The sequence below is a fragment of the Streptomyces fulvoviolaceus genome, assembly GCF_000718165.1.
Taxonomy (GTDB): domain Bacteria; phylum Actinomycetota; class Actinomycetes; order Streptomycetales; family Streptomycetaceae; genus Streptomyces; species Streptomyces fulvoviolaceus.
Genome location: NZ_JOEY01000036.1, coordinates 1 through 56,328 on the forward strand (window position 1 = coordinate 1; position 56,328 = coordinate 56,328).

Below are 56,328 nucleotides of genomic sequence, written 5' to 3' on the forward strand. Positions count from 1 at the left end.
CGCCGAGACCTCCGGTGTCTGCCACTTCGCCTACGACGACGAGGAGACCTGCCTCGCCGAGGTCCGCTACCTCCTGTCGATGCTCCCGCAGAACAACCGGGAGAACCCTCCGCGGGTGGAGCCCACCGACGAGACGGACCGCCGCAGCGACGTCCTGCTCGACCTGGTGCCGGCCGACGGCAACCGGCCGTACGACATGACCAAGGTCATCGAGGAGATCGTCGACGACGGCGACTACCTCGAGGTCCACGAGCGCTGGGCCCGCAACATCATCTGTGCGCTGGCCCGCCTCGACGGCCAGGTCGTCGGCATCGTCGCCAACCAGCCGCAGAGCCTGGCGGGCGTACTGGACATCGAGGCCAGCGAAAAAGCTGCACGTTTCGTCCAGATGTGTGACGCTTTTAACATCCCGATCGTCACTTTCCTGGATGTCCCCGGCTTCCTGCCGGGCGTCGACCAGGAGCACGGCGGGATCATCCGTCACGGCGCGAAGCTGCTGTACGCCTACTGCAACGCGACCGTGCCGCGGATCTCCCTGATCCTGCGCAAGGCGTACGGAGGCGCGTACATCGTCATGGACAGCCAGTCCATCGGCGCGGACCTCACGTATGCCTGGCCGACGAACGAGATCGCCGTGATGGGCGCGGAAGGTGCCGCCAACGTCATCTTCCGGCGTCAGATCGCCGAGGCCGAGGACCCCGAGGCCATGCGGGCCCGCATGGTCAAGGAGTACAAGTCCGAGCTCATGCACCCCTATTACGCGGCCGAGCGCGGCCTGGTGGACGACGTCATCGACCCGGCGGAAACCCGCGAGGTCCTGATCAAGTCCCTGGCGATGCTGCACACCAAGCACGCCGACCTGCCCAGCCGCAAGCACGGCAACCCCCCGCAGTAACCCCGCGGAAACCTCTCTCACGGAGACTGACACCCATGAACACCGCTGACATTCGCGTCGAGAAGGGCCACGCCGAGCCCGAGGAAGTCGCCGCCATCACGGCCATCCTCCTGGCCCGCGCGGCGGCCGCCCCGTCGGACGTCCAGACCCACCGAGGCCACCCGAAGGCCGGCTGGCGCCGCCTGGAGCGCGAGGGCGGCTTCCGCGCCCCGCACAGCTGGCACTGAGCACTGCACAACAAGAAGGGCCCCTCTCCAAGAGAGGGGCCCTTCTTGCTTTTAGGGGCGCGGGGCTGTATCGATTTGCGGCTCCGCCGCGTGGGCGCGAACGGCCACGGGCTGCCCGCAGACGGCTCACGACCGTCAGAGGCAGCCCAGTGGCCGTACGAACAACTACCGCAAACGAGCCATCAAAGCGTGCTCAACGAGCGTGATGAGCGCCGACTTGGCGTCCGCGCGGTGGCGGGCGTCCGTCGTGATGATCGGAGTGTCCGGCCCGATCTGCAGCGCTTCCCGAACCTCGTCCGGGTTGTACGGCTGGTTGCCGTCAAAGCCGTTCAGGGCGATCACAAACGGAAGGCCCGAGTTCTCGAAATAGTCGACCGCGGGGAAGCAGTCGGCAAGGCGCCTTGTGTCAACGAGGACGATCGCGCCGATGGCGCCGCGCACCAGGTCGTCCCACATGAACCAGAAGCGGTCCTGGCCCGGCGTACCGAAGAGGTACAGGATCAGGTCCTGGTCCAGGGTGATGCGCCCGAAGTCCATGGCGACCGTCGTGGTCGTCTTGTCCCCGGTGTGGGTGAGGTCGTCGATGCCGGCCGAAGCTGACGTCATGACGGCCTCGGTACGCAGCGGGTTGATCTCCGAGACGGCCCCGACGAACGTGGTCTTGCCCACGCCGAAGCCACCCGCCACCACGATCTTCGCTGAGGTGGTGGAGCGGGAAGGACCGCCGCTAGAGCTTGCGAAGTCCACTGAGCACCCTTTCGAGCAGTGTCACGTCTGGCTGGCCGCCGGCGTTCTCGTCGCCGCCGGGCTGATGGATGGCGACCAGGCCCGCCTCCGCCAAGTCGGCGACGAGGATCCTGGCCACGCCGAGAGGGATGGTCAGCAGAGCCGAGATTTCGGCGACCGACTTGATCTCCCGGCAGAGGTTGCAGATCCGCTGATGCTCGGGCAACTGGCCCTGCATCTGGTGCGGCTGCGCGGTGGTGTGCACCAGTGCCTCGATGGCGAGCTGGTACCGCGGCCTGGTGCGGCCGCCCGTCATGGCGTACGGGCGCACCAGGGGGTTGTTCGCCGCCCCTGCGGGCGACGGCTCGGGGGAGCGGCGCTGCGGCTGCACGGGCTGGATGCGCGGGGCCGGCGGCTGGTCGTACGGCGACGGCCCGGGACCCTGGGGGCCCTGGGGCGCGTACGGCTGCTGACGCCGCTGGCTCGGTGCGGAGGGGAAGTTGTAACGGTTCGGGTTCTGGGAACCGTCGTTCTGACCCTGGCCAGGGCCGTACGACCAATTACCCGACGATGAACCGCCTGGGGGTGTTGCCACTTTCTCTCCTCCTCCGACCGTGCCGGGCACCCATCACTGTGGAGCCGCGTCCCGAAACCTTATGGCCTCGGGACGCCAAAACGCACCGACTGTCTGCTAGTTGAGAAGGCTCCCCTGGAGCTCCGCTCGCAGATCGGGCGTCAGGACCGTGCCGGCACGGTCCACCAGAAGGGCCATCTCGTACCCAATGAGGCCGATGTCCGCCTCCGGGTGGGCGAGAACAGCGAGCGAGGAACCGTCGGACACGGACATGATGAAGAGGAATCCCCGCTCCATCTCCACAACCGTCTGGTTCACGCTGCCGCCCTCGAAGATGCGCGAGGCACCCGCGGTGAGGGACGTCAGACCGGAGGCGACGGCCGCAAGCTGGTCGGCACGGTCGCGCGGAAAGCCTTCGGACATCGCCAGAAGGAGTCCATCGGCGGAGACCACCACCGTGTGCGACACCCCGGGGGTGTTGTCCACGAAGTTGGTGATCAACCAGTTCAGGTTCTGTGCCGCCTGGCTCATCGGGCTCACACTAACGCTCCTGGTTGTAGGTGCTGTCAGAGCCGAAGCCCTGACCGTTCGTTTCACTGCCTGCGTTGCGTCCTCGCTCGACGCCACGACGCAGGTTGCTCAGCCTGCCCCGGATGTCCTCGGGAGCGCGGGAGACCTGTGGGCCGCCCTGGGGGGTCGTCTCGGCGGCTCCCTCGACCAGGTTGGCCTTGGGCACCCGCCGCGGCAGGCCGGAGGAGGTCACCCCGCCCGCCTTGGGCTTCTTGAGCTGCGCGGCCTGCTGCCAGCGGTCGTCGTTGGCCGAGCGCCAGTCGACGGTGCCGGTGCTGCCGTTGGTGTTGCCACCGTTGGCGTTTCCGTTGCCGCCGAAGATGTCGCCGGTGCTGCCGTTGCTCTCCGGTGCGGGGGCCGGCGGCTCCTGGTTCACGTGCCGTGCGCCGCCGGAGCCGTTCGTGCCGCTCGGGGTGGATCCGCGGCGCGGAAGTCCGGCGTCGGTGAGGTCGTGGACGGCGGAGCGGGCCGGTCCCGGACGCTCGAAGCCTACGCGGTCCCGCTCGCCCACGTCAGCGGCCTGCGCGGATTCCGCTTGCGGAGCGTACTGGTCCTGGTACCCGCCCTGGTAGCTGTCCTGCTGCGGCCAGTCGTCCTGGTAGCGCTGCTCCTCGAAGGGCGAGAAGGTCTCCGGGGCGGCGGCGTGGGCGGGCGCGGGCTCCTCCTGGACCGGCTCCGCATACGCGGGCTCCGGGTAACCACTGTTGGAGGAGAAGGTGTCGTTCCGCGGCAGTCCGCCGTTCGGCGCGTAGTACTGCTCCTCGTACGACGGCTGCTGGGGCTCCTCGTACGGAGCCTGCTGCGGCTCGTCGTAGGAGGGCCGGCGCTGCTGCTCGTACGCGGCGGGCTGCTGCTCCTGGAAGCCACCCTGCGCGTTGTCGTAGCCGGGCCGGGCGTCGAACCCGTCGGCGTACGACTGCGACTCCGGGCCCTGCAGAGCGGGCGGCCCGTCCGGCGACTGGGCCTCCAGGGCCGCCCGGCGCTCCTCGCGCATCAGGGAGCGGCCTACGGGGTCCAGCTCGCGGATGTCGTCCGGGACCTCCGAGTAGCGGCTGTCGTCGAAGCCGAGCTCCGCCGCCGTACGCATCGGCTGGCCGCCGTTGAAGTTCTCGCCACCCTGGAAGTGCTGCTGCTCCGGGATGATCTGCGAGACGGTGAACTCGTCCTGGGACGGCTGCTGCTCGCCGCCACCACCGTGGGTGATCGCGTCGGGCAGCATGACCAGCGAGGTGGTGCCGGCCTGCTCGCCCGAGGGGCGCAGCTGGACGCGGATGCCGTGCCGGTCGGACAGCCGGCCGACCACGAACAGGCCCATGCGCTGCGAGATCGCGGCGTCCACGGTCGGCGGGTTGGCCAGCTTGTGGTTGATGTCCGCGAAGTCCTCGGCGGTGAGGCCGATGCCCTTGTCGTGGATCTCGATCATGATGCGGCCGTCGGGGAGACGGGTCGCGGTGACGCGGACCTTGGTCTGCGGCGAGGAGAACGTCGTGGCGTTCTCCAGGAGCTCGGCGAGCAGGTGCACGAGGTCGGTGACCGCGCGGCCGTGGATCTCGGCCTCCGGGACGCCCGAGAGCTCGATGCGCTCGTACTGCTCCACCTCGGAGGAGGCGGCGCGCAGCACGTCGACCATCGGGACCGGCTGGTCCCAGCGGCGGCCGGGCTCCTCGCCGGCGAGGACGAGGAGGTTCTCGCCGTTGCGGCGCATACGGGTCGCGAGGTGATCCAGGCGGAAGAGGTTCTCCAGCTGGTCCGGGTCGGCCTCGTTGTTCTCCAGGTCGGTGATGAGGGTCAGCTGGCCCTCGATCAGGGACTGGTTGCGGCGCGAGAGGTTGGTGAAGATCGCGTTGATGTTGCCACGGAGCAGGGCCTGCTCGGAGGCGAGCCGGACCGCCTCGCGGTGGACCTGGTCGAAGGCGCGGGCGACTTCGCCGATCTCGTCCTTGGTGGTGATCGGGATGGGCTGGACACGGGTGTCCACGCGGCCCGGGTCGGTGCGCGAGAGCTGGTCGACCAGCATCGGCAGACGCTGCTCGGCGATGCCGAAGGCGGCGTTGCGCAGCTGGCGCATCGCGCGGGACATCTGGCGGGCCACGGCACCGGCCAGGATGAACGCGAGGAGCAGGGCGACCACGACGGCGGCACCGGTGATGAAGGCGTCGCGCTTGGCGCTGTCGGCGATGCTCGCGGCCTCGTTCACCGCGGTGTCGGCCAGGTCCGTCTCGATCTGGCGGTAGGCGTTGTACTTGAGGGTGTTGACCGCCCAGAAGTTCTCGGCCGTGATGCCGTCCTTGGCGAGCGCCTCACGGGCGCTGTCGTCCATGGACTGCATCTGCACGATGCCCGACACCATGTCGGTGGGGTTGGACGGCGGCGGGACGTACGTCTGGCCGGCGGCGGCGGCCTTCGTGGCCGCCTCCTTGGCCATCGCCGCGCCCTCGGCGGTGATCTGCTTCTTGGCGTCCTCGAGCTTCTGCGCGTCCGCCTCGGTGCCACCGCCGACGTACTCCTCGACGGCGATGCCCTCGAGGTACGCGTACGAGGAGAGGGCGACCTTCTGGGTGGCGAAGCTGCTCAGCCCCGGGCCGGGCTTGACCAGCAGGTGCATACCGATGGAGCGCTGCAGCGACAGGGCCGCCTTGGTGAGCTCGATCGCGTAGACGGTACGGCCATAGCTGGTGATGTTTCCGGTGCCCAGACCGAGCTCGTTGGCGAACTCCGTCAGCGGGTGAGCGACCAGGGTGTAACCCTCTTCGGTCTTCACACCGGTCATCTTGGGCGAGGTGTAGGCACCCGCCCGCAGCGTCTGGAGCTTGGGCTCCTGGGCGCGGAACAGCTTGAGGCGGCGCTGCAGGCCCGCCGTCTGCGGCATGTTCTGCGCGGCCTCGTCGAAGGTGTCGGCGGCCTCGTCCGTCTTCTTGCGGGCGGCGACGACGGTCTTGTCGTCCTGGCCGTTGCCGCTCAGCAGCGGGGCCGCGGTGATGTCGCGCTCGTTGTAGAGGGCGTCCGCGTAGGTCAGGGAGGCCCGCACCAGACGCGCGGTGTTCTCCGCGTCCTCGGCCTCCTGCCAGGTGTCGATCGAGCTCTTCACCTGGAAGCCGCCCATGACGAGGCCGACGATCACGGGTATGAGCAGGATCGCGTTCAGCCGGGTCGGCACCCGCCAGTTGCGCGGGGAGAAACGGCCGCCGCTCGAGGCGGGTGCGGCCGTCGGCTCCGGCCCGGACACAGGGGCGGGCGCCGCTCCGCGCGGCGGCGGGGTGAAGTTGCCCCGGGCCGACGGCTCGGGACCGTTCTTGCTTCGCCTCACTCGACCAACAACCTTCCGGCGGGGTCGGCACCTCTACGTTGTGCCGCAAGTCTCTCAGAGCCCGGTTCGCCATCGACCAATGAGTACGTCTTTGACTATTGGGCAGTTCAGGCATTCCAGCACGTCGGCCTGCACACCTCCAAACAGTGGAAGGCGTGGATTCGAAGTGATGTAAGCCCTAGATAAAACGGTCATAAAGAGCGAGCCCCGTCAAAAGACGGGGCCTTCGTGCGCGCAGCGACACCGGCTGACCGCGACGCGTGGCCGTACCACCCGATTCCTCTGCCGAAACGTTATGAACACCGGGGCCGACCGTGTCAAAGGACACAGTCGGCTCCGGCGCATCTACGACAACTGCCGTATGGCGCTGTTGACTTGGGTTCTGCATGTCACGGACCTGGGGCGTTACCTCAGACGGGCCATGAGCGCGTGCTCGACCAGCGTGATCAGCGCACCCTTGGCATCGGACCGATGACGGGCGTCCGTCGTGATGATCGGCGCGTCCGGCCCGATCTGCAGGGCCTCGCGCACCTCCTCGGGAGCGTACGGCTGGTGCCCCTCGAAGCCGTTGAGCGCGACGACGAACGGCAGGCCGCTGTTCTCGAAGTAGTCGACCGCGGGGAAGCAGTCGGCGAGGCGGCGGGTGTCCACCAGCACGATCGCGCCGATGGCGCCGCGCACCAGGTCGTCCCACATGAACCAGAAACGGTCCTGGCCCGGCGTACCGAAGAGGTACAGGATCAGGTCCTGGTCCAGCGTGATGCGTCCGAAGTCCATGGCGACCGTGGTGGTCGTCTTGCCTCCGGTGTGGGTGAGGTCGTCGATGCCCGCGCTCGCGGACGTCATGACGGCCTCGGTGCGCAGCGGGTTGATCTCGGAGACGGCGCCCACGAACGTGGTCTTGCCCACGCCGAAACCACCCGCCACCACGATCTTCGCGGAGGTGGTCGCCCGGCCTCCGTCAGAGCTTGCGAAGTCCACTGAGCACCCTTTCGAGCAGTGTCACGTCCGGAGCGCCGGTGCTCTCGTCGCCGCCCGGCTGGTGAATGGCGACAAGGCCGGCCTCCGCGAGGTCCGCGACGAGGATCCGGGCCACACCCAGGGGCATGGCCAGCAGCGCCGAGACCTCGGCGACCGACTTCACCTCACGGCACAGGTGGCAGATGCGCTGGTGCTCCGGGAGCAGCCCCATGAGCGCCGCCGGGTCGGCCGTGGTGCTGATCAGGGCCTCGATGGCGAGCTGGTAGCGCGGCCGGGTCCGGCCGCCGGTCATCGCGTAAGGACGTACCAGCGGCTGGTCGCCCTCATCCTCGTACGGCTCCGCGTACGGATCATGAGAGGCGGTGGGCGGGGTCATGAATCCTCCGGGCGGGACAGCATGTCTTCGGTCAGTCGTGCCGTCTGGCATGGCCGGTGGGGGGATTGTGTCGGCCGGACGGTGATTTGGTGAGGCGGGTGGTGCCGGGGACCGTCAGTGGAGAAGACTTCCCTGTAGTTCGGCGCGCAGGTCGGGCGTGAGCACTGCGCCCGCGCGGTCGACCAGCAGCGCCATCTCGTAGCCGACGAGGCCGATGTCGCAGTCGGGGTGTGCGAGGACGGCGAGGGACGAGCCGTCCGAGACGGACATGAGGAAGAGGAACCCTCGCTCCATCTCCACGACCGTCTGCGCCACGGAGCCGCCCTCGAAGATCCGGGATGCACCGGCCGTCAGCGACGTGAGTCCGGACGCGACGGCCGCCAGCTGGTCGGCACGGTCGCGGGGGAAACCCTCCGACATCGCCAGCAGAAGACCGTCGGCGGACACGACGACGGTGTGGGACACCCCTGGGGTGTTGTCCACGAAGTTGGTGATCAACCAGTTGAGGTTCTGTGCCGCCTGGCTCATCGGGCTCAACTAACGCTCCTGCTGGTGAGTGGGGCTCGGGTGGCTGCCGGTCTGGCCATCACTGGCCTGCCGACCCTGCGCGATACCCCTACGAAGATTGGTCAGTCGGCCGCGCACGTCATCAGGCGCACGCGAGACCGCCGGACCACTTTGGTGCTGTTGCTGCTGAGCCGTACCCGGGACGAGGTTCGCCCTGGGCACCCGGCGCGGCAGGCCGGAGGTGGTGACACCGCCCGCGGCCGGCTGCCGGACGCGCTCTGCCTGCCGAACGAGGTCGTCGTTCGGCGAGCTGCGCCATCCTGCATTGGCTGCGGGACGTTGGGGGGCCGCCGGAGCCTGCTGGGGCTGCGACGGGGAGGCCGGAGCGGGAGCGGAGCCGTTGCCCGGCTGCCCCTGCTGGCCGTGGAACCAGTTCGTCTCCAACGTGTCGTACAGCGGCGTACGTCCGTCACCGGGACCCGCGGGCGGCAGCGCCTCCGGGTCCTGGCGGGCGGGCGGCCGCTGCTGCGGACGCGGCGGTACGGGCGGACGCGGGACGCCGAAGTCGGCGGGGCCGTGTCCGCCGCCGTTGACCGGGGGACGCTCGAACTGGCCGGTCGAGGACGGGTTGCCCGCGGGGTTCTGACGGCCCGGCAGCGAGTGCTGGCCGGTGGAGCTGCCGTCGAAGCCCGGCGTGGCGAACTGACCGGTGGAGCTGCTGTCGTACGCCTGCGGGGCGGCGAACTGGCCCGTGTTCTGGGGGGTGTTGTTCTGCCCGGGAGGAGTACCGAAGACGTCCGAGCGGACGAACCCACCCGTGTTCTGCGAGGGGTTCGACGCCGGCGGCGGGAACTGGCCCGTGTCCTGGCCCGGACGGGCGAACTGCCCGGTGTTCTGCGGGCTGCCGGGCGCCGGAGCGTCGAAGTCCGGACGGGGGAACTCGGAGGTGGCACCGGGACCCTGGCGGCTGTTGTCGGTGCGCGGAACCGCCGGCATCTCCGCGGTGGCACCGAAGCCCTGGCGGTCGTCGATCCGCGGCATGCGGGACGTCTGGTCCTGCTCGTCGTGGCCGCGCGGGGTGTCGAGCGAGGCCCGCGGCACCGGCGGCTGCGCGTTCTCGTCGCTCCAGCTGGGCGTGCGGGGCTGCGGGTTGCCGCCGCCCGGCAGCTCGGCCCGCGCACCACCGCGACCCGGCAGCTGCGGCCGACGCCGACGGCCCGTCTCGGGAGCCGAGTTGCCGGGGTTCCCCGGGTTCTGGGCCTGCGACGGGGCCTGCGACTGCGGGGGTACGGCACCACGGCCGCCGAAGGCGTCCACGTTCTGCGACGCACCCGTACCGGCGGCCTGCAGACCCTGCGGGGCACCCGGCGCCTGTCCGCCGAAACCGGCGCCGGCACCGGCCGGAGCGGGCCGGCCCTGCGGGGCAGCCCCCGGACCCTGCGGTCCACGCGCGCCGCCCGGCGCACCCGGACGTCCGCCCGCGCCACTGCCGGGCAGTGCGGCCCGCGGTCCCTGACCGGCGGCGAGCCGGCCACCGGGAGGCGTACCGGCGCCGAGAGCACCGCCGCCCGCACCGGCACCGGCGGGAGCTCCGGCGCCGAGGGCACCGCCGCCCTGGCCGCCGCGCCGGGCCGCTGCCACACCGGCGGCGGCCGCCGCCGCGCCGACGGGACCGCCGGCGCCCTGGCCGGGCTTGGGCTGCGGCTTCTTGCCGCCCTGGGCGACATCGACGGGCAGCATGACCAGCGCGGTCGTACCGCCGGAGTCGGACGGACGCAGCTGGATGCGGATGCCGTGACGCTGTGACAGCCGGCCGACCACGAACAGACCCATGCGGCGGGAGACCGACACGTCCACGGTGGGCGGCGAGGCGAGCCGCTCGTTGATCGCGGCGAGGTCCTCGGGGGAGAGGCCGATGCCGGTGTCGTGGATCTCGATCAGCACCCGGCCGTCGGGCAGGGCGTGACCGGTGACCTTGACCTTGGTCTGCGGTGAGGAGAACGAGGTGGCGTTCTCGAGCAGCTCGGCGAGGAGGTGCACGAGGTCGTTGACCACGCGGCCGGCGACCTCGGTGGTCGGCACGGAGGCCAGCTCGATGCGCTCGTACTGCTCCACCTCGGACGCGGCGGCGCGGAGCACGTCGACCAGCGGGACCGGGCGGGTCCAGCGACGGCCGGGCTCCTCACCCGCGAGGACGAGGAGGTTCTCACCGTTACGGCGCATACGCGTCGCGAGGTGGTCGAGCTTGAAGAGGGAGGACAGCTGGTCCGGGTCGGCCTCGCGGGACTCGAGCTCGGAGATCAGCGACAGCTGGCGCTGGATCAGACCCTGGGAACGGCGCGAGAGGTTGGTGAACATCGCGTTGACGTTGCCCCGGAGAAGGGCCTGCTCGGCGGCGAGGCGGACCGCCTCGCGGTGCACGTCGTCGAAGGCCGCGGCCACCCGGCCGATCTCGTCCCGGGAGTGCACACCGACCGACTCGACGGAGGTGTCGACGTCCTGCGGGTCGGACTCGGAGAGCTGCTTGACCAGCTCGGGCAGGCGGTCCTGGGCGACCTTGGTCGCGGTCTCCTGCAGCCGGCGCAGCGAGCGGATCATGGACCGGGCGACGACGAAGGCGCCGACCAGCGAGACACCGAGCACGAGCAGGATCAGCGCACCGGAGATGATCGCTTCGCGCTCCGACTCGCTGCGCAGCTCGCGCGCCTTCTGCTCCATGTCCTCGAGCAGCGTGTGCTCGATGTTGCCCATCTGCTGGATCTTGACCGAGCTGTCGTCGACCCAGTCCTTGTAGGAACGCTTGTCCAGGTCGGCCAGACCGCCGTCCCGGCCGAAAGCACGGCCGGAGTACTGGTCCGTGGCGTTGATGGTCGAGTTGCCGTCCTCGATGGGCGACAGGAGCTCCTCGGCGTTGTCGTCGCCGTAGATGCTCCGGAAGGTGTTGAGCTCGGAGTCCTCGCCGTCCAGTGCTCCCTGGGCGTACAGCCGGTCGTTCTCGGTGAGGTCGCCGGTCGTGGTGTTGGTGGCCGGCAGTGCCGCCGCGAGGACCGCGCGCTGGACGGACGCGTACTCCTTGGCGGAGGAGAAGGCCGCCAGGGCACGCGTGCGCTGGATCATCTCCGGGTTGCTGGTCGCCTCCGCCATGTCCTGCGAGAGGTCGAGCAGGTGGGTGATCAGACGGTGGTAGGACTCCACCGTCTGCGTGGCGTTGCCCTTGGTCTCGTAGGCGGTGTTGCGGATCGAGGCGATGTCGCTCAGGTCGCGGACGAGGCTGACGAGGCTGTCCCGGACGCCCTGGAGGTTGCCGTCCTTGTTGGAGGTGTCGATCTCCTCGGCGGCGTTGATGAAGTTCGTGGTGGCCCGGTCCGTCTTGTCCCGGTAACCCTCGACCGTGATCTTGCTCGCCGAGGAGTTGTGCGCCAGCGGGCCGGCGGACTGGTCGCGCTCCTCCTGGAGCGCGGCGGCCAGTTCGGTGGCCTGCTTGGTCATCTCCGTCAGCAGCTTCATGTTGTCGAGCTGCTGGATGTCGTCCATGGACTCGTTGATGCGCAGCGCACCCAGCGAGGTGGCCGCGACCACCGGGAGCGCGAGCAGCGACACCAGACGCGTGGAGATGCGCCAGTTGCGCAGGGCTATTCGTGTACCCGGGCCGCTCGAGCCCTTCGGCGGCTTGACCGCCGGAGTGGCCGGGGCCGCCGGGCCGGAAGAGCCCGAGGACGCCGACGTGCCGGGGCGCCCGGAGCGCTCACCGCCGTCGCCGGACGGGCCCGGGTTCTGGGCGTGCTGGGGCGAGGAGCTGCCTTTTATGGGGCCAGCCCCACCGTGCTGCTCCGGCTCTGCCGAAGCACTGCCATCCCTCTTGAAACGTCCCTGCACTAGCGTCGCAACCTCTGGACCAGGCGCCCCTCCGCGTGAACGGAAGGACGGTGTCGGCGTCGTAGGGGGCGCCCTGAAATACGCCCCCCGATGGTCGTGAGTGACCGGCGCTGGTTCCCCCTATCTCGCCGCCACTCGGCGCTTCTCTGCGCCCCCTGTGCGCCGGCTCGATCCTGCGGCGGTCCGTGGAATTCCAGCACAGTGCCGGATCTCCAACAAGGCCCATGGGTCATGCCGTGACCTACGTGACAGCACGTGAGTGGCGCGTCACCAAATGTAGAAAGTGATCTCCCTGATAGCGGACATATGCCCGCGAGTCCCTCAGGGGTGGAGGGTGTCCCAGTCGCCATGATCAGGAGCGGAATGATGGCTTCAGGTGGGCAATGTCCGTTTCGTTGGGGTGAGTTGAGGGTCTGAATTGACCGGTTTGCCCATAGGTTCGTGAGCAAACTCACATGCGGATCAAGGGGTCTTCGTGACTTCGCAGGGGAATGGCGTGTTTAGCCTGACGCTTTACACAAGGGCGACATCTGCCAACTCGCGCCAGGGCCGGGCCCCTCTGACCCGCCTTGACGCCCACACACGACAAGGTCGAGTACAACGGTGAAGACGACGATGATGTTCCGCAACATAGCCAACCCGCGGCGCACGACTCTGGCGCACCTCGAGGACGCCGAGGACCTGCAGACCCAGGAGCTGCCGGAGCACTCGCTCGACCTCCCGGCCCAGACGGCCAACCCCAGGCGCACGATCCTGATGGAGATCCCGGTCCCCGCCGCCGCAGAGTAGTCGACGCGGAGTGGTCGACGAGGCTCCCCGGCCACCGGGGAGCCTTCTTCTTTTCATGCGTCGGCGAGTATTTTCCTGGCCGCACTCAGCTTCTTCCGGTGAAGCTCGCCCAGTTTCTTCAGCGCTTTGGCATCTGTCTTGATCATTTCCTTCTGGATCGCGGACTCGGCGTCGAACCAGACTTCCAGTAGACCGGTTCTCTCTTTGCATGAGACGTCGGCCACCGCTGTCTTCTTCTCGTTGGCCGACACCTTTCCTTGAAGGAAGGAAGGTGTCTCCAGCGCGTCCATCGGGGAGGCGTAGTCATATCTCTTCTGCTTCATGCAGGAGGACCATTTTTCGAAGACTGACCGAACCTCCGGGACCTTCTGGGAACTCTCGTAGCTTGCCGTCGAAATGCGGCTTGCCACCTCGGCTCCAGCCTTGTCTTCGTACGGCTTGCGGAAGCCGAGAATCGCTGACCCGAGGCAGCCGTCATCCGGTATTTTCTTTCCTTGGTATTCCAGCTTCAGGTTCTTCGTCGAGTCCGCTCCGAGGGATCGCTTTCCGTAGAGGACCTTGATCTGGTCCTTCGTGAGCTTCGCCTCCGGTGTGTCCTGTTGCGGCGGCATCCGGTATCCGTAGCGAGCCGCGCCGTCCATGTCCGTTATCCCGTACCGGCGATCCTGCGCGGCGGTCGGGGTCGGATTCTTCGTGGGTCGGTAGGTGAGGCCGAAGTCCTTCATGCAGTCACGGGTCAGTATCTGCTCGGCCGATCGGATCACCTCGTAGTCGGCGTCGCTGTAGCTGTACACGGCGATGGGCAGTCGGAAGGTGTAGCTGTTCTTCCCAGGTGACGAGGGGTTCGGGCTGGCTTCCGGTGCTGCGGAGGAGGGTGCGGAGGGGGTCTGGGCCGATGGCTCGTGCGAGGCGCAGCCGACCAGGAGCGAGAGGGACAGAACAGGGATCGCCAAACGTCTCATGAGTCCAGATGTCTCTTGGAATGTACGACTCGGGCTTCCTGAAAACAGCGGATCCCCGCGCAGGGCTGATCGCTCTGCGCGGGGTCGTGTGCTGTTTCCCTACAGGTGGCGGGTCAGTTCCACTTGTAGCAGTTCGTGCCGTTCCGGTCGAAGTCGAAAGAGGCGTTCTCGTTGTACGTCTTGGCGAGCCTGTCGGTGGCGGCCATCGGGGCGAACGTGTCGCAGGCGCCGCCGTAGTTGCTGTTGAAGAAGACCGTGGCGATGCTGTCGGGGCTCGCGTTCCAGAACGACGCCGCGTTGTTCTTCACGGCCTGGCCCTTGCCGGCCCCGGAGGACAGGAACGTGTAACCCGCGAGGTTGGACACACCGTCAGCCGTGAAAGCAGTGTGCGACCCCTCCATGCTGCTGTTGTAGTAGAAGAGGGCGCAGTCGTTTTCCCAGGTGGGACAGCCCTCTCTTGCCTCCGCGTGCGCCATCGGAGCCATACCCAGGACCGCTACGGCCGCAGCGGGAACTGCCAATGCCAGAGAAAGAGCCTTACGCGTCGACTTCATGGAATCCCCTCGTTTGTGAATGCACTGAGTGGCATTCGCGAAGATCACCCTAAAGAGCATGAAGGGTTCACGACAAGCGATTTCTGGCCAGTAGGACGGCCGAGGTGTGATGGGTGCGCGCAGCCCGGACTCGTGACCCGCCGCCCGATGATCAAGAGTCGGGACCGGTTAGCCTGGAGCGTCCAGAGTCGGCTGTCGCACACACCGGTCGGCCAACGCACGCACAGTTCTCAGTGAGGGGCGCCAGGATCCCGTGCGCATCGCCAGATTCTCCATCGACGGGAATGTCGCCTTCGGCGCGGTCGAGGGCGACAGGCCGGACGAGCTCGTCCTCGACATCATCAAGGGCATCCCGTTCGCGGACTTCGAGCTCTCCGGCACCAAGGTCCCGCTGAGCAAGGTCAGGCTGCTGCCGCCGGTGCTCCCCAACAAGGTCGTGGCCTTCGGCCGCAACTACGCCGAGCACGCGCGCGAACTCGGCAACGAGGTGCCCGACGCCCCGTTCGCCTTCTTCAAGCCGTCCACCTCGGTGATCGGCCCCGGCGACGACATCCAGTACCCGTCCTTCTCCGAGGACCTGCACCACGAGGCCGAACTGGCCGTCGTCATCGGCCGGATGTGCCGCGAGGTCCCGCGCGAGCGCGTCAAGGACGTCATCTTCGGCTACACCTGCGCGAACGACGTCACCGCCCGCGACGTCCAGAAGCGCGAGAAGCAGTGGGCCCGGGCCAAGGGCTTCGACACGTCCTGCCCGCTGGGCCCCTGGGTGGAGACGGACCTGGACGTCGAGACCGCGTCCGATCTGACCGTCCAGCTCACCGTCAACGGCGAACAGCGCCAGCTCGGCCGTACCAGCGAGATGATCCACTCGATCGAGGATCTGATCGTGAACATCACCGAGGCCATGACGCTGCTCCCCGGCGACGTGATCCTCACGGGCACCCCGGCAGGCGTCGGGCCGCTCATCGTCGGCGACGAGGTCGCCGTCACCATCGAAGGCATCGGCACTCTCACCAACAAGGTTGTCAAGCGTGGCTAGCGCACCCGTCCGCGTACGTTTCTGCCCGTCGCCCACCGGTAACCCCCACGTGGGCCTGGTCCGCACCGCCCTGTTCAACTGGGCGTTCGCCCGGCACCACCAGGGCACTCTGGTCTTCCGCATCGAGGACACCGACGCGGCCCGCGACTCCGAGGAGTCGTACAACCAGCTGCTCGACTCGATGCGCTGGCTGGGCTTCGACTGGGACGAGGGCCCCGAGGTCGGCGGCCCGCACGCGCCGTACCGCCAGTCGCAGCGCATGGACCTCTACAAGGAGGTCGCGCAGAAGCTCCTGGACGCCGGTCACGCGTACTACTGCTACTGCTCCCAGGAGGAGCTGGACACCCGCCGCGAGGCCGCCCGCGCCGCCGGCAAGCCCTCCGGCTACGACGGCCACTGCCGCGACCTGACCGCCGCGCAGGTCGAGGAGTACAAGGCCCAGGGCCGCACCCCGATCGTCCGCTTCCGCATGCCCGACGAGACGATCACCTTCACGGACCTGGTCCGCGGGGAGCTGACGTTCACGCCGGAGAACGTGCCGGACTACGGCATCGTCCGCGCGAACGGCGCCCCGCTGTACACCCTCGTCAACCCGGTCGACGACGCGCTGATGGAGATCACGCACGTCCTGCGCGGCGAGGACCTGCTCTCCTCCACCCCCCGCCAGGTCGCCCTGTACAAGGCGCTGATCGAGCTGGGCATCGCCAAGCAGATCCCGGAGTTCGGGCACCTGCCGTACGTCATGGGCGAGGGCAACAAGAAGCTGTCCAAGCGCGACCCGCAGGCGTCGCTCAACCTCTACCGCGAGCGCGGCTTCCTCCCGGAGGGCCTGCTCAACTACCTCTCCCTCCTGGGCTGGTCGCTCTCCGCGGACAAGGACATCTTCACCATCGACGAGATGGTCGCGGCCTTCGAGATCGCGGACGTGAACCCCAACCCTGCGCGCTTCGACCTCAAGAAGTGCGAGGCGATCAACGGCGACCACATCCGCCTCCTGGCCGTGAAGGAGTTCACGGAGCGCTGCGCCCCGTGGCTGAAGGCCCCGTTCGCCCCCTGGGCGCCGGAGGACTTCGACGAGGCCAAGTGGCAGGCGGTCGCCCCGCACGCCCAGACCCGCGTCAAGGTCCTCTCGGAGATCACGGACAACGTCGACTTCCTGTTCCTGCCGGAGCCGGTCTTCGACGAGCCGAGCTGGACGAAGGCGATGAAGGAGGGCAGCGACGCCCTCCTCCGCACGGCCCGCGAGAAGCTGGAGTCCGCGGACTGGACGTCCCCGGAGTCCCTCAAGGAGGCCGTCCTGGTCGCCGGCGAGGCCCACGGCCTCAAGCTCGGCAAGGCCCAGGCCCCGGTCCGTGTGGCCGTCACCGGCCGCACGGTCGGCCTGCCCCTCTTCGAGTCCCTGGAGATCCTGGGCAAGGAGAAGACGCTGGCACGCATCGACGCGGCGTTGGCGAAGCTGACCGCGTAAGGCACACGCGCGTGAGGGGCGGCAGCCATGAAGGCTGCCGCCCCTTCTCCGTTGCCGGGCACGGGCGTTGTCAGTGCCGGCGGCTACTGTTCCGGATCACTGAAGACCGTCCCGGAAGGCGCCCGCTCATGCCGATGTCCGCTCGTGACTACACCTGGCTGTTCACGCCCGGAAGCACGTTCACCTACGAGTCCGGAACGGCCGGTGTGATCCACGTCGCGGACGGCGGCGATCTGGGGCTGCCCACCGGCCGCGTCGTGGCCTGCGACCCGTTCGTCTACCTGGGCGCGGGAGACATCGAACCCTTCACGGTCACCGTCGAGCCCGGCCGCTACCGCGTCGAGGCTGCCATGGCCACCCTCACCCGCCCCGACGAGCCCTCGTCCGACAAGCCCCACCACCGCGTGGCCGCCGCCCGCCTCGTCATACGCGACGAACCCACCGCCACCTGGGAACTCGCCGTCCAGCCCGGCCAGGACCTCTCCGAGCTCGGCGAGGACGAGTTCTACGGCTACGGCGTCGACGCCGGCACCGGCGGCTTCTACGACGCCTCGGTGGACGGCTCCTTCCCCGAGTGCGAGGCCGACGAGGGGCCGCTCTGGGACGCCTTCGCGGAACACGGCCACGCCCCGGGCCCGTACCTCGTCACGTCTCCTTCCACCGGCCACACCCTGGCGGCCTTCGGCTCCGGCTGGGGCGACGGCGTCTACCCCACCTGGATCGGGCGCACGACGACCGGCGAGGTCACCTGCTTCGTCACGGACTTCTTCGTCGCCCCGGACCCGGCCGACGTCCCCGCGTGACAACCGCCGAGGGGCAGACGCGCCCCCGGACTCCGGGTTACCGTCGGATCATGAGCATTCGGGCCGTGGTCTGGGACGTCGACGACACTCTCTTCGACTACAGCGCCGCGGACCGCATCGGAATGCGCGGACAGCTGGCGGCCGAGGGCCTGTTGGACACGTACGACAGCGTCGAGCAGGCCATCGTGCGCTGGCGGCAGATCACCGACGCGCAGTGGGCGCGGTTCTCGGCGGGGGAGACCACCTTCCAGGGACAGCGCCGGGACCGGGTACGGGTGTTCCTGGGCGAGGAGCTGAGCGACGCCGAGGCCGACGCCTGGTTCGAGCGGTACATCTCGCACTACGAGACCGCCTGGACCCTCTTCCCCGACGTCCTGCCCGCCCTGGACACCCTCGCGGCCAGCCACCGCCACGCCGTTCTGTCCAACTCCAGCATCCAGGTCCAGGACCGCAAGCTGCGCGTCCTCGGCGTGCACGACCGCTTCGAGGTCATCCTGTGCGCCGCCGAGCTGGGCGTCTCCAAGCCCGAGGCCCGCGCCTTCCTCGCGGCCTGCGACGCCCTGGAGCTGGCCCCTCACCAGGTGGCGTACGTCGGTGACCATCCGGAGATCGACGGGCGGGGCGCAGCCGACGCCGGGCTGCTGTCCGTCTGGATCGACCGCGACGGCGTACACACCGTCGGCGACGCTCCCTCAGGCCCGCACCGGATCGTCTCCCTCGCCGAACTCCCCGCGCTCCTCGGCGCGGATACCCGTTTTGGAGCCCCGTCCACCTTCGGGTAATGTTCTTCCTGCGCCGCCGGAGAGCGGGCCGAAAGGCCGGGAACCGGAGGCGCAAGCTAGAACGAGATCCCCACAGGGGCTTGAGTTCCAGTGGCCTATGGTGTAATTGGCAGCACGACGGTTTCTGGTTCCGTTAGTCTTGGTTCGAGTCCAGGTAGGCCAGCTCGCAGATCATCCAGAATCTGCAATCGCGGAGCGCATCCGCAAAGCCCCCGTTGTGTAGCGGCCTAGCACGCTGCCCTCTCAAGGCAGTAGCGCCGGTTCGAATCCGGTCGGGGGTACAGATCCTTCCCAGGAAGGCGGTCAGGGTCGCACCCGCCGCCTCTCATGCAGGATCGCTAGGGCCCCCGTTGTGTAGCGGCCTAGCACGCCGCCCTCTCAAGGCGGTAGCGCCGGTTCGAATCCGGTCGGGGGTACGATTTGCTCTAAATCACCTTGGTCTATGGTGTAATTGGCAACACTACGGTTTCTGGTACCGTCATTCTTGGTTCGAGTCCAGGTAGACCAGCTCGGATCTGCGGAAACGTAAGATCCTCGCCCCCGTTGTGTAGCGGCCTAGCACGCCGCCCTCTCAAGGCGGTAGCGCCGGTTCGAATCCGGTCGGGGGTACAGAGACAAGGCCCTTCGCTTCGGCGGAGGGCCTTCGTCGTGCCCGGTGCCGGCTACTCGAAGCCGTACCGCCGCGTCGTCTCCTCCTCCTGGGCCAGCCGGTGCAGCGCCTGCAGCACCGGCTCGTTGAGGATCGCCCCCAGGACCGCCCACTCGATCCGTTCCGCCTCCGAGGACTGTGTCTCCATGTTGTCCAGGTCGAGGACGGCTGTCCGGTGCATCAACTCGGCGTACGGTGCGAGCAGTTCGGCCCCGAAGCCGTAGCCGAGCCGGCGGAACGCGGCCACCGCCACCACCAGCGAGCGGTACGCGGGGGAGATGCTCGTGAGCTGCTTGGCGTTCTCCCAGCCGAGCCGGTCCAGGAGCGTGGTGATCTCCTGCTGTGCGACCTGGACGTACTCGTCGTCCTCGTCCGGCTCCGGCACCTGAGGCAGCGCCCACATCGCCGCGCCCAGGCGGACCGACCGGCCCAGGGAGTCGTCGTCCACGTGTCCGAGCACCTCGCGCACCTTCGCCACCGGCACCCGGCCCACCTGGATCATCGCCCGCACCAGCCGCAGCCGGCGCAGATGCTCCTCGTCGTACTCGGCCGTCGTGGTGTTGATCTGGCGGCCCGGCGGCAACAGCCCTTCGCGCAGGTAGTACTTGATCGTTGCTGCGGACACGCCACTGCGCTCGCTCAGCTCCGCCAGCCGCATCTCTTGCGCCTCTCCTTGGTAAGTGCCACTATCCAATCATCGCCAGAAGGATAGTGGCGCTATCTGATGAGGGGGATCGTCATGTTCGCGAAGCCGGTGCCGGGCCTTACGACCGCGGCGGCCGAGGGGGATGTGGTGGTCCTGCTGATCGGCATGCGGATCAACCACTTCTGGGCCGTGCACCACTGGTGGCCGGTGCTCATTGCGATGCCGCGGATGCTGCGGGAGTTGCAGAAGGACAAGAGCCGAGGCCTGCTCGGCCATGTGATGTTGACGGCCTCACCGCGGACGTACTACGTCGTCCAGTACTGGGAGTCCAAGGAGAAGCTCTACTCCTACGCGCACTCGCCCGACATGTCCCACCACAAGGCGTGGGCGATCATCAACCGCAAGGAGCGCGCGGGGAAGATTCGTCAGCACGTCGGGCGGTGGCACGAGGCCTATGTGGTGCCCGAGGGGTCGTACGAGTCGATCTATGCCGACATGCCGGCCTTCGGGCTCGCGGCCGCGTACGGGGTGCTGCCCGTCGAGAAGCGGGGGCGTCGTGCCCAGGACCGGTTCCGGTACCGGTCGGCAGGCGCGGTCGAAGAAGCCGGGTGACCGGGGGGATCGGGGGAACGAGGGGGCCTGCCGCGGCGTTGAGGCGGGCCCCCTCGTCATGTCCGAATGTCAGCCGGTGCGGCGCAGGGCCTCGGAGAGGCGGGCGGCGGCGTCGATGACTGCCTGGGCGTGCATGCGGCCCGGGTGGCGGGTCAGGCGCTCGATGGGGCCGGAGACCGAGACGGCGGCCACCACGCGGTTGGAGGGGCCGCGCACGGGCGCGGAGACGGACGCGACGCCCGGCTCGCGCTCGCCGATGGACTGGGCCCAGCCGCGGCGTCGTACGCCCGAGAGGGCTGTGGCGGTGAAGCGCGCGCCCTGGAGACCGCGGTGCAGGCGCTCCGGCTCCTCCCAGGCCATCAGGATCTGGGCCGAGGAGCCCGCCTTCATCGTGAGCGTCGAGCCGACCGGGACCGTGTCCCGAAGGCCGGACAGGCGCTCGGCCGCGGCGACGCAGATGCGCATGTCGCCCTGGCGGCGGTAGAGCTGCGCGCTCTCGCCCGTGATGTCCCGCAGGTGTGTGAGCACCGGGCCCGCCGTGGCGAGGAGGCGGTCCTCGCCGGCGGCCGCGGCCAGCTCGGCGAGGCGGGGGCCGAGAATGAAGCGGCCCTGCATGTCGCGCGCCACCATACGGTGGTGTTCCAAAGCCACGGCCAGCCGGTGGGCCGTGGGTCGTGCGAGTCCGGTGGCAGCGACCAAGCCTGCGAGGGTGGCCGGACCGGACTCCAGGGCGCTCAGGACAAGGGCTGCCTTGTCCAGAACGCCGACGCCGCTACTGTTGTCCATGAAACGATACTCGCGTCTCACTCTGTGAAACGCAAGTTCCTTTTTTCGTGAGACGCGCAACCCTTGGATACACAGCGGCCCGCAGACCAACGGGCCTGGCGGCGGCTGCCCGGGAACAGGGGCCGTGGGCGTCGCCTCCACAAGATCTCTAGTTGGGCCGGCGCACCTTTGCCGGCCGGAGGGAAAGCGATGGGTAGGACACTCGCGGAGAAGGTCTGGGACGACCACGTCGTCCGGCGCGCCGAGGGCGAGCCCGACCTTCTCTTCATCGATCTCCACCTCCTGCACGAGGTGACCAGCCCGCAGGCCTTCGACGGCCTCCGTCAGGCGGGGCGTCCCGTGCGCCGGCTCGACCTGACCATCGCCACCGAGGACCACAACACCCCGACCCTCGACATCGACAAGCCCATCGCGGACCCGGTCTCCCGCGTCCAGCTGGAGACGCTGCGCAAGAACGCCGCCGAGTTCGGTGTGCGTCTGCACTCGCTGGGTGACGTCGAGCAGGGCGTCGTCCACGTCGTGGGCCCGCAGCTGGGTCTGACCCAGCCGGGCATGACGGTCGTCTGCGGCGACTCCCACACCTCCACGCACGGCGCCTTCGGCGGTCTGGCCTTCGGCATCGGCACCTCCCAGGTGGAGCATGTGCTGGCCACCCAGACGCTGCCGATGGCCCGGCCCAAGACCATGGCCATCACCGTGGACGGCGAGCTGCCCGAGGGCGTCACCGCCAAGGACCTGATCCTGGCGATCATCGCCCGGATCGGCACCGGCGGCGGCCAGGGCTACGTCCTGGAGTACCGCGGCTCCGCCATCGAGAAGCTCTCGATGGAGGCCCGGATGACCATCTGCAACATGTCGATCGAGGCCGGCGCCCGCGCGGGCATGATCGCCCCCGACGAGACCACCTTCGAGTACCTCAAGGGCCGTCCGCACGCCCCCAAGGACGAGGACTGGGACGCGGCCGTCGCGTACTGGAAGACGCTGCAGACGGACGCGGACGCGGAGTTCGACACCGAGGTCGTCATCAAGGCCGACGAGCTGTCGCCGTTCGTCACCTGGGGCACCAACCCCGGCCAGGGCGCGCCGCTTTCGGCGGACGTCCCCGACCCTGCTTCGTACGAAGACGCTTCGGAGCGCCTCGCCGCCGAAAAGGCCCTGGAATACATGGGGTTGGAGGCCGGACAGTCGCTGCGGTCCATCAAGGTGGACACCGTCTTCGTAGGTTCGTGCACCAACGGCCGTATCGAGGACCTGCGTGCGGCGGCCGAGCTCGTGAAGGGCCGCAAAGTCGCCGACGGCGTACGGATGCTGGTCGTCCCGGGCTCCGCGCGGGTCGGTCTGCAGGCCGTCTCCGAGGGCCTGGACGTCGTCTTCAAGGAGGCCGGCGCCGAATGGCGGCACGCGGGCTGCTCGATGTGTCTGGGCATGAACCCGGACCAGCTGGCCCCCGGTGAGCGCTCCGCGTCCACCTCCAACCGCAACTTCGAGGGCAGGCAGGGCAAGGGCGGCCGTACGCACCTGGTCTCGCCGCAGGTCGCCGCCGCGACCGCCGTGCTGGGTCACCTGGCCTCGCCCGCCGACCTGTCCGACGCCCCTGTGCCCGCTGGAGTCTGAGAGTCATGGAAGCATTCACCACGCACACCGGCCGGGCCGTCCCGCTGCGCCGCTCCAACGTCGACACCGACCAGATCATCCCTGCTCACTGGCTCAAGAAGGTGACCCGGGACGGTTTCGAGGACGGACTGTTCGAGGCCTGGCGCAAGGACGAGAAATTCATCCTCAACCAGCCCGAGCGCAAGGGCGCCACGGTTCTGGTTGCCGGCCCCGACTTCGGCACCGGCTCCTCCCGTGAGCACGCCGTGTGGGCGCTGCAGAACTACGGCTTCAAGGCCGTCATCTCCTCCCGGTTCGCCGACATCTTCCGCGGCAACTCGCTCAAGAACGGCCTGCTCACAGTGGTTCTGGAGCAGAAGATCGTGGACGCGCTGCAGGAACTCACCGAGAAGGACCCGCAGGCCGAGGTCACGGTCGACCTGGAGGCCCGCGAGGTGCGCGCCGAGGGCATCACCGCCGCCTTCGAGCTCGACGAGAACGCCCGCTGGCGACTGCTGAACGGGCTGGACGACATCTCCATCACCCTCCAGAACGAGGCCGACATCTCCGCGTACGAGGCCAAGCGGCCCTCGTACAAGCCGCGGACGCTCCCGGTCTGACCCGGAGCCCCTCGGCTGGTCGAGTTTCGGCCACCTGAACACCCCCGCTGTACCCCCGATCAGCCCGATCGGGGGTACAGCTGTTTGTGCACCCGTACGGCCCTGAGCGACGCGCCGCGATCTCTCAACTTCCCACGTTACGACGGGTGTTGTCGGGGTACGCGACCCTTGTAGCCGGGGCTTCCGCATGCGCCCGGAAGGCCGTTTGAGGCGGCAGTTGCACCCTGAGCAGGCGACAACTCGCCCCAGATGGCACAATCTGTGCATGGAACACGACGGCCAACTCGAGCTCTATGCGGCAGTCGCGGACCAACTGAAGGAAGCGCACACAAGAGTGCGCGCACTGCAAGTCCCGGAGGGCGTACGGATGGCGCTGACCCGGAAGCTGCTGGTCATTACGGCCGCGGCCAAACACGACGTCGCCGAAGCGACAAGGCGTCTGGAGGCGTTCACGGCAGACCTCGACGCGGGTCGAATCCCGGAAGAGGAACGCTGAACACGTCCAGGACAGCCGAGTTCGTTGCGGCACAAGGGTGATAAGCCCGTTTCGTGTTTGATTTGCGGTATATATCTGCCTAACGTGCGAAAAAGCTTGAACACTTTCGTTCTGGCAATGTCTCCGAAGGGGAAGACGTGAACAAGGCGCAGCTCGTAGAAGCGATTGCCGACAAGGTGGGCGGCCGCCAGCAGGCCGCCGACGCGGTCGACGCGGTCCTGGACGCCATCGTCCGCGCGACCGTCTCGGGTGACCGGGTCTCGGTCACCGGGTTCGGTTCGTTCGAGAAGGTCGACCGTCCCGCCCGTTACGCTCGCAACCCCCAGACGGGCGAGCGGGTTCGGGTCAAGAAGACGTCCGTGCCGCGCTTCCGCGCCGGCCAGGGCTTCAAGGACCTGGTGAGCGGCTCGAAGAAGCTCCCGCGCGGCGGCGAGGTCGCTGTCAAGAAGGCGCCCAAGGGCAGCCTGACCGGCGGGGCTGCCGCGACGGTCAAGAAGGCCGCCGCGAAGAAGGCCGCCCCGGCGAAGCGGGCGACGGCCGCCGCGAAGAAGACCACGGCGAAGAAGACGACGGCCAAGAAGACCACGGCCACCGCGAAGAAGACCACGGCGAAGAAGGCGCCCGCCAAGAAGACCACGGCGACCGCCAAGAGCACCGCCGCGAAGAAGACCACCGCCAAGAAGGCGACGGCCAAGAAGGCCCCGGCGAAGAAGGCGACCGCCAAGAAGGCGCCCGCCAAGAAGTCGACGGCTCGCAAGACCACCGCCAAGAAGGCCACCGCCCGCAAGAGGTAAGGGCGCAGGGGCACTCACGCGCCGGGCCGGACTCCGCATCGGAGTCCGGCCCGCGGCGTGTTCACAGCTTTGTCGGGAGCGTCTGTTTCAGAGCGTCTGCAGCGTCACCAGAGTGATCCGGGGACTGTCCTTCGAGCCCTCCACCTCGATGCGCACCCGCTGACCGGGCCGCAGGAGCCGCAGCCCGCCCGCGTCGAACGCCGGGGCGTCGAACGGGACCGGCGTGCCGTCGTCGAGCAGCACACTGCCGCTGCGGGTGTCGGGGTCGTACGTGTATGCGGTGGCCTGCATGGCGGCAGCCTACTGCCCGGGGATCAGCAGCCGCGCCGCCGCGGCGGCCGTTCGTGGGCCCACCCCGAGGGCCAGCGCGGCCCGCAGGTCGGCGCCGGTGTCCACGTCCTGTCGTACCGAATCCACGTCGGTGAGCGTGAGTTCGACGGCGCCGGACGCACGATGGCGGGCACGGGAATCGGTGCCGAATACGGGGAGCAATTCCCGGCCGGGTGCGGCGGCCAGAAGAGTGGTGCCGATTTCGGCGGCGTCCGGGAGGAAAGCGCGGGGGAATTCCGCGGCCGCATCAAGGACCCGGGCCAATTCCAGGGGCCGTAGCGCCGGGAGATCGGCGTTCAGGGCCGCCACGGCGCTTTCGGGGCGCGTTGACCGTACGGCGGCCGCGGCGTGCCTCAGTGCCGTGTTCAGGCCGCCTTGCGGCTCGTCGGGGACGATCAGGGCGCCCAGGGCGGACAGTTCGCGGCCGGCCAGGGCGTCGTCCGTGACGACTGCCACATCCTTGACCGCCGGGCATGCCAGCGCGGCCGCCACGGTGTCCTGGGCGAAGGCGAGGGCGAGGCCCGGGCGCAGCCCGTCGGCGGCGGTGTCCGAGAGCCTGCTCTTGGCCCGCGCCAGGGCTTTCAAGGGGATGACCAAAGTCCACTGCACGAGCGTTCCGTCCTTCTCTTGTCGCGGCCATTGTTACTCAGCCGTCACCGGGCCATCTGTCGGCCGCCGGGGCGGGGCGTACGGTGTTCTCGACAGACCGTCGGCCTGGGGCGACACTTGTGCGGCTCCCCAGGCTCTGGAGGAAGGTGTTCGCGTGCCCCGCCGCAGAATCGGCTTCTGGTACCGCCTCGCAGCGGTGATCGCCAAACCACCGCTGGTGGTTCTGATCAACCGGGACTGGCGCGGAATGGAGCACATTCCGGCCGACGGTGGATTTATCACCGCGGTGAACCACAATTCGCACATCGACCCCTTCGCGTACGCGCACTTTCAGTACAACACCGGCCGTGTTCCGCGATTCCTCGCGAAGAGCGGTCTTTTCAACAAGGGATTCATCGGCGCCATGATGCGTGGCACCGGGCAGATCCCCGTCTACCGCGAGACCACGGACGCGCTGAGTGCCTTCAGGGCCGCGATCGACGCCGTGGAACGCGGCGAATGCGTCGCGTTCTACCCCGAGGGCACCATCACCCGGGACCCCGACCAGTGGCCCATGACCGGCAAGACCGGCGCCGCGCGCGTGGCCCTGCAGACCAAGTGCCCGGTGATCCCGGTCGCGCAGTGGGGCGCCAACGAACTGCTGCCGCCGTACGGCAAGAAGCTCAACGTCCTTCCGCGCAAGACCTCGTACGTCCTCGCGGGCCCGCCCGTGGACCTGTCGAGCTTCTACGACAAGGAGATGACCCCGGACCTCCTGAAGGAGGCGACCGAGGTCATCATGGCCGCCGTCACCGCCCAGCTGGAGCTCGTCCGCGGCGAGAAGGCGCCCGAGACGCCCTACGACCCGCGTACCGAGCGGATCGAGCAGCGCCGCCGGACCGAGGCGCAAACGCAGGTGAAGACCGAACAGGAAGAGGAGCAGGGCACGTGAGCAAGCCGGTCAAGGCGGCCGTCTTCGGCACCGGATCGTGGGGCACCGCCTTCGGCATGGTGCTCGCCGACGCGGGGTGCGAGGTCACCCTGTGGGGCCGCCGCGCCGAACTCGCGGAAGCGGTCAACTCCACGCGTACGAACCCGGACTACCTCCCCGGCGTCGAACTCCCGGAGAACCTGCGGGCGACGGCGGACGCCGCCGAGGCCGCGCACGACGCCGACTTCACCGTCCTCGCCGTCCCCTCGCAGACCTTGCGCGCGAACCTCGCCGAATGGGTGCCGCTGCTCGCGCCCGACACGGTTCTCGTGTCGCTGATGAAGGGCGTCGAACTCGGCTCCGCCATGCGGATGAGCGAGGTCATCGAGGACGTCGCCAAGGTGGGACAGGACCGCATCGCCGTGGTCACCGGACCCAACCTCGCCCGCGAGATCGCGGCCCGCATGCCGGCCGCCGCGGTGGTCGCCTGCACGGACGCGGCCGTGGCCCAGCGGCTCCAGGCGGCTTGCCACACGCCGTACTTCAGGCCGTACACCGAAACGGACGTGGTCGGTTGCGAGCTGGGCGGTGCCGTGAAGAATGTCATCGGGCTCGCCGTCGGCATCGCGGACGGCATGGGGCTCGGCGACAACGCCAAGGGCTCGCTCATCACACGGGGCCTCGCGGAGACCGCGCGGCTCGGTGTCGCGCTGGGTGCCGACCCGCTGACGTTCGCCGGACTCGCGGGTCTGGGCGACCTGGTGGCGACCTGCTCCTCGCCGCTGTCCCGCAACCACACCTTCGGCACCAACCTCGGCAAGGGCATGACCCTGCAGGAGACCATCGCGGTCACCAAGCAGACCGCCGAGGGCGTCAAGTCCTGTGAGTCCGTGCTGGATCTGGCGCGCAGGCACGGCGTCGACATGCCCATCACCGAGACGGTCGTCGGCATCGTGCACGAGGGCAAGCCTCCGGTGGTCGCGCTCAAGGAGCTGATGTCGCGCAGCGCGAAGCCCGAACGACGCTGAGCGACGCCAGTTGAGGCACGCTGTATCAGGGCACTACCACCGGGTACTCTCAACGCGATATGAGCACCGAGAACCTCCCCCAGAGCCCTGAGCAGCCGCCGCGCAAGCCGCGCGTGGCCGTCGTGTTCGGCGGACGCAGCTCCGAACACGGGATCTCCATGGTCACCGCCGGCGCCGTACTGCGGGCCATCGACCGGAGCAAGTACGACGTCCTGCCGATCGGCATCACCCGGGAAGGCCGCTGGGTGCTCACCGCGGACGATCCGGAACGCATGGCGATCACGGAACGCCGTACGCCGAACGTCGAGGAGCTCGCCGATTCGACCGAGGGCGGCGTGGTGCTCCCCGTCGACCCCGCGAACCGCGAAGTCGTCTACAGCGAGCCCGGATCCGTGCCCAAGGCGCTCGGCGAGGTCGACGTCGTCTTCCCCGTCCTGCACGGTCCGTACGGCGAGGACGGCACCCTGCAGGGGCTCCTGGAGCTCTCCGGCGTGCCGTACGTCGGCTCGGGTGTGCTGGCCTCGGCCGTCGGCCAGGACAAGGAGTACATGAAGCGGGTGTTCACCTCCTTCGGGCTCAAGGTCGGCCCGTACGTGGTGATCCGGCCGCGCGAGTGGGAGCAGGACGAGTCGGCCGCCCGCAAGAAGATCGTCGACTTCGCCGGCGACCACGGCTGGCCGCTGTTCGTGAAGCCCGCGCGCGCGGGTTCGTCGATCGGCATCACCAAGGTCGACGACCTGTCGGGGCTCGACGAGGCGATCGCCGAGGCGCAGAGCCACGACCCGAAGATCCTGATCGAGGCGGCGCTGCGCGGCCGCGAGATCGAGTGCGGGGTGCTGGAGTTCGAGGACGGTCCGCGGGCCTCCGTACCGGCCGAGATCCCGCCGCCGGACGCGCACGCGTACTACGACTTCGAGGCCAAGTACATCGACTCGACCCCGGGGCTCGTCCCGGCGCCGCTGACTCCCGAGGAGACGGCCGAGGTGCAGCGGCTCGCGGTGGACGCCTTCGAGGCGGCCTCCTGCGAGGGGCTCGTCCGCGCGGACTTCTTCCTCACCGAGGACAACGAGTTCGTGATCAACGAGATCAACACGATGCCCGGCTTCACGCCGATCTCGATGTACCCGCAGATGTGGCAGGCGAGCGGGATCAGCTATCCGGAACTGGTGGACCGGTTGGTGCAGGCGGCACTTCGCAGGTCCACGGGTCTGCGTTGATCTAGTCGGCGATCCCTTCGGGGATCGCCTTCTTGATGGAGGACGCCAGGTCGACGAGCGGGGCCATACCGTCTGCCGTGCGGTCCTTCGGAATGCTCACCTCGACGTACGCCTTGCGCAGGGTCGTCGTGAGCCGGAACGACCCGTCGTCCCGCTTCTGCAGCAGCCACCCCACGCCGTTCACCTCGACACCGTCCGCGTCGGGGTCGTTCATCGCGGTGGGTCGTGTGACACCGCAGCGCAGTATGATCGCCGGGCTTCCCCAGCCCGCGGTCAGCGCGGAGGCGGGCTCGGGATCCTCACGGCTCAGACCGTCCACCTTCGACGGCAGTGCCTCGTCCAGGTTCCGGCACAGCTTCGTGACCTTCGAACCCGGACCGGGAACCGCCGCCGACGCGCTGTCGTCTGCTGAGGAGCAGCCCGCGACCGTGATCACGAGGACGAGTGCGGGCAGACCGAGAAGCCGGTGACGGAAGAAGTTCACCGGCCAAGGGTAGACGGGGACTAGAGATGGACTACCGGGCAGGTCAGGGTGCGGGTGATGCCGTCCACTTGCTGGACCTTGGCGACCACCATGCGGCCGAGGTCGTCGACGGTGTCCGCCTGGGCGCGCACGATCACGTCATAGGGTCCTGTCACGTCCTCGGCCTGGATGACTCCAGGAATCTTGCTGATCGTCTCGGCGACGGTCGACGCTTTGCCGACCTCCGTCTGGATCAGGATGTACGCCTGTACCACGGAACCTCCAGGGCGGCCACGAGGATCATGTGGGGAAAAGGAACGCCACGGTATCGCGTCGCCGCTCGCCGCGGGGAGACCTGCGGGGACCGCTGCCTCCGCGCCGGGGTGCGGGCACGACAGAAGTTGACGGTTCCCTCGACCGTATCGAGGACACTGGGGACGCGCGACCGGGCACGGCAAGGTACAGAAGGGGCGTAAGGGCAATGAAGGGCACTGTTGGTGAGCTCGGTGAGTTCGGGCTCATCAGGGAGCTCACCTCCCGTCTCACCACCACCCCGGCGGTCCGGGTGGGCCCCGGCGACGACGCCGCGGTGGTCGCCGCGCCCGACCGCAGAGTCGTGGCGAGCACCGACATCCTTCTCGAGGGCCGGCACTTCCGCCGCGACTGGTCCACGGCCTACGACGTGGGGCGCAAGGCGGCCGCGCAGAACCTCGCGGACATCGCCGCCATGGGCGCCGTACCGACCGCGCTGCTGCTCGGCCTGGTCGTCCCCGCCGAACTCCCGGTGACCTGGCCGACCGAGCTGATGGACGGGCTGCGCGACGAGTGCCAGGTCGCGGGCGCGTCGGTGGTCGGCGGGGATGTCGTACGAGGTGACACGATCATGGTGTCGATCACCGCGCTCGGCGATCTGCGCGGCCAGGAGCCCGTGACGCGGGCCGGCGCACAGCCCGGTGACCTCGTCGCGGTGACCGGCTGGCTGGGCTGGTCCGCGGCCGGGTACGCGGTGCTGTCCCGCGGTTTCCGTTCGCCGCGCGCCTTCGTGGAGGCGCACCGGCGTCCCGAGCCGCCGTACCACGCGGGCCCGGCGGGGGCCGCGCTCGGCGCGACCTCGATGTGCGACGTGAGCGACGGGCTGATCGCCGACCTCGGGCACATCGCCGAGGCCAGCAAGGTCCGCATCGACATCCGTTCCGGCGCGATCGACATCCCGTCCCAGATGAACGACATCGGGCAGGCCGTAGGCGTCGACCCGATGCAGTGGGTGCTCACCGGGGGAGAGGACCACGCGATCGTCGCGACCTTCCCGCCGGACGTGAAGCTCCCGGCCCGCTGGAAGATCATCGGCGAGGTCCTCAACCCCTCTGCGCTGCCCCAGGTCACGGTCGACGGGGCGCCCTGGACCAGCAAGGGCGGCTGGGACCACTTCGGGGACATCGAGTCGTGAGCCCGCCCCGGGTGCTGACCGTGGCGGGCTCCGACTCCGGCGGGGGCGCGGGGATCCAGGCCGACCTGAAGACGATGCTCGCGCTCGGCGTGCACGGGATGAGTGTCGTCACGGCGGTCACCGCGCAGAACTCCCTCGGTGTGCAGGGAGCTTGGGAGCTGCCCGTGGAGGCGGTGCGGGCGCAGTACCGCAGTGTCGTCGACGACATCGGCGTACAGGCGGTCAAGACGGGGATGCTCGCGTCGGCCGAACTCGTGGAGGCGGTGGCGGAGTTGATCGGGGGGACGGACGCACCGGCGGTCGTGGACCCGGTCGGGATCTCCAAGCACGGGGACTCGCTGCTGGCGGACTCCGCGCTGGAATCCGTACGGACCCGGTTGCTTCCGGTGGCCACCGTGGCCACGCCGAACCTCGACGAGGTGGCCCAACTCACCGGCGTCCAGGTCGCGTCGGAGGCCGGGATGCGTGAGGCCGCCGCGGCTGTCCTGTCGTACGGGTCGAAGTGGGCGCTCATCAAGGGCGGTCATCTGCCCGGCGACGCCGTCGACCTGCTCACCGACGGCAGTGAGGAGCACTGGCTGCGCGCACCCCGCCACGACAACCGGCACACGCACGGCACGGGCTGCACCCTCGCGTCGGCGATCGCGTCGCAGCTGGCGAAGGGGCAGTCGGTGCCGGAGGCGGTGACGGTGGCCAAGGAGTACGTCACCGGGGCGATCGTGGCCGGGTTCGCGCTGGGTGGGGGAATCGGGCCGGTGGATCATGGCTGGCGGTTCCGCTAGCGCGTAGGCATGGCAAAAAGCCGGCCCACCTTCCGGTGGACCGGCTCAATGCAGCGAACCAGCAGTGGCCGCGCGCTTAGCTGTGCGTCAGCGCGAGACCTTGCCGGCCTTGATGCACGAGGTGCAAGCGTTCACGCGCTTCGGCGTCCCGCTCACCACGGTACGGACGCGCTGGATGTTCGGGTTCCAGCGGCGGGACGTACGGCGGTGCGAGTGCGAGATGTTGTTGCCGAAGCCCGGCCCCTTGCCGCAGACGTCGCAGTTGGCAGCCACGGGTCACTCCAAAGACTTCAGATGCACTTACGGTTGGATCCCGGCATGCCGGGATCGAGATCGCAGGATCAGAGATCTGAGTGGCGGTGCCAGGGGGAGAGCCCGATGGGATCGGGCAACCGGAGCAGCATACAACGACTGCACCAGTACAACGAAACTACCATGGCTGATCAGGGGTCCGCTCCAGCCCTCTTCCGGTGGACACCTCCCCGGGGTCTACGCTGCGTCCCACGGCCGGCAGCTCAAGGAGGCGCAGGTGGCGCAGGTGCCGCAGACATTCTTCGATGCTCTCGCGGTGCGCACCTGGTGCGGTCTCGCGCTCCGGGCACTGGGGCGGGCGCGCGAGGAGATCGACGCGATCAACGTCTACCCCGTGGCCGACGGGGACACCGGCACGAACCTGTATCTGACGGTGGAGTCCGCGGTCGCCGCGGTCGAGGCCGTCTTCGAGGCCCATGAGGTCGACGCCCACGTCTCCGGGAAGCCGACGCTCGCCGACGCCACGCGCGCGATGGCGCACGGTGCCCTGATAGGCGCCCGCGGCAACTCCGGGACGATCCTCGCCCAGCTGCTGCGCGGGATGGCCCAGGTACTCGCTGCCGACAGTGACAGCCCTCACACCGACGGTAGCGGCCTGCGGCTCGCCCTGCGGCACGCGGCCGACTCCGCCCGCCAGGCCGTGGCCCACCCCGTGGAGGGCACGGTCCTTTCGGTGGCCTCGGCCGCCGCCGACTCGGCCGAAGGGGCCGAGGGCGACTGCGGGACCGTCGCGCGGGCTGCCTATGAGGGCGCGCTTGCGGCCCTCGCCGCGACACCGGGGCAGCTGGCCGTCCTGGAGCGTGCCGGGGTGGTGGACGCCGGCGGGTGGGGGCTGGTGGCGGTGCTGGGGGCGCTGGTGGAGACGTTCACGGGGGAGGTGCCCGCGGGGGTTGTGTCCGCTGCCGGTCCCGTCCTCCACGCGCGCGTGGAGGACGGGGAGGACCAGTCGGGCAACGGTCTCGTCGAGTGCGCCGACGGTCCGGCCGACCTGGAGGACGGCGGGCCCGCCTTCGAGGTGATCTACCTCCTGGAGGCCGACGACCTGGCCGTCGCGCGGCTGCGGGAGCGGCTCGACGCCCTCGGCGACTCGCTCGTCGTGGTCGGCGGCGACGGGCTGTGGAACGTCCACGTCCACGTCGACGACGCGGGCGCCGCCGTGGAGGCGGGCGTCGAGGCCGGGCGGCCGTACCGGATCCGGATCACGCACTTCGCCGTCGGGGACGTGCACACCACCGGAGTGCCGCGAGAGAGGGCACCCCGGGCCGTCGTGGCTGTTGTGCCGGGCGAGGGCCTGGCCGGGCTCTACACCGAGGCCGGCGCGACCACCGTGCTCGCGCGCCCCGGGGAGCCGCCCGCGAGCGGGGAGCTCGTGGAGGCCGTACGACGGGCACACGCGCGTGAAGTGGTGCTGCTGCCGAACGACGCGGACCTGCGCCACACCGCGGCCGCCGCGGCCGAGCAGGCCCGGGCGGAGGGCATCCGCGTGGCCCTGATCCCGACGCGCTCGGCGGTCCAGGGGATCGCCGCGCTCGCCGTGCACGAGCCGGGGCGCCGGTTCGACGAGGACGTCGTGTCGATGACCTCGGCGGCGGGCGCGACGCGTTACGCCGAGGTCGCCGTCGCCGAACGCCAGTCCTGGACGATGGCCGGCATCTGCCAGGCCGGCGACGTCCTGGGCCTCATCGACGGCGACGTGGCCGTGATCGGCTCGGACGTCACCGTCACCGCCGAGACCGTCCTGGACCGCATGCTTTCGGCCGGCGGTGAACTCGTCACCCTCGTCCTCGGCGACGAGGCCCCCGAGTCCGTCGCCGACCGTCTCGAAGCACGGGTGCGTGAGTCGTACCTCGCCGTCGACACGGTGGTGTACCGGGGTGGGCGGCAAGGGGCGCTGCTGCTCATCGGGGTCGAGTAGAGCCCGAAGGAGTTCTGTCGGAGCCCGACGCGCTCAGTCCTCCTGCTCTTCCAACTGCTCCTCCATGAGCTGGAGCATCTGCTCCGCCTCGGCTCGCCGGGCCTGCGCCGTCTCGTCGGCCCCGTCCTCGTCGTCCCCGCCGTACGCGCCCAGCACCGCACGCGCGCGTGCCGCCGCCTCCGCCGGGCGGCTCAGGTCGGCCGCCAGCCAGCCCGCGGCGAGCTCGGCGCCCGTCCGGGCGTGCAGGGCGTCGTCCCCGAGGGAGGCGAACACCACGATCGCCTCCGCCACTTGGGCCAGTGCCTCCTCCAGCACGGCCCGGATCGAGTCGTCCTCGGCGTCCTCGGTGACGGAGCGGGCGAGCAGGTCGCCGAACTGGCGGTGGGTGTGGCCGAGTTCGGCGACGAGCCGCAGCCGCGCCTCCTCGTCGGCCTCGGCGGCGCCCAGCGCCTCCTCGCACTCCCGGACCGCGCCGGCCATCAACTCCCGTGCCCCGTCGGACTCCTCGTCGGTCCGCAGCGCGAGCCACGCGCGGGCACGCAGGGAGCGGACGAGACCGTGGACGTTGCCGAGCGAGCGCCACAGATCGCCCGCGCGCGCGTACGCCCGGTCCGCCTCGGCGGGCAGGCCCGCGGCGCCGAGGGACTCGGCGGCGAGGTGGGCGAGCGTCGCGTGGTCGTGCTGCTCGGGCCAGTGCCGGGCGATCTCGGCCGCCTGCAGCCGTCGTTCGGCCGCCGCGTGGTGCTCCCCGAGCTCGCTCAGACAGTCGCCGAGCCACCACTTCGTCTGTACGACCGCGCCGTCGCCGTGGGTCTCGGCGCTCAGGTCGGGCAACGCCGACTCCAGCACCTCCGCTGCCTCGGCCCACCGGCCCTGCCGCAGCAGGAACCCGCCGAGCTGGTGCCGGGCCCAGGCGCCGAGTGTCGGGCCCTCGCCTGCCTCGTCGGCCCAGTGGGCGGCCTCCAGGGCGTGCTCGGCCGCCTCCTCGGACAGCCCCCGGCCGCCGACGACCTCGGCGAGCTGCAAGTACAGCTGCGCGCGTCCCGTCGCCTCCAGGTGCGGCCCGCCGTGGTCCAGGGCCGCGCGCAGCGCCCGCTCCGCCTCCGCGATGTCGCCGAGGTGGTGCGCGAGCCCGGCGAGCCGTGCCTCGTACTCCACCGCGAACCACGGCAGCCCCGCCTCGACGAACCCCGTCGCGGCCCACGCGAAGAGCTCCGCGGCTCCCTCCAGGTCCCCGGTGCGCGTCGCCAGCTCCGCGAGCATCGCCTGCGCCTCGGCGACCCGCGCGGCCAGCCGGACGTCGTCGCCGGTGCGCCCCTCGACGAGCGCGAGCACCTCCCGTACGGCCGCCTCCGCGTCGGACAGGAGCGTGTCGGCGGCGGGTTCCTCGGCCTCGTGCACCCGCCGCATCAGGATCCGTGCCCGCGCCATCACCACGGACGCGGTCTGCCGTACGCCCGTGCCGTCCTCGGCGTAGAGCGCGAGGACCGTGTCGTAGGGCTCGGCGACCGCCGTGAGCGCCTCCTCCACATCACCCGCGAGCGCGCACACGTACGCGGCACGCGCGCGTGCCGCCAGGGACTCGCCGGGGTCGCCCGCCTCCGCGTACAGCTCGGCGGCGCGCTCGAAGAGCTCGACACCCTCGGGGCCGAGGTCCATCGCCCGGTGGTCGGCCATCTCCGCCCGGTCCCGCGCGTCCAGCTCGACGCCCTCCGCCGCCCGCGAGACCGCCGCCCACGCCTCGACGGCGTTCGGCTGCAGCGTGTCGGACCGCCACCGCGCCTCGGACAGCAGCCGGGGCAGATCGGGCTCGTCCGCGGTCACGGCGACCGGCGGTGCCACGGGAGCCGGGGCCGCCGCCCGGGCCGCACGCACCCCCAGCGGCAGCCGCTCGACCACCGGACGCTGCGCCATACGCGCGCGTGCCCGCTCACTGACGTGTGCCGTGCCGTTGCGCTCGTCGAAGCGCGCGGCCAGCGCGAGGGCCTCCTCGCGCGCGTGGGCGGCGAGTTCGGCCGCGTTCCACGCCCGGTCGCCCGGTCCGGGCACCGGCCGCTCGCCCAGCCCGAGCTCGGTCAGCCGGTCCATGAGCAGGGCCACCACGGCCATGAACTCCATCTTGCTGCGCGGTTGCCCGTCGTCCGTGAAGTACGCCGGCCGCTCCGCGAGCAGCTCCAGACCGCGCGCCTCGTTGCCGCTCAGCGCGCAGAACTCGACGTGGTCCGCGTAGGCGCCGCGCATGCTCTCCATGGACCGCACGAGCCGGAAGCCCCGCAGATGGTGGGCGCGTGCCTCGTCCAGGCGGCCCAGCCGCAACAACGGCGTCAGCGAGGACGCGAGGACCGTGTGCGGTTCGTGGGCACACGTGAACTCGCCCTCCAGGACCGGCTCCCACAGCTCGAGAGCCTCCGCGTCCCGGCCGCGCTCCGCCTGCCACCAGCCCTGCCCGTGCAGCTCGCACGCGTGGCAGTCGGCCATGGCGTCCCGATCGGCGGCCAGCCACGCGGCGTACGCCCGCTCCGCGCGCGGGACGTCACCTATGTGCGCCGCCACGCTGAACTCGGCGCTGCGCACGGCCCGTTCGGAGTGGCCGGCCAGCCGGTAGCGGTGCTCCATCTCGCCGAGCCACTTCTCGACGGACGCGAGCGGGATGTGCGGCTGGTCGAGCATGCCGGACGACATCCACTTGAAGACCCAGTGCAGCGAGTGGACCTCGTACTCGTCGAAGTCCTCGGGCCGCTCGTCCCACATGCGCAGCAGGCGCGCGAAGGGGACGAACATCTTGGCCTTCTCGGAGCTGTAGTTGTAGACCTTCAGCTGGTGTCCGAGCGCCTCGACCACCGCGAGCGGGATGTTCAGCTTCTCGGCCTCGGCGAGCAGCTGCTCCGCGCGCGCGTTGCGGGCGGGGCCCTCCGGCTCCTCGGAGTTCTCCGCCATCGCCCGGCGCAGGGTGTCGAAGTCGGTGATCCCGCTCATCAGTGACCGTCCTCGGTGTGCGTGGCCCACTCCAGGAGGCCGATGAACGCCCGGTTCAGCAGCGCCGAGTCGGCCGGACGCAGCGGGCGCTGCGCCATCAGCAGCGCCTGCCCGTACAGGGACTCGGTGGCCGTGCCGATCAGCTCCGGGTCGCCGAGCGAACTGATCCTGCGGATGAGCGGGTTGAGGTGGTTGAGCACCAGACGCGCGCGTGGGGCGCTGCCGCGCAGCGAGCCCAGGATCCCAGCCCACAGGTCGTCGGCCTGGTCCTCGGCCTCCGACCGCGCCTGCTCGTGCCGGGCGGCCCGGTCGTCCAGGTGCAGCGCGGGCACGGAGAGCGGATGGAAGGCCCGCAGGACGACGTCACAGCCCAGCGGGTCGAGCCTGGCCCGCGCGGCCGCCAGGAAGCCCGACAGGGCCAGCTCCTCGGCCGGGTCGACGGCGTCCAGATGGGCGGTCACGGTGTCGGCGTCCAGCTCGGCAACGACCGTCCCCGGCCGCACCGAGGGCAGCGCCTCGATCAGTTCGCTGTCGTACGTGTAACCGCCGTTGACCACCCCGACGCCCTGCGCGGACGCGATCGGCGCCACCTGCCGGTACTCCTCGACGGTCCGCGTGAAGTGCACCACCGGGTGCCGCTGCGCGAACTCCTCCAGGGACAGCCGCCCGTCGGTGGTCTCGAAGGGCAGCCACGGCAGCATCGTGCGCAGCATCTCCCGGTCGTGCCGCGCCAGGGACTTCACGCCCAGGTGGTGCACGGACAGGAAGGCCGCGAGGCGCTCCGGATCACCGGCCGCGAGGCCCGTCAGCCAGGACCGGATCCGCTCGCCCAGCGCCTCCCGTACGCCGGCCAGCGTCTCGTCCTCGTACAGCGACTCGCGCGAGGCCGTGGGCCGCAGGCTGTCCGTGTCCAGGACGCAGCGCACGAAGAACGCCCAGTCGGGCAGCAGCTGTTCGGCCCGCTCGGTCAGCAGCATGCCCTTGAGGTGCACGCGATGCCCCGCCCGCTGGGCCGGACTCACCGCCGACGGCAGGACGTACGCCACCCCGCGGATCCCGGCGAGCGGCACGTTCAGCTCGATCGAGTCCAGCGGCGTGAAGCCGAACAGCTCGTGACAGTGCCGCGCCAGGGCCACCCTGCGGGTGGCGGGACTCGGATACGGCCGGTCCCAGGGCGCGGGAAGGTCGGTGACCGCCTCGTCGCCGACCCGGACGTCGTACGGCAGCAGCGACCCGAAGTCCCGCGCCAGGGCGAGGACGCGCTCGGGCGCGAGCCACTCCCCGGCGCCCGCCCGCGCGACCAGGTGCACGGTCGTACCCGGCTCCGGACGTGCCTCGTCCGGCAGGGTCCGCACGCGGTACGAACCGTCGTCGCTCGCCGTCCACTCCACGGGCGGGGCGTCCGGCGTACGGGCGCTGCGGCTGACCACCCGGATCCGCTCGGCCACCACGAAACAGGCGAGCAGGCCGATGCCGAACTGCCCGAGGAAGTCGGAGCGGACCTCCTGAAGCCCCTCGGCCCGCTTGGAGCTGCGGCCGATGGTCGCGAGCAGGTTGTGCACGTCCGCCTCGGTGAGCCCCACACCGGAGTCCTCGACGCGCAGGGTGCCGTCCTGCGCGTACAACCGCACCCGCGCCGGGGCGTCGGGCTGCTCCGCCCGTCGGGCGGTGATCGCGTCCACCGCGTTCTGCAGCAGCTCGCGCAGGTAGACCTTGGGGCTGGAGTAGAGGTGATGGGAGAGCAGATCCACCAGGCCACGCAGATCGACCTGGAACGTGTGAGGTGACGGAGGAGTCTGGGATGCCTGGGATGACTGTGAGGTCTGGGAGTCCATCGTCGCAGCGCCGGTGGGGGGACTTGCGACGGCGCGGGGTCGGGCGGTCCCGGTGAGGCGGTGACCGCGGGGGAGGGCCGGAGCGCGTCATCCTAAGGCCCCAACCAGCCGTCTGACCAGGGGTTTCCCGGTATGTATACGGCAATGTCAGTGCCGTGGTGTGCAATGGATCTCGTGCCCGCACTGGAAGAACCACTGAAAAAGGTGCTCGGCCCCGCCACCGCGAAGGTGATGGCCGAGCACCTCGGCCTGCACTCCGTCGGCGACCTCCTGCACCACTACCCGCGCAGATACGAGGAGCGCGGCCAGCTCACGCACCTGGCCGACCTCCCCTTGGACGAACACGTCACCGTGGTCGCCCAGGTCGCCGACGCCCGCCTGCACACCTTCGCCTCCTCGAAAGCTCCCCGAGGTAAGGGCCAGCGCCTGGAAGTCACCATCACGGACGGCAATGGCCGCCTCCAACTGGTCTTCTTCGGCCACGGTGTTCACAAGCCCCACAAGGAACTCCTGCCGGGCACACGCGCGTTGTTCGCGGGCAAGGTCTCCGTGTTCAACCGCCGTCTCCAACTGGCCCATCCGGCCTACGAGTTGCTGAAGGGGGACGCGGAGGAGACGGTCGAGAGCTGGGCCGGCGCCCTGATCCCGATCTACCCCGCCACCGCCAAGCTGGAGTCGTGGAAGATCGGCAAGGCGATCCAGACGGTGCTGCCCAGCGCCCAGGAGGCCCTCGACCCGCTCCCGGACTCCCTTCGCGAGGGCCGCGGCCTGGTCGCCCTCCCCGAGGCCCTCCTGAAGATCCACCGCCCGCACACCAAGGCCGACATCGAGGACGCCCGCTCCCGCCTCAAGTGGGACGAGGCCTTCGTCCTCCAGGTCGCCCTCGCCCGCCGCCGCCATGCCGACGCCCAGCTCCCGGCCGTCCCCCGCAAACCCGCCCCGGACGGCCTCCTGACGGCCTTCGACGGCAAGCTCCCCTTCACCCTCACCGAGGGCCAGCAGAAGGTCTCGAAGGAGATCTTCGACGACCTGGCGACCGACCATCCGATGCACCGGCTGCTGCAGGGAGAGGTGGGCTCGGGCAAGGCCCAGCCTCTCGATTCACTCGTCCTCACACCTGCTGGTTTCCGCCGTATGGGAGACATGAGGGTGGGTGACGAGATCGTCGTGCCTGACGGGGAGATCGCGCTGATCGACGGCGTCTTTCCACAAGGTGAGCGCGATGTCTGGCGCCTGGAGCTTTCGGACGGCAGCTCCGTCGAGTGCGACGACGAGCATCTCTGGATCGTCGGCACCAGTTGCGGGTGGCACCGGGGCCAGGCTCCCAAGGTCATGACGACTCGGGAGATCCGGCTGGACACCTTCAAAGCCAACGGATCTTCGAAGTGGTACCTCCCAGCGGCTACCCCGGTTGATCTCGGAGACGACTTGGGGTTGCCTCTCGATCCGTATCTGTTCGGTCTCCTCCTGGGGGACGGATCGTTCCGGCACAACTTGCGTCTGTCGACCATCGACGACGAGATCCGTGACGCTGTAGCGACAGCCGTGGCGCCCGAGTGCCGGCTGGTGCCGGTGAAGGGGTCTCGTTGTGACCACACGATTCAGCTGGCACATCGTGCGGGTGGCATGCGCAATCCTGTGATTCAAACACTGCGTGATCTGAAGCTGTGGGGTATGACGTCGCACGGGAAATTCGTTCCCGACGAGTTCAAGAACACTTCGATCAAGAATCGTCTCGCGCTGCTTCAAGGCCTTCTGGATACCGATGGCACCGTCGACAAGGGCGGCTTGAGTATCTCGCTCTGCTCAGCATCGCGCAGGCTCGCTGACGACGTCGCCTGGCTCGTCCGCTCGCTCGGCGGCCGGGCACGAGTGCTCCCGAAGAAAGCTGCCTTCAACGTCTCGGTGGCCCTGCCTGACGAATACTCACCGTTCCGACTCACCCGCAAAGCCGATCGGGTGGGCCCACGCCCCGAGTACAACACCTTCAGGCGAGGAATCCGTGCGGTGGAGCACGTGGGGCGGAAACCCGTCCAGTGCATCAGCGTCGCTCACCCGAGTCGTGCCTACGTCACCGACAACTTCACCGTCACCCACAACACGATGGTCGCGCTCCGCGCCATGCTCGCCGTCGTCGACGCCGGCGGTCAGGCCGCCATGCTCGCGCCCACCGAGGTGCTCGCCCAGCAGCACCACCGCTCCGTCGTCGAGATGATGGGGGAGCTGGCCGAGGGCGGGATGCTGGGCGGGGCCGAGCAGGCCACCAAGGTCACGCTGCTCACCGGTTCCATGGGTACGGCCGCGCGGCGGCAGGCGCTGCTCGATCTCGTCACCGGCGAGGCCGGGATCGTGATCGGCACGCACGCGTTGATCGAGGACAAGGTGCAGTTCCACGACCTGGGTCTGGTCGTGGTCGACGAACAGCACCGCTTCGGTGTCGAGCAGCGCGACGCCCTGCGCGGCAAGGGCAAGCAGCCCCCGCACCTGCTGGTCATGACGGCCACCCCCATCCCGCGCACGGTCGCCATGACGGTCTTCGGCGACCTGGAGACCTCCGTCCTCGACCAGCTACCGGCCGGACGCTCGCCCATCGCCAGCCATGTCGTCCCGGCCGCGGACAAGCCCCACTTCCTGGCCAGGGCCTGGGAGCGGGTCCGCGAGGAGGTCGAGAACGGCCACCAGGCGTACGTCGTCTGCCCGCGCATCGGGGACGACATCGACGAACCGGCCGACCCGAAGAAGGCCAAGAAGTCCGCCGAGGACGAGGCCGAGAAGCGCCCGCCCCTCGCCGTCCTCGATGTCGCCGACCAGCTCGCCAAGGGCCCCCTGCAGGGCCTCAGGGTCGAGGTCCTGCACGGCCGTATGCACCCCGACGACAAGGACGCGGTCATGCGCCGCTTCGCCGCCGGCGAGACCCATGTCCTGGTCGCCACCACGGTCATCGAGGTCGGCGTCAACGTCCCCAACGCCACCGCCATGGTGATCATGGACGCCGACCGCTTCGGTGTCTCCCAGCTCCATCAGCTGCGCGGCCGCGTCGGCCGTGGCTCGGCAGCCGGCCTCTGCCTCCTGGTCAGCGAGATGCCGGAGGCGAGCGCGGCCCGCCAGCGCCTCAACGCGGTCGCCGCCACTCTCGACGGCTTCGAGCTCTCCCGTATCGACCTCGAACAGCGCCGCGAGGGCGACGTCCTCGGCCAGGCCCAGTCCGGCGCCCGCACCTCCCTGAAGGTCCTCGCCGTCATCGAGGACGAGGAGATCATCGCGGAGGCGAGGGAGGAGGCAGCGGCGATCGTGGCGGCGGATCCGGAACTGACGGGGCTCCCTGGCCTCCAGACGGCCCTGGACGCCCTCTTGGACGAGGAGAGGGAGCAGTACTTGGACAAGGGCTGAAGCGGACCACCCCAGGAGCACGGGGCAGTATTGGATATGCGGCTCCGCCGCGTGTGCGCGACCAGCCACACTGGAACCTGAAGCCGCCCACGACCAAGGACCAGAGATGACCCGCGTGATCGCCGGCACAGCCGGCGGACGTCGACTCGCCGTGCCGCCAGGCAATGGCACCCGCCCCACCTCCGACCGCGCACGCGAGGCCCTCTTCTCCACCTGGCAGTCCCTGCTGGGCGGCCCGCTCCAAGGCGAACGCGTCCTCGACCTCTACGCCGGCTCAGGCGCTGTAGGCCTGGAAGCCCTCTCCCGCGGCGCGAGCCACACACTCCTCGTCGAGGCCGACGCCCGCGCGGCCCGCATCATCCGCGAGAACGTGAAATCTCTCGGCCTCCCCGGCGCGGAGGTGAGGGCAGGCAAAGCCGAACAGATCATCCAGACACCGGCGCCGGCACAGCCGTACGACATCGTCTTCCTCGACCCTCCGTACGCCGTCACGGACGACGATCTTCGCGAGATTCTGCTCACACTCCGCTCAGGGGGCTGGCTCGCGCCGGAGGCGATCGTCACCGTGGAGCGCAGCACCAGAGGCGGCGAATTCAGGTGGCCGGACGGTTTCGACGCGATCCGGTCCCGTCGCTACGGCGAGGGAACGTTTTGGTACGGTCGCGCCGCCTCTACGTGCGAAGACGCACGATGACCGGACCGGAGAGCGAGGGAACTCAAGTGCGCCGCGCCGTCTGTCCCGGGTCGTTCGACCCGATCACCAACGGACACCTCGACATCATTTCCCGTGCCTCCCGTCTGTACGACGAGGTCTACGTCGCGGTGATGATCAATCAGTCCAAGAAGGGCCTGTTCGAGATCGAGGAGCGGATGGACCTGATCCGCCAGGTCACCGCCGACTACGGGAACGTCAAGGTCGAGGCCTTCCACGGCCTCCTCGTCGACTTCTGCAAGCAGCGCGACATCCCGGCCATCGTCAAGGGCCTGCGCGCGGTGAGCGACTTCGACTACGAGCTGCAGATGGCCCAGATGAACAACGGCCTCTCGGGCGTGGAGACCCTCTTCGTCCCCACCAACCCGACCTACAGCTTCCTCTCCTCCTCGCTCGTCAAGGAGGTCGCGACCTGGGGCGGAGACGTCTCGCACCTGGTCCCGCCGTTGGTCCTGGAGGCCCTCAACGAGCGCCTGCGCAAGGACTGATGGGGCTACAGTCGTTCCGTCCGTCTCCAACACAGCTGTAGAGAGTGGCGAGCACAGGTGGACGTGCAGAAGAAGCTCGACGAGATCGTGACCTCGGTCTCCGGCGCCCGGTCGATGCCCATGTCGGCCTCGTGCGTGGTCAACCGCGCCGAGCTGCTCGCGCTGCTCGAAGAGGTGCGCGCGGCCCTGCCCGGCTCCCTCGCGCAGGCGCAGGAGCTCATCGGGGACCGCGAGCAGATGGTCGAGCAGGCCCGCCAGGAGGCCGAGCGGATCATCGGGCAGGCCCACGCCGAGCGCGGCTCCCTGATCTCCGACACCGAGATCGCCCGCCGCTCCCAGGCCGAGGCCGAGCGCATCCTCACCGAGGCCCGCAAGGAGGCCGAGGACGTCCGCGCCGAGGCCGACGACTACGTCGACTCCAAGCTCGCCAACTTCGAGGTCGTCCTCACCAAGACCCTCGGCTCCGTCGGCCGCGGCCGCGAGAAGCTCCTCGGCACCGGCCCGGGCGTCGACGAGCAGGGCTACGAGGACGATGACGCCCCCGAGCGCAGCCACGACCCGGAGACCCTGCGCCGCACCGCCGACGAGTACGTCGGCGTCAAGCTCGGCGCCTTCGAGGCGGTCCTCGCCAAGACCCTGGAGGCCGTCGGCCGCGGCCGCCAGAAGCTGCACGGCCGCATCGCCACCGACGACCTCGGCGCCCTCGCCGACGACCTCGGCACCGTCCAGCACTCCAGCGACGCCGACTACCTGGACGACCTCGTCGCCCAGGCGGAGCAGGACAACCCGGCCCCGGCCGGGCAGGCCGCGCAGCAGCAGTACGACCAGCAGCCCGTGCAGGACCCCTACGGCTACCAACAGCAGCAGGACCAGTACGGCGGCTACCCGCAGCAGGCCTACGCCCAGCAGCAGGACCCGTACGGCTACCAGCAGGCCGACCCGTATGCCTACCAGGGCTACGACGGCCAGCAGCAGGCCGCCTACGACCCGAACCAGGCCCAGCAGCAACAGCAGGCCTACGCCCTCGACGAGACCAGTCTCTTCGACACCGGCATGATCACGCCGGAGCAGCTCAGGGCGTACGAACAGGGTCGCGGCCAGTAAGGGACCACCGGATTGGGCCGTGAGCGAAAGGTCCAGTATCCTGGCTCTTCGGTCGCGTGTACGTCCGCGATCAACGCTGCCCGGGAACACCGAAGGGCAGCGTCCCTCTGAGCTCGAAGATCGAAAGCAGGAATGGCCCTGAACGCCCGCCTCGACCACCGCAACCCTCTCGTGTTCGACACACACGAGCTGGGGCGGCGTCCTGGCGCGCTGCAGCGCCTGTCCCGCGAGATCGACGCTCCCAAGGATCTCGGGATCCAGGGAGTCATCGGAGTGCCGGAAGGCGCCCCGGTGGAGCTCGGGCTCCGGCTCGAGTCGGTCATGGAAGGGGTGCTTGTCACAGGCACCGCCCGTGCACTGGCCAAGGGGGAATGCGTAAGGTGTCTGGAGCCGCTTGAGCTGGAGCTCGTTGCGGACTTCCAGGAGATGTTCTCGTACCCTGACGCCGACGACCGGGGCCGCCCCAAGGCGGAGCCGGCCGACGACGCCGAGGAAGACGAGGACAGGCTCTTCATCGAGGACGGCCTGTTCGACCTCGAGCCCGTGCTGCGTGATGCGGTGGTGCTCGCACTGCCGATGCAGCCGGTGTGCCGGGACGACTGCCCCGGCCTGTGCTCCCAGTGCGGAGCGCGGCTGGCGGACGACCCGGACCACCACCACGACGCCGTCGACATCCGTTGGGCGGCACTGCAGGGACTCGCCGGTTCACTCGAAGACGGCGAGAAGGACGAGATGAGTGGCGAAGCGCCTCGATCGGCGCGCGCCAACGAGAAGCAGGAGAAGTAGCCGTGGCTGTTCCGAAGCGGAAGATGTCGCGCAGCAACACGCGCCACCGCCGGTCGCAGTGGAAGGCTGCGGTCACCCCCCTGGTTGCGTGCGAGCGCTGCCACGAGCCCAAGCAGCAGCACATCGCGTGCCCGTCTTGCGGCACTTACAACAAGCGCCAGGTCCTCGAGGTCTGAGCGGCCGGTGAGAGGCACTGTGTCCACGCCGAAGAAAAACCCAGGCGACAACCAGGCCTCGTCCCACACGCTGTTGGAAGGGCGGCTCGGGTACCAACTCGAGTCCGCCCTTCTGGTGCGTGCGCTGACCCACCGTTCCTACGCATACGAGAACGGCGGCCTGCCCACCAACGAGCGCCTGGAGTTCCTCGGGGACTCCGTACTCGGCCTCGTGGTCACGGACACGCTGTACACCACCCACCCCGACCTGCCCGAAGGCCAACTGGCCAAGTTGCGGGCCGCGGTGGTCAACTCGCGTGCGCTGGCGGAGGTGGGCCGCGGGCTCGACCTCGGCTCCTTCATCCGGCTCGGCCGGGGTGAAGAGGGCACGGGCGGCCGGGACAAGGCGTCCATCCTCGCCGACACCCTCGAAGCGGTGATCGGCGCTGTCTATCTCGACCAGGGTCTCGATGCGGCGAGCGAGCTCGTCCACCGGCTCTTCGACCCGCTGATCGAGAAGTCCTCCAACCTCGGAGCCGGCCTGGACTGGAAGACCAGTCTCCAGGAGCTCACCGCGACCGAAGGACTCGGCGTGCCCGAGTACCAGGTCTCGGAGACCGGCCCCGACCACGAGAAGACCTTCACTGCTGCCGCCCGCGTCGGAGGCGTCTCGTACGGCACCGGCACCGGCCGCAGCAAGAAGGAGGCGGAGCAGCAGGCCGCAGAGTCCGCCTGGAGGTCCATCCGGGCCGCCGCGGACGAGCGAGCCAAGGCGGCGGCCGACAAGGCCGTCGAGGACGACGACGAAGGCCCTTCGTCCGTCTCTGCCTGAACTCCTCCTGAAGGTCGAACGAACAGCGCAACCCGAGCGCCCGCCCCCTCAGCCGGGGGCGGGCGCTCGGTTCATACACCGGCTTGTGACGGGGGAGCCCCATGCCCGAGTTGCCCGAGGTCGAGGTCGTACGGCGGGGTCTGGAACGGTGGGTCGCCCACCGGACCGTCGCCGAGGCCGAGGTGCTGCATCCGCGTGCGGTACGGCGGCACATCGCCGGCGCCGACGACTTCACGCACCGCCTCAAGGGCCACCGCATCGGCACGCCGAGCCGACGCGGCAAGTACCTGTGGCTGCCTCTGGAGGACACGCAGCAGTCGGTGCTGGCGCACCTCGGCATGAGCGGTCAGCTGCTGGTCCAGCCGCACGAGGCACCGGACGAGAAGCATCTCAGGATCCGGGTGAGATTCGCGGACACCCTCAAGACGGAACTCCGCTTCGTCGACCAACGCACCTTCGGCGGCCTGTCGTTGCACGACAACACCCCCGACGGCCTGCCCGACGTCATCGCGCACATCGCCCGCGACCCCCTCGACCCGCTCTTCGACGACGAGGCGTTCCACCAGGCACTGCGCCGCAAGCGCAGCACCATCAAACGGGCCCTGCTCGACCAGTCGTTGATCAGCGGCGTCGGCAACATCTATGCGGACGAGGCCCTTTGGCGCGCCCGCCTCCACTACGAGCGCCCGACGGCGAACTTCACGCGCCCGCGCACCACCGAACTCCTGGGCCACGTAAGGGACGTGATGAACGCGGCCCTCGCGGTCGGCGGCACCAGCTTCGACAGCCTGTACGTCAACGTGAATGGCGAGTCGGGCTACTTCGACCGCTCGCTCGACGCGTACGGCCGCGAGGGCCTGCCCTGCAAGCGGTGCGGTACGCCGATGCGCAGGCGGCCCTGGATGAACCGGTCCAGCTACTTCTGCCCGCAGTGTCAGCGGGCGCCGCGCGTCTCGTCGTAGCGCCCGCGGGCCGTGAGGACGTCGTCCATCCGCCCCTCCACGAACTCGATGAGGCCGATGAGCCGCTCGGCGACCCCGCGGCCCAGCGGCGTCAGTTCGTAGTCCACGCGGGGCGGGTTGGTCGGCTGGGCCTCGCGGTGCACCAGGCCGTCGCGCTCCAGCGCGTGCAGGGTCTGGGACAGCATCTTCTCGCTCACGCCGTCGACGCGACGGCGCAGCTCGTTGAAGCGCAGGGAGCGCTCGTACAGGGCGCCGAGCGTGAGTGCGCCCCAGCGTCCCGTGACGTGCTCCAGCGTGCCGCGCGAGGGACAGGCCTTGGCGAACACGTCGTACGGGAGGTCCTGCACCTCCGTGGGCTGCTGCGTGGTGTCCATACATCAAGCGTACGTGAACGCAGCGCTAACCAACAGGGAGCACTAACCACTGGTTAGTGCTCCCTGTTGTGGCTAGTAACCGAAGTCCTGCGTCCACCAGGGGCCACCCGACGCGATGTGCACCCCGACGCCCAGCGTCTTGAAGTCGCAGTTCAGGATGTTGGCCTTGTGGCCCGGGCTGTTCATCCAGGCCTCCATCACCGCGGCCGCGTCGGCCTGCCCCCGGGCGATGTTCTCGCCGCCGAGGTTGGTGATGCCGGCCTTCTCCGCGCGGTCCCACGGAGTCGCGCCGCTCGGGTCGGTGTGGTCGAAGAAGCCCTGCTCGGCCATGGCCTCGCTGAAGGCCTGGGCCAGCTCGGTCAGCGCGCTGTTGGCGGCCACGGGGCTGCAGCCCACCTTGGCCCGCTCGACGTTGACGAGCTTCAGCACCTCGGCCCCGGCCGCCGTCTCCGCGGAGACCGCCACCGGGGCGGTGGTCTTCTTCGCCGGCTCCTTGTCCTTCTGTGAAGGAGTCGTCTTCGGCTTCTTGCTCGGCGTGGCCGTCGGCTTCTTCGACGGCGCCTCGGTCGGCGCGGCCGTCGAGGTCGAGGGGGACACCGAGGGCGAGGCGGAGCGGTCGGCGTCGCGGCTCGTGGACGTGCCGTCGTCGCGGCTGTCGGCGCTGCCGGAGGTGCCGCCCTGCTCGGTCGGGTTGCTGGTCGGCGAGCCCGCCGCCTGCACGTCGCCGCCGCTGGTGGTGCCGCCGCCGAGCTTGTAGGTCTCCAGGCCGGGCACCACACCCGTGGCGACCGCGACGGTGCCGATGGCGACGGCCGCCGAGACGCCGAGCAGACCGGTCTTGACCGGCGTCCCGACCCTCTTCTTGCGCCGGCGGCGCGAACCGCCGCGCCCGGAGCCGTCGTCGGGCGCGAAGCCGCCACTGCGCAGCACCGTCGTGCCGGTGGTCCGGGCGTACTCGTCGTCCGTCGCGAAGAGGTACGCCTCGCTCTGGCCGTAGCCGCCCGTGTGTGCCTCGGGGTTCAGATAGGGCGCGATGCCGACGGTGGGCATCTCTCCCGTGTGGAAGCCCAGCGGGTCGTAGTCGTACGAGTCCCGGGGGTCGAAGCTGTGAGGGTCCCGCTGGTCGAAGCCGTACGAGTCCTGCGGGGCGTAGCCGCTCGTATAAGCGCCGTGTGTTCCTGTTACCCCCGTGGCGCGGCCCGTGGCGGCGCGGCCGGCGGCGGAGCGTCGGTGGCGTCCCATGTCCTTGCCTTCCTCGTCTTGGCGGTCGACGCGTCCCCCCGGCCAACCAACATCACAAAACTCACACGATCGAGTGAGTTTCGTATGAGATTCATTGGGAGGGGACGGTACCGCATGGCGCCAGGGGAGGAAGTGCCCAGAGAGACATTGGCCCGTTAGGTTGCACTCATGAGCGAGGATGTGCGACTGGTCGCCTGGGTGCGTGGACGCGTCCAAGGTGTGGGTTTCCGCTGGTTCACGCGGGCCAAGGCCCTGGAGATCGGCGGCCTGAGTGGTTTTGCTCTCAATTTGGGCGACGGACGGGTCCAGGTGGTCGCCGAGGGGCCGCGGCCGGGATGCGAAGGGCTCCTCGACTGGCTCCGGGGTGCCGACACGCCCGGTCATGTGGACGGTGTCACCGAGATCTGGGACACACCTCGCGGGGGTTACGACGGCTTCGCCATCCGTTGAGCCGGTTCTGTAAAACAGCCCAGGCGGAAGCGGAGGGACATGCCACTGGCACCTGCCCGGAGCAGAAAGGGCCTGGTGGTTGCCAAGAACGGCTTGTCGTGGGAGGCTCCGCCATTAAGGATGATCGCTACGCCCTGAGGGCCCCGCAGGAGTCGCTGCGCAGCCGCTTTCCGGCCGCATGCCCCCGGGTTGCCCGCCAATACAGGGCGTGATCGTGTTGACCGTCAAACTTTTTGGTGAGACGCTGAAAGCACCCCGCGCACCTTAGCTGTTTGGCATGTAAGAACGGCAGCAAGACCACAAAAGTGTCAAGCATCGCGGGTGCGATTCCCTCACGACCCACACCGCTTCGGTCGGTCACTCAGTGTGGAGGACCATCCATCATGGCAAAGGCGCTTCTCGGTTACGTCGGCGGCTCTGACCCGCGACTCATCGCCGAGATGCGACGGCTCCAGCAGCGCGTACAGGACCTGGAATCCGAGCTCGGTCGGATCCAGGCGGAGAACGACGCGCTCGCGGCTGCCGCTTCTCACGACTCGCTTCTCGAGAGCATCGACGCACACCAGGCGGAGCCTGCGCTCACCTGATCACTGCACCGCACGACGACAAGCAGTGGTTGGGCGGCCTGTATCAACCGCTAAGTTGTCAGAGTCTGCAAGGGACGCTTCGGCGTCCCTTCTTTCTTGCCCCCGCGCACCCGTTCACTCTCTTTAACGTCTGGTGTGCCCTGCACGTTCATGGGTGAAACCGTGGGTTCATGGAGTGAGACACCCCCGGAAGGTAGAGTCCAGCGGCGTGCACCTCAAGGCCCTGACCCTGCGCGGGTTCAAGTCGTTCGCCTCGGCGACCACGCTCCGGTTCGAGCCGGGAATCACGTGTGTCGTGGGGCCGAACGGCTCGGGCAAGTCCAATGTCGTGGACGCGCTCAGCTGGGTCATGGGCGAGCAGGGTGCCAAGTCGCTGCGCGGCGGCAAGATGGAGGACGTCATCTTCGCCGGCACCACCGGGCGTCCCCCGCTGGGCCGCGCCGAGGTGTCCCTGACCATCGACAACTCCGACGGCGCACTGCCCATCGAGTACGCCGAGGTCACCATCACGCGGATCATGTTCCGCAACGGCGGCAGCGAGTACCAGATCAACGGCGACACCTGCCGCCTCCTCGACATCCAGGAACTCCTCTCCGACTCCGGCATCGGCCGCGAGATGCACGTCATCGTCGGCCAGGGCCAGCTCGACTCCGTCCTGCACGCCGACCCGATGGGCCGCCGCGCCTTCATCGAGGAGGCGGCCGGCGTCCTCAAACACCGCAAGCGCAAGGAGAAGGCGCTCAGGAAACTGGACGCGATGCAGGCCAACCTCGCGCGCGTGCAGGACCTGACGGACGAGCTGCGGCGGCAGCTCAAGCCCCTCGGCCGTCAGGCCGCGGTGGCGCGCAGGGCCGCCGTCATCCAGGCCGATCTGCGCGACGCCCGGCTGCGCCTCCTCGCCGACGATCTCGTACGGCTGCGCCAGGCGCTGACGGCCGAGATCGCCGACGAGGCCGCCCTCAAGGAACGCAAGGAAGCCGCCGAGCTGGAGCTGAAGAAGGCGCTCCAGCGGGAGGCCCTCCTGGAGGACGAGGTACGGCAGCTCACGCCACGGCTGCAGCGTGGCCAGCAGACCTGGTACGAGCTCTCCCAGCTCGCCGAGCGGGTGCGCGGCACGATCTCGCTGGCCGACGCGCGCGTGAAGAGCGCGACTTCGGCGCCTCCCGAGGAGCGGCGCGGCCGCGATCCCGAGGACATGGAGCGCGAGGCCGCCCGGATCCGGGAGCAGGAGGCCGAGCTCGAAGCGGCCCTGGAGGCGGCCGAGCATGCCCTGGAGGACACGGTCGCCCACCGCGCCGAGCTGGAACGCGAACTCGCCCAGGAGGAACGGCGCCTGAAGGACGTCGCTCGGGCCATCGCCGACCGCCGCGAGGGCCTCGCCCGGTTGAACGGCCAGGTCAACGCGGCCCGTTCGCGCGCCGCCTCCGCCCAGGCCGAGATCGACCGCCTGGCCGCCGCCCGGGACGAGGCCCAGGAGCGGGCCTTCGCCGCGCAGGAGGAGTACGAGGCGCTGAAGGCGGAGGTGGACGGCCTCGATGCCGGTGACGCGGAACTCGGCGAACAGCACGAGGCCGCGAAGGCCGCGCTGGCCGAGGCGGAGGCCGCCCTGACCGCCGCCCGCGAGGCGACCACCGCGGCCGAGCGTAAACGGGCCGCGACCCAGGCCCGCCACGAGGCGCTGGCGCTGGGGCTGCGCCGCAAGGACGGCACGGGGGCGCTGCTCGGCGCGAAGGACCGACTCACGGGACTGCTGGGCCCGGCAGCGGAGCTGCTGACGGTGACGCCGGGCCACGAGGTCGCCCTGGCCGCGGCTTTCGGCGCGGCGGCGGACGCCCTGGCGGTGACCTCCCCGTCGGCGGCGGCCGACGCGATCCGCCTGCTGCGCAAACAGGACGGGGGGAGGGCGTCGCTCCTGTTGGCAGGGGTGCCGGAGGAGCCGATGTCGGGGGAGACTCCCTTGAGGGGCGCGGGGAACCGCGCGACCAGCCACGACGAGCCGGTGGACGCCCAAAGACCTCACGCGGCGGATTTCGTCCGCGGACCTTCCGACCTCATGCCCGCTGTACGGCGCCTCCTGCGCGGCATCGTCGTAGTCGACACCCTCGAGGACGCCGAGGAACTCGTATACGCGCGCCCCGACCTCACCGCCGTCACCGCTGAAGGCGACCTCCTCGGCGCCCACTTCGCACACGGCGGTTCCGCAGGGGCGCCCAGCCTCCTCGAAGTACAGGCCTCCGTGGACGAGGCCGCCGCCGAGCTGGAAGAGCTGGCGGTGCGGTGCGAGGAACTCGCAGAGGCCCAGCACGCGGCAGTCGACCGGCGCAAAGCCTCCGCCGCGTCCGTCGAGGAACTGGGCGAGCGGCGCCGGACCGCCGACCGGGAGAAGTCGGCCGTAGCACAGCAGTTGGGGCGGCTGTCCGGGCAGGCGCGGGGCGCCGCCGGGGAGGCCGAGCGGTCCACCGCGGCCGCCGCGCGGGCCCAGGAAGCGCTGGAGAGAGCACTCCAGGAGGTCGAGGAGCTGGCCGAACGCCTCGAGGTCGCCGAGGAGATGCCCGTAGAGGAAGAGCCCGACACCTCGGTACGGGACCGTCTCGCCGCCGACGGGGCCAACGCGCGGCAGACCGAGATGGAGGCCCGCCTCCAGGTCCGTACACACGAGGAACGCGTCAAAGGGCTCGCCGGCCGCGCCGACTCCCTCGACCGCGCCGCCCGAGCGGAGCGCGACGCACGCGCGCGTGCCGAACAGCGGCGGGCGCGGCTCAGACACGAGGCCGCGGTCGCCGAAGCCGTCGCCTCCGGGGCGCGGCAGCTGCTCCTCCACGTCGAGGTGTCGCTCGCGCGCGCGGACGAGGAGCGGACGGCGGCGGAGGCGGCCAAGGCCCGCAGGGAGCAGGAACTGACCGCCGCTCGCAGCACGGGCCGCGATCTCAAGGCTGAACTCGACAAGTTGACGGATTCGGTGCACCGCGGCGAGGTGCTCGGCGCCGAGAAGCGGATGCGGATCGAGCAGCTGGAGACCAAGGCACTGGAGGAGCTCGGTGTCGAACCGGCGGGGCTGGTGGCCGAGTACGGCCCGCAGCAGCCGGTGCCGCCCTCGCTCGCAGCCGAGGGCGAGGAACTGCCGGAGGACCCGGAGCACCCGCGCAACCAGCCCAAGCAGTTCCACCGGGCCGAGCAGGAGAAGCGGCTCAAGGCCGCCGAACGCGCCTACCAGCAGCTCGGCAAGGTCAACCCGCTCGCCCTGGAGGAGTTCGCGGCGCTGGAGGAGCGCCACAAGTTCCTCAGCGAGCAGCTGGAGGACCTGAAGAAGACCCGCGCCGACCTGCTCCAGGTCGTCAAGGAGGTCGACGAGCGGGTCGAGCAGGTCTTCACCGAGGCGTTCCGGGACACGGCGCTCCAGTTCGAGGGCGTCTTCAGCCGGCTGTTCCCGGGTGGTGAGGGGCGACTCATCCTGACCGATCCCGACAACATGCTCACCACCGGTGTCGACGTCGAGGCCCGGCCGCCGGGCAAGAAGGTCAAGCGGCTGTCGCTGCTCTCCGGCGGGGAGCGGTCGCTGACCGCCGTCGCGATGCTGGTGTCGATCTTCAAGGCCCGGCCCAGCCCGTTCTATGTGATGGACGAGGTCGAGGCCGCCCTCGACGACACCAACCTCCAGCGGCTGATCCGGATCATGCAGGAGCTGCAGGAGGCCTCGCAGCTGATCGTGATCACGCACCAGAAGCGGACCATGGAGGTCGCCGACGCGCTGTACGGCGTCTCCATGCAGGGCGACGGTGTGTCGAAGGTCATCTCACAGCGCCTGCGCTAGACCCGTGCGGTCTACACCTACCGCTACCTGCGCTTTTTAATCACTTCAACTCTTGAACACAAGTGCGTCACACGGCGTCTCATTACTCACACCGAAACCCCTGTTGACTTCGAAACTTGAAGGCATAGTCTCTGCAACGTTGCTTTTACCTTCAGGTGGTGGGCAGCACCGAGGTGTGCGCCACTGGAAGGGTCGTCTCACGCCGGCAGCGTTGCCGGTGGCCCGAGGAGTACACGTGACCAGCACAGCGCAGGCACCCAAGTCAGGAGCCGGTACGGCTCATCCCGAACATCTCGGGCACGTCATCTTCATCGCGGCGGCGGCCGCGATGGGCGGTTTCCTCTTCGGCTACGACAGCTCCGTGATCAACGGCGCCGTCGAGGCCATCCGGGGCCGCTACGACATCGGCTCCGCGGCCCTGGCACAGGTCATCGCCATCGCCCTGATCGGCTGCGCCATCGGCGCCGCGACCGCCGGCCGGATAGCGGACCGGATCGGCCGTATCCGCTGCATGCAGATCTCCGCCGTGCTCTTCACGGTCAGCGCCGTCGGCTCGGCGCTCCCCTTCTCGCTGTACGACCTCGCTTTCTGGCGCGTCATCGGCGGCTTCGCCATCGGCATGGCCTCGGTCATCGGCCCCGCCTACATCGCCGAGGTCGCCCCGCCGGCCTACCGCGGTCGCCTCGGCTCCTTCCAGCAGGCCGCGATCGTCATCGGCATCGCCATCTCGCAGCTGGTCAACTGGGGTCTGCTGAACGCCGCCGGCGGTGACCAGCGCGGCAAGCTGATGGGCCTGGAGGCCTGGCAGGTCATGCTCGGCGTCATGGTGATCCCGGCCATCCTCTACGGCCTGCTCTCCTTCGCGATCCCCGAGTCCCCGCGCTTCCTGATCTCCGTCGGCAAGCACGAGCGCGCCCGCGAGATCCTCAAGGAGGTCGAGGGCGAGAACATCGACATGGACGCCCGTGTCGCCGAGATCGAGCACGGCATGCACAGCGAGCACAAGTCCACCTTCAAGGACCTGCTCGGCGGCTCCTTCTTCTTCAAGCCGATCGTCTGGATCGGCATCGGCCTCTCGGTCTTCCAGCAGTTCGTCGGCATCAACGTCGCGTTCTACTACTCCTCGACGCTGTGGCAGTCGGTCGGCGTCGACCCGACGGACTCGTTCTTCTACTCGTTCACGACGTCGATCATCAACATCGTCGGCACCGTGATCGCCATGATCTTCGTGGACCGCGTCGGCCGTAAGCCGCTGGCCCTCATCGGCTCCGTCGGCATGGTCATCGGTCTCGGCCTCGAGGCCTGGGCCTTCTCGTTCGACCTGGTCGACGGCCAGCTGCCGGCCACCCAGGGCTGGGTCGCGCTGATCGCGGCGCACGTCTTCGTCCTCTTCTTCGCCCTCTCCTGGGGTGTCGTGGTCTGGGTCTTCCTCGGCGAGATGTTCCCGAACAGGATCCGCGCCGCCGCGCTGGGCGTCGCCGCCGCCGCGCAGTGGATCGCCAACTGGGCCATCACCGCGAGCTTCCCGTCGCTGGCCGACTGGAACCTCTCCGCGACCTACGTGATCTACACGATCTTCGCCGCGCTCTCCATCCCGTTCGTCCTCAAGTACGTCAAGGAGACGAAGGGCAAGGCGCTGGAGGAGATGGGTTGAGCAGCCCCCAGGAACTCGGGGAGATGGGCCACAACCCCGCTGCCCCTCTCCCCGTACCCCCGCCGCCGCCCCGGCTCGGCCACTGACCGAGCCGGGGCGGCGGTGTCGTCGTCACCAGATGAGGACGCCGGCCCCGAGCTCCTGGGCGCGCAGGGCGGTCGCCTCGATGTTGTCCAGCCGGGACTCGATCCCGCTCTCGTGCTCGGCGAGTTCCCGGGGGCGCCGTGTGGTGGTGGCGATCAGCTTGAGGTTCGCCCGCAGCAGCGCGATCTCCTCCAGGAACTCGACGACCGTGTCCGCCTCCACGAACAGGTTGCTCACGGCCAACACCGGCATGAAGCGGGCACCCAGCGAGCGCACCGTCTCGGAACCCCACACCGTTTCGCGCCAGATCTCGAACCCGGCCGAGTCGTTGCACCCCTCCGGGACGTCGAGGACCAGCCACTCGCCGGTCGCGTCCCGCACGAACACGTCCACGCACAGACTCATGGGCCCAGTGGATCACCGCATCGGCGGACCGCGCAGGTCAATTCTCCAGCGCCGGCAGCACCTCCTCCGCGAACAGCCGCAGACTCCGCCACCCCTCCTCCACCGGCATCCCGCCCGCCAGCGGATGCAGAACGAGGTTGTCCAGGCCCTGGGCCACGCACGCGTCCGGAGTGAGGATCCGGTAGACGCCCTCGGCGCGCAGCTCGTCCACGCTCGTGGCCGCCGACCGCACCGCCGAGTGGATGGCCCCGGACTGCCAGGAGGCGTACGTCCGCGCCTCGTGGAGGAAGCACGAGCCGTACGAGGCCCACGCCTCGTCCGGGTTCTCGGCGATGTGCAGCAGCGGCGTCTCGGCGGCGGGCATCATCGTCCAGCCCTCCGTGCCGTACTCGACGAGCCGCTCCTTGTAGTACGCCTCCAGCTCCGGCAGATGCGCGCTGGGGAAGAAGGGCAGGCCGAGCCGGGCGGCCCGGCGGGCGGCGGCCTTGGAGGAACCCCCGACCAGGAGGAGGGGGTGCGGGTCGGTGAAGGGGCGCGGGGTGACCCGTACCGTACGGCCCCGGTAGTCGAACTCCTCGCCTGTCCACGCCTTCAGCACCGTCTCCAGCAGTTCGTCCTGGAGCTTGCCGCGCCGCTTCCAGTCCACGTCGAACTGCGCGTACTCCTCGGGCCGGTACCCGATCCCGGCGACCGTCACCAGCCGCCCGCCGCTCAGCAGATCGAGTACGGCGATGTCCTCGGCCAGCCGCAATGGGTCGTGCAGCGGGCCGATCACCGCCGAGACCGTGACCGCGATGCGCCGGGTCGCTCCGAAGACCGCGCCCGCGAAGGCGAAG

Annotated in this window: 53 protein-coding genes and 5 tRNA genes (1 of these 58 only partly in view); 35 read left to right on the forward strand and 23 right to left on the reverse strand. The window is 69.6% G+C overall.

Annotation, left to right across the window (positions count from 1 at the left end):
• A partial coding sequence (locus IG08_RS0133920; protein ID WP_030611516.1) for an acyl-CoA carboxylase subunit beta occupies window positions 1-895 on the forward strand: 895 nt, incomplete at its 5' end.
• 35 nt (window positions 896-930) lie between these two features.
• Window positions 931-1,122, forward strand: coding sequence for an acyl-CoA carboxylase subunit epsilon (locus tag IG08_RS0133925; protein ID WP_030611519.1), 192 nt, complete (start codon window positions 931-933; stop codon window positions 1,120-1,122).
• A gap of 165 nt (window positions 1,123-1,287) precedes the next feature.
• On the opposite strand, the gene IG08_RS0133930 is transcribed toward IG08_RS0133925, so the two are convergent.
• From IG08_RS0133930 to IG08_RS0133965, 8 genes are all read right to left on the reverse strand, one after another.
• Window positions 1,288-1,869: a GTP-binding protein gene (locus IG08_RS0133930; RefSeq protein ID WP_026248371.1), complete on the reverse strand. Its 582-nt coding sequence runs from the start codon at window positions 1,867-1,869 to the stop codon at window positions 1,288-1,290.
• Window positions 1,850-2,443 carry a DUF742 domain-containing protein gene (locus IG08_RS0133935; RefSeq protein WP_030611523.1) on the reverse strand — a complete coding sequence of 198 codons (594 nt, stop codon included), beginning with the start codon at window positions 2,441-2,443 and terminating at the stop codon, window positions 1,850-1,852. The genes IG08_RS0133930 and IG08_RS0133935 overlap by 20 nt, the downstream gene beginning before the upstream one ends.
• A 96-nt stretch (window positions 2,444-2,539) precedes the next feature.
• On the reverse strand, window positions 2,540-2,953 hold the full coding sequence (locus IG08_RS0133940; protein ID WP_005479603.1) for a roadblock/LC7 domain-containing protein: 414 nt from the start codon (window positions 2,951-2,953) through the stop codon (window positions 2,540-2,542).
• A gap of 10 nt (window positions 2,954-2,963) precedes the next feature.
• Complete coding sequence (locus IG08_RS0133945) at window positions 2,964-6,299, reverse strand: sensor histidine kinase (RefSeq protein ID WP_030611528.1); 3,336 nt, start codon at window positions 6,297-6,299, stop codon at window positions 2,964-2,966.
• Between the two features lie 405 nt (window positions 6,300-6,704).
• On the reverse strand, window positions 6,705-7,280 hold the full coding sequence (locus tag IG08_RS0133950; RefSeq protein WP_030611530.1) for a GTP-binding protein: 576 nt from the start codon (window positions 7,278-7,280) through the stop codon (window positions 6,705-6,707).
• Complete coding sequence (locus tag IG08_RS0133955; RefSeq protein ID WP_030611532.1) at window positions 7,261-7,656, reverse strand: DUF742 domain-containing protein; 396 nt, start codon at window positions 7,654-7,656, stop codon at window positions 7,261-7,263. Before IG08_RS0133955 ends, IG08_RS0133950 begins: the two co-directional genes overlap by 20 nt.
• A 114-nt stretch (window positions 7,657-7,770) precedes the next feature.
• Complete coding sequence (locus IG08_RS0133960; protein WP_030611534.1) at window positions 7,771-8,184, reverse strand: roadblock/LC7 domain-containing protein; 414 nt, start codon at window positions 8,182-8,184, stop codon at window positions 7,771-7,773.
• Between the two features lie 9 nt (window positions 8,185-8,193).
• Window positions 8,194-12,039, reverse strand: coding sequence for a sensor histidine kinase (locus tag IG08_RS0133965; protein ID WP_030611536.1), 3,846 nt, complete (start codon window positions 12,037-12,039; stop codon window positions 8,194-8,196).
• Window positions 12,040-12,642: 603 nt separating this feature from the next.
• On the opposite strand from IG08_RS0133965, the gene IG08_RS0133970 reads away from it, so the two are divergent.
• Complete coding sequence (locus tag IG08_RS0133970) at window positions 12,643-12,828, forward strand: hypothetical protein (protein WP_030611538.1); 186 nt, start codon at window positions 12,643-12,645, stop codon at window positions 12,826-12,828.
• Window positions 12,829-12,881: 53 nt separating this feature from the next.
• Here IG08_RS0133970 and IG08_RS0133975 read toward each other — a convergent pair whose 3' ends face one another.
• The gene (locus IG08_RS0133975) at window positions 12,882-13,622 is read right to left on the reverse strand and encodes a hypothetical protein (protein WP_234343036.1); all 741 of its coding nucleotides are present in this window, start codon (window positions 13,620-13,622) and stop codon (window positions 12,882-12,884) included.
• A 281-nt stretch (window positions 13,623-13,903) separates the two neighbouring features.
• On the reverse strand, window positions 13,904-14,344 hold the full coding sequence (locus IG08_RS0133980; protein WP_030611541.1) for a peptidase inhibitor family I36 protein: 441 nt from the start codon (window positions 14,342-14,344) through the stop codon (window positions 13,904-13,906).
• Between the two features lie 253 nt (window positions 14,345-14,597).
• Between IG08_RS0133980 and IG08_RS0133985 the strand changes: the two genes are divergently transcribed.
• The 9 genes from IG08_RS0133985 to IG08_RS0134025 all read left to right on the forward strand — a co-directional run bounded on the left by IG08_RS0133985 (window position 14,598) and on the right by IG08_RS0134025 (window position 19,045).
• Entirely contained in the window at window positions 14,598-15,383 is a 786-nt protein-coding gene (locus IG08_RS0133985; protein ID WP_030611543.1) for a fumarylacetoacetate hydrolase family protein, read from the forward strand.
• Window positions 15,376-16,851 (forward strand): glutamate--tRNA ligase, encoded by a 1,476-nt coding sequence (gltX, locus tag IG08_RS0133990; protein WP_420823305.1) that lies wholly within the window; start codon window positions 15,376-15,378, stop codon window positions 16,849-16,851. Before IG08_RS0133985 ends, gltX begins: the two co-directional genes overlap by 8 nt.
• Before the next feature lie 128 nt (window positions 16,852-16,979).
• Window positions 16,980-17,654: a DUF4241 domain-containing protein gene (locus IG08_RS0133995; protein WP_030611547.1), complete on the forward strand. Its 675-nt coding sequence runs from the start codon at window positions 16,980-16,982 to the stop codon at window positions 17,652-17,654.
• Window positions 17,655-17,704: 50 nt separating this feature from the next.
• Complete coding sequence (locus IG08_RS0134000; RefSeq protein ID WP_030611549.1) at window positions 17,705-18,436, forward strand: HAD family hydrolase; 732 nt, start codon at window positions 17,705-17,707, stop codon at window positions 18,434-18,436.
• Between the two features lie 91 nt (window positions 18,437-18,527).
• A tRNA-Gln gene (locus IG08_RS0134005) sits at window positions 18,528-18,599 on the forward strand.
• Between the two features lie 45 nt (window positions 18,600-18,644).
• Window positions 18,645-18,717, forward strand: a tRNA-Glu gene (locus IG08_RS0134010).
• A 62-nt stretch (window positions 18,718-18,779) separates the two neighbouring features.
• Window positions 18,780-18,852 (forward strand) — tRNA-Glu (locus IG08_RS0134015).
• A gap of 20 nt (window positions 18,853-18,872) precedes the next feature.
• Window positions 18,873-18,944, forward strand: a tRNA-Gln gene (locus IG08_RS0134020).
• A 28-nt stretch (window positions 18,945-18,972) separates the two neighbouring features.
• A tRNA-Glu gene (locus tag IG08_RS0134025) sits at window positions 18,973-19,045 on the forward strand.
• A gap of 53 nt (window positions 19,046-19,098) precedes the next feature.
• Here IG08_RS0134025 and IG08_RS0134030 read toward each other — a convergent pair.
• Window positions 19,099-19,743 (reverse strand): MerR family transcriptional regulator, encoded by a 645-nt coding sequence (locus IG08_RS0134030; protein ID WP_030611551.1) that lies wholly within the window; start codon window positions 19,741-19,743, stop codon window positions 19,099-19,101.
• 81 nt (window positions 19,744-19,824) lie between these two features.
• Here IG08_RS0134030 and IG08_RS0134035 point away from each other — a divergent pair, with 81 nt between their 5' ends.
• A complete protein-coding gene (locus tag IG08_RS0134035; protein ID WP_030611553.1) occupies window positions 19,825-20,343 on the forward strand; it encodes a DUF4188 domain-containing protein in 519 nt (172 codons plus the stop codon).
• Between the two features lie 69 nt (window positions 20,344-20,412).
• Here the strand turns inward: IG08_RS0134035 and ndgR are convergent, their stop codons facing one another.
• Window positions 20,413-21,129, reverse strand: a complete 717-nt coding sequence (gene ndgR, locus IG08_RS0134040; RefSeq protein WP_007384919.1) for an IclR family transcriptional regulator NdgR — start codon at window positions 21,127-21,129, stop codon at window positions 20,413-20,415.
• Between the two features lie 189 nt (window positions 21,130-21,318).
• Between ndgR and leuC the strand changes: the two genes are divergently transcribed.
• The 4 genes from leuC (at window position 21,319) to IG08_RS0134060 (ending at window position 24,632) form a co-directional block, all read left to right on the forward strand.
• The gene (gene leuC / locus IG08_RS0134045; protein ID WP_030611556.1) at window positions 21,319-22,743 is read left to right on the forward strand and encodes a 3-isopropylmalate dehydratase large subunit; all 1,425 of its coding nucleotides are present in this window, start codon (window positions 21,319-21,321) and stop codon (window positions 22,741-22,743) included.
• Window positions 22,744-22,748: 5 nt separating this feature from the next.
• Window positions 22,749-23,342, forward strand: coding sequence for a 3-isopropylmalate dehydratase small subunit (gene leuD / locus IG08_RS0134050; RefSeq protein WP_030611558.1), 594 nt, complete (start codon window positions 22,749-22,751; stop codon window positions 23,340-23,342).
• A 265-nt stretch (window positions 23,343-23,607) separates the two neighbouring features.
• On the forward strand, window positions 23,608-23,838 hold the full coding sequence (locus IG08_RS0134055; protein WP_030611560.1) for an SCO5555 family protein: 231 nt from the start codon (window positions 23,608-23,610) through the stop codon (window positions 23,836-23,838).
• Window positions 23,839-23,975: 137 nt separating this feature from the next.
• Window positions 23,976-24,632, forward strand: coding sequence for an HU family DNA-binding protein (locus IG08_RS0134060; RefSeq protein ID WP_030611562.1), 657 nt, complete (start codon window positions 23,976-23,978; stop codon window positions 24,630-24,632).
• Between the two features lie 87 nt (window positions 24,633-24,719).
• Here the strand turns inward: IG08_RS0134060 and IG08_RS0134065 are convergent, their stop codons facing one another.
• Both IG08_RS0134065 and cofC read right to left on the reverse strand, forming a co-directional pair.
• The gene (locus tag IG08_RS0134065; RefSeq protein WP_030611564.1) at window positions 24,720-24,923 is read right to left on the reverse strand and encodes a hypothetical protein; all 204 of its coding nucleotides are present in this window, start codon (window positions 24,921-24,923) and stop codon (window positions 24,720-24,722) included.
• A 9-nt stretch (window positions 24,924-24,932) separates the two neighbouring features.
• Window positions 24,933-25,571 (reverse strand): 2-phospho-L-lactate guanylyltransferase, encoded by a 639-nt coding sequence (gene cofC / locus IG08_RS0134070; RefSeq protein ID WP_030611566.1) that lies wholly within the window; start codon window positions 25,569-25,571, stop codon window positions 24,933-24,935.
• Between the two features lie 154 nt (window positions 25,572-25,725).
• Here cofC and IG08_RS0134075 point away from each other — a divergent pair, with 154 nt between their 5' ends.
• From IG08_RS0134075 to IG08_RS0134085, 3 genes are read left to right on the forward strand one after another with little or no spacing between them, the layout of a single operon-like run.
• The gene (locus IG08_RS0134075) at window positions 25,726-26,502 is read left to right on the forward strand and encodes a lysophospholipid acyltransferase family protein (protein WP_030611568.1); all 777 of its coding nucleotides are present in this window, start codon (window positions 25,726-25,728) and stop codon (window positions 26,500-26,502) included.
• Entirely contained in the window at window positions 26,499-27,509 is a 1,011-nt protein-coding gene (locus IG08_RS0134080) for an NAD(P)H-dependent glycerol-3-phosphate dehydrogenase (protein ID WP_030611573.1), read from the forward strand. Before IG08_RS0134075 ends, IG08_RS0134080 begins: the two co-directional genes overlap by 4 nt.
• A gap of 59 nt (window positions 27,510-27,568) precedes the next feature.
• Window positions 27,569-28,726, forward strand: coding sequence for a D-alanine--D-alanine ligase family protein (locus IG08_RS0134085; protein ID WP_030611576.1), 1,158 nt, complete (start codon window positions 27,569-27,571; stop codon window positions 28,724-28,726).
• A 1-nt stretch (window position 28,727) separates the two neighbouring features.
• Here IG08_RS0134085 and IG08_RS0134090 read toward each other — a convergent pair whose 3' ends face one another.
• Window positions 28,728-29,210 (reverse strand): DUF3515 domain-containing protein, encoded by a 483-nt coding sequence (locus tag IG08_RS0134090; RefSeq protein WP_030611578.1) that lies wholly within the window; start codon window positions 29,208-29,210, stop codon window positions 28,728-28,730.
• A gap of 20 nt (window positions 29,211-29,230) precedes the next feature.
• Window positions 29,231-29,464 (reverse strand): Lrp/AsnC family transcriptional regulator, encoded by a 234-nt coding sequence (locus IG08_RS0134095; protein WP_003997603.1) that lies wholly within the window; start codon window positions 29,462-29,464, stop codon window positions 29,231-29,233.
• Window positions 29,465-29,670: 206 nt separating this feature from the next.
• Between IG08_RS0134095 and IG08_RS0134100 the strand changes: the two genes are divergently transcribed.
• Both IG08_RS0134100 and thiD read left to right on the forward strand, forming a co-directional pair.
• Window positions 29,671-30,636: a thiamine-phosphate kinase gene (locus IG08_RS0134100; protein ID WP_030611583.1), complete on the forward strand. Its 966-nt coding sequence runs from the start codon at window positions 29,671-29,673 to the stop codon at window positions 30,634-30,636.
• Window positions 30,633-31,418, forward strand: a complete 786-nt coding sequence (thiD, locus tag IG08_RS0134105; protein WP_078655855.1) for a bifunctional hydroxymethylpyrimidine kinase/phosphomethylpyrimidine kinase — start codon at window positions 30,633-30,635, stop codon at window positions 31,416-31,418. Before IG08_RS0134100 ends, thiD begins: the two co-directional genes overlap by 4 nt.
• A gap of 87 nt (window positions 31,419-31,505) precedes the next feature.
• Here the strand turns inward: thiD and rpmB are convergent, their stop codons facing one another.
• Window positions 31,506-31,691, reverse strand: coding sequence for a 50S ribosomal protein L28 (gene rpmB / locus IG08_RS0134110; protein WP_003973430.1), 186 nt, complete (start codon window positions 31,689-31,691; stop codon window positions 31,506-31,508).
• Between the two features lie 256 nt (window positions 31,692-31,947).
• Between rpmB and IG08_RS0134115 the strand changes: the two genes are divergently transcribed.
• Window positions 31,948-33,645 carry a DAK2 domain-containing protein gene (locus IG08_RS0134115; protein WP_030611589.1) on the forward strand — a complete coding sequence of 566 codons (1,698 nt, stop codon included), beginning with the start codon at window positions 31,948-31,950 and terminating at the stop codon, window positions 33,643-33,645.
• A 33-nt stretch (window positions 33,646-33,678) separates the two neighbouring features.
• Here the strand turns inward: IG08_RS0134115 and IG08_RS0134120 are convergent, their stop codons facing one another.
• Both IG08_RS0134120 and IG08_RS0134125 read right to left on the reverse strand, forming a co-directional pair.
• A complete protein-coding gene (locus IG08_RS0134120) occupies window positions 33,679-36,621 on the reverse strand; it encodes a hypothetical protein (protein ID WP_030611593.1) in 2,943 nt (980 codons plus the stop codon).
• Window positions 36,621-38,456: an HSP90 family protein gene (locus IG08_RS0134125; protein WP_030611597.1), complete on the reverse strand. Its 1,836-nt coding sequence runs from the start codon at window positions 38,454-38,456 to the stop codon at window positions 36,621-36,623. The genes IG08_RS0134120 and IG08_RS0134125 overlap by 1 nt, the downstream gene beginning before the upstream one ends.
• 165 nt (window positions 38,457-38,621) lie before the next feature.
• Between IG08_RS0134125 and IG08_RS0134130 the strand changes: the two genes are divergently transcribed.
• From IG08_RS0134130 to mutM, 8 genes are all read left to right on the forward strand, one after another.
• Entirely contained in the window at window positions 38,622-41,846 is a 3,225-nt protein-coding gene (locus IG08_RS0134130) for a helicase-related protein (RefSeq protein WP_030611600.1), read from the forward strand.
• 106 nt (window positions 41,847-41,952) lie between these two features.
• Window positions 41,953-42,540, forward strand: a complete 588-nt coding sequence (gene rsmD, locus IG08_RS0134135) for a 16S rRNA (guanine(966)-N(2))-methyltransferase RsmD (RefSeq protein ID WP_030611603.1) — start codon at window positions 41,953-41,955, stop codon at window positions 42,538-42,540.
• Window positions 42,541-42,566: 26 nt separating this feature from the next.
• On the forward strand, window positions 42,567-43,046 hold the full coding sequence (coaD, locus tag IG08_RS0134140) for a pantetheine-phosphate adenylyltransferase (protein WP_030611605.1): 480 nt from the start codon (window positions 42,567-42,569) through the stop codon (window positions 43,044-43,046).
• Window positions 43,047-43,103: 57 nt separating this feature from the next.
• Complete coding sequence (locus IG08_RS0134145; RefSeq protein ID WP_030611608.1) at window positions 43,104-44,150, forward strand: ATP synthase F0 subunit B; 1,047 nt, start codon at window positions 43,104-43,106, stop codon at window positions 44,148-44,150.
• 132 nt (window positions 44,151-44,282) lie between these two features.
• Entirely contained in the window at window positions 44,283-44,936 is a 654-nt protein-coding gene (locus IG08_RS0134150) for a YceD family protein (protein WP_030611611.1), read from the forward strand.
• Window positions 44,937-44,938: 2 nt separating this feature from the next.
• Window positions 44,939-45,112 carry a 50S ribosomal protein L32 gene (rpmF, locus tag IG08_RS0134155; protein WP_015657589.1) on the forward strand — a complete coding sequence of 58 codons (174 nt, stop codon included), beginning with the start codon at window positions 44,939-44,941 and terminating at the stop codon, window positions 45,110-45,112.
• A gap of 7 nt (window positions 45,113-45,119) precedes the next feature.
• Window positions 45,120-45,923, forward strand: a complete 804-nt coding sequence (gene rnc / locus IG08_RS0134160; protein ID WP_390898586.1) for a ribonuclease III — start codon at window positions 45,120-45,122, stop codon at window positions 45,921-45,923.
• A 101-nt stretch (window positions 45,924-46,024) separates the two neighbouring features.
• A complete protein-coding gene (gene mutM / locus IG08_RS0134165; protein ID WP_030611619.1) occupies window positions 46,025-46,885 on the forward strand; it encodes a bifunctional DNA-formamidopyrimidine glycosylase/DNA-(apurinic or apyrimidinic site) lyase in 861 nt (286 codons plus the stop codon).
• Here the strand turns inward: mutM and IG08_RS0134170 are convergent.
• Together IG08_RS0134170 and IG08_RS0134175 are read right to left on the reverse strand one after the other, a co-directional pair.
• Window positions 46,858-47,259 carry a winged helix-turn-helix transcriptional regulator gene (locus IG08_RS0134170; RefSeq protein ID WP_030611622.1) on the reverse strand — a complete coding sequence of 134 codons (402 nt, stop codon included), beginning with the start codon at window positions 47,257-47,259 and terminating at the stop codon, window positions 46,858-46,860. The genes mutM and IG08_RS0134170 overlap by 28 nt on opposite strands.
• 72 nt (window positions 47,260-47,331) lie before the next feature.
• Window positions 47,332-48,501, reverse strand: coding sequence for a CAP domain-containing protein (locus IG08_RS0134175; protein WP_030611624.1), 1,170 nt, complete (start codon window positions 48,499-48,501; stop codon window positions 47,332-47,334).
• A 168-nt stretch (window positions 48,502-48,669) separates the two neighbouring features.
• On the opposite strand from IG08_RS0134175, the gene IG08_RS0134180 reads away from it, so the two are divergent.
• The 4 genes from IG08_RS0134180 to IG08_RS0134195 all read left to right on the forward strand — a co-directional run bounded on the left by IG08_RS0134180 (window position 48,670) and on the right by IG08_RS0134195 (window position 55,003).
• A complete protein-coding gene (locus IG08_RS0134180) occupies window positions 48,670-48,951 on the forward strand; it encodes an acylphosphatase (RefSeq protein ID WP_030611627.1) in 282 nt (93 codons plus the stop codon).
• Window positions 48,952-49,334: 383 nt separating this feature from the next.
• A complete protein-coding gene (locus tag IG08_RS0134185) occupies window positions 49,335-49,538 on the forward strand; it encodes a hypothetical protein (RefSeq protein WP_030611630.1) in 204 nt (67 codons plus the stop codon).
• Window positions 49,539-49,746: 208 nt separating this feature from the next.
• Complete coding sequence (gene smc / locus IG08_RS0134190) at window positions 49,747-53,349, forward strand: chromosome segregation protein SMC (RefSeq protein WP_030611634.1); 3,603 nt, start codon at window positions 49,747-49,749, stop codon at window positions 53,347-53,349.
• 235 nt (window positions 53,350-53,584) lie between these two features.
• The gene (locus tag IG08_RS0134195) at window positions 53,585-55,003 is read left to right on the forward strand and encodes a sugar porter family MFS transporter (RefSeq protein WP_030611637.1); all 1,419 of its coding nucleotides are present in this window, start codon (window positions 53,585-53,587) and stop codon (window positions 55,001-55,003) included.
• 111 nt (window positions 55,004-55,114) lie between these two features.
• Here the strand turns inward: IG08_RS0134195 and IG08_RS0134200 are convergent, their stop codons facing one another.
• Together IG08_RS0134200 and IG08_RS0134205 are read right to left on the reverse strand one after the other, a co-directional pair.
• A complete protein-coding gene (locus IG08_RS0134200; RefSeq protein WP_030611639.1) occupies window positions 55,115-55,492 on the reverse strand; it encodes a hypothetical protein in 378 nt (125 codons plus the stop codon).
• A 37-nt stretch (window positions 55,493-55,529) separates the two neighbouring features.
• Window positions 55,530-56,328: the 3' portion of an LLM class flavin-dependent oxidoreductase gene (locus IG08_RS0134205; RefSeq protein WP_030611642.1), read on the reverse strand. 173 nt of this gene lie beyond the right edge of the window; only the last 799 of its 972 coding nucleotides appear in the window; its start codon lies off the right edge, out of view; it ends in the stop codon at window positions 55,530-55,532.

Bases quoted from the DNA above. Each gene is read 5' to 3' on its own strand.
- IG08_RS0133925 (WP_030611519.1), top strand. From the start codon at position 931: ATGAACACCGCTGACATTCGCGTCGAGAAGGGCCACGCCGAGCCCGAG.
- IG08_RS0133940 (WP_005479603.1), bottom strand. From the start codon at position 2,953: ATGAGCCAGGCGGCACAGAACCTGAACTGGTTGATCACCAACTTCGTG.
- IG08_RS0133955 (WP_030611532.1), bottom strand. From the start codon at position 7,656: ATGACCCCGCCCACCGCCTCTCATGATCCGTACGCGGAGCCGTACGAG.
- IG08_RS0133960 (WP_030611534.1), bottom strand. From the start codon at position 8,184: ATGAGCCAGGCGGCACAGAACCTCAACTGGTTGATCACCAACTTCGTG.
- IG08_RS0133980 (WP_030611541.1), bottom strand. From the start codon at position 14,344: ATGAAGTCGACGCGTAAGGCTCTTTCTCTGGCATTGGCAGTTCCCGCT.
- IG08_RS0133995 (WP_030611547.1), top strand. From the start codon at position 16,980: ATGCCGATGTCCGCTCGTGACTACACCTGGCTGTTCACGCCCGGAAGC.
- IG08_RS0134000 (WP_030611549.1), top strand. From the start codon at position 17,705: ATGAGCATTCGGGCCGTGGTCTGGGACGTCGACGACACTCTCTTCGAC.
- IG08_RS0134030 (WP_030611551.1), bottom strand. From the start codon at position 19,743: ATGCGGCTGGCGGAGCTGAGCGAGCGCAGTGGCGTGTCCGCAGCAACG.
- IG08_RS0134035 (WP_030611553.1), top strand. From the start codon at position 19,825: ATGTTCGCGAAGCCGGTGCCGGGCCTTACGACCGCGGCGGCCGAGGGG.
- ndgR (WP_007384919.1), bottom strand. From the start codon at position 21,129: ATGGACAACAGTAGCGGCGTCGGCGTTCTGGACAAGGCAGCCCTTGTC.
- leuC (WP_030611556.1), top strand. From the start codon at position 21,319: ATGGGTAGGACACTCGCGGAGAAGGTCTGGGACGACCACGTCGTCCGG.
- leuD (WP_030611558.1), top strand. From the start codon at position 22,749: ATGGAAGCATTCACCACGCACACCGGCCGGGCCGTCCCGCTGCGCCGC.
- IG08_RS0134055 (WP_030611560.1), top strand. From the start codon at position 23,608: ATGGAACACGACGGCCAACTCGAGCTCTATGCGGCAGTCGCGGACCAA.
- IG08_RS0134065 (WP_030611564.1), bottom strand. From the start codon at position 24,923: ATGCAGGCCACCGCATACACGTACGACCCCGACACCCGCAGCGGCAGT.
- IG08_RS0134085 (WP_030611576.1), top strand. From the start codon at position 27,569: ATGAGCACCGAGAACCTCCCCCAGAGCCCTGAGCAGCCGCCGCGCAAG.
- IG08_RS0134100 (WP_030611583.1), top strand. From the start codon at position 29,671: ATGAAGGGCACTGTTGGTGAGCTCGGTGAGTTCGGGCTCATCAGGGAG.
- IG08_RS0134120 (WP_030611593.1), bottom strand. From the start codon at position 36,621: ATGAGCGGGATCACCGACTTCGACACCCTGCGCCGGGCGATGGCGGAG.
- IG08_RS0134125 (WP_030611597.1), bottom strand. From the start codon at position 38,456: ATGGACTCCCAGACCTCACAGTCATCCCAGGCATCCCAGACTCCTCCG.
- IG08_RS0134130 (WP_030611600.1), top strand. From the start codon at position 38,622: ATGGATCTCGTGCCCGCACTGGAAGAACCACTGAAAAAGGTGCTCGGC.
- rsmD (WP_030611603.1), top strand. From the start codon at position 41,953: ATGACCCGCGTGATCGCCGGCACAGCCGGCGGACGTCGACTCGCCGTG.
- IG08_RS0134150 (WP_030611611.1), top strand. From the start codon at position 44,283: ATGGCCCTGAACGCCCGCCTCGACCACCGCAACCCTCTCGTGTTCGAC.
- mutM (WP_030611619.1), top strand. From the start codon at position 46,025: ATGCCCGAGTTGCCCGAGGTCGAGGTCGTACGGCGGGGTCTGGAACGG.
- IG08_RS0134170 (WP_030611622.1), bottom strand. From the start codon at position 47,259: ATGGACACCACGCAGCAGCCCACGGAGGTGCAGGACCTCCCGTACGAC.
- IG08_RS0134175 (WP_030611624.1), bottom strand. From the start codon at position 48,501: ATGGGACGCCACCGACGCTCCGCCGCCGGCCGCGCCGCCACGGGCCGC.
- IG08_RS0134180 (WP_030611627.1), top strand. From the start codon at position 48,670: ATGAGCGAGGATGTGCGACTGGTCGCCTGGGTGCGTGGACGCGTCCAA.
- IG08_RS0134185 (WP_030611630.1), top strand. From the start codon at position 49,335: ATGGCAAAGGCGCTTCTCGGTTACGTCGGCGGCTCTGACCCGCGACTC.
- IG08_RS0134200 (WP_030611639.1), bottom strand. From the start codon at position 55,492: ATGAGTCTGTGCGTGGACGTGTTCGTGCGGGACGCGACCGGCGAGTGG.